Annotated in this window: 46 protein-coding genes (2 of these 46 cut by a window edge); 33 read left to right on the plus strand and 13 right to left on the minus strand. The window is 38.4% G+C overall.

Going from position 1 to position 57,671, the window contains the following annotated elements; all coding sequences use genetic code 11:
- Together CXF85_RS06915 and CXF85_RS06920 are read left to right on the plus strand one after the other, a co-directional pair.
- On the plus strand, positions 1-1,233 hold the 3' portion of the coding sequence (locus CXF85_RS06915) for a PLP-dependent decarboxylase (protein ID WP_101227774.1). It extends 15 nt beyond the left edge of the window; only the last 1,233 of its 1,248 coding nucleotides appear in the window; its start codon lies off the left edge, out of view; its stop codon occupies positions 1,231-1,233.
- A gap of 13 nt (positions 1,234-1,246) precedes the next feature.
- Entirely contained in the window at positions 1,247-2,377 is a 1,131-nt protein-coding gene (locus CXF85_RS06920; RefSeq protein ID WP_101227775.1) for a succinylglutamate desuccinylase/aspartoacylase family protein, read from the plus strand.
- Positions 2,378-2,480: 103 nt separating this feature from the next.
- On the opposite strand, the gene traF is transcribed toward CXF85_RS06920, so the two are convergent.
- Complete coding sequence (gene traF, locus CXF85_RS06925; protein ID WP_101227776.1) at positions 2,481-3,746, minus strand: conjugal transfer protein TraF; 1,266 nt, start codon at positions 3,744-3,746, stop codon at positions 2,481-2,483.
- A 277-nt stretch (positions 3,747-4,023) separates the two neighbouring features.
- On the opposite strand from traF, the gene CXF85_RS06930 reads away from it, so the two are divergent.
- Positions 4,024-4,284: a hypothetical protein gene (locus CXF85_RS06930; RefSeq protein WP_232771106.1), complete on the plus strand. Its 261-nt coding sequence runs from the start codon at positions 4,024-4,026 to the stop codon at positions 4,282-4,284.
- A 151-nt stretch (positions 4,285-4,435) separates the two neighbouring features.
- Positions 4,436-6,940 carry a TonB-dependent receptor gene (locus CXF85_RS06935; RefSeq protein ID WP_101227778.1) on the plus strand — a complete coding sequence of 835 codons (2,505 nt, stop codon included), beginning with the start codon at positions 4,436-4,438 and terminating at the stop codon, positions 6,938-6,940.
- 188 nt (positions 6,941-7,128) lie between these two features.
- On the opposite strand, the gene CXF85_RS06940 is transcribed toward CXF85_RS06935, so the two are convergent.
- Both CXF85_RS06940 and CXF85_RS06945 read right to left on the minus strand, forming a co-directional pair.
- Positions 7,129-8,247, minus strand: coding sequence for an ABC transporter substrate-binding protein (locus tag CXF85_RS06940; RefSeq protein ID WP_101227779.1), 1,119 nt, complete (start codon positions 8,245-8,247; stop codon positions 7,129-7,131).
- A gap of 29 nt (positions 8,248-8,276) precedes the next feature.
- Positions 8,277-9,131, minus strand: a complete 855-nt coding sequence (locus CXF85_RS06945; RefSeq protein WP_101227780.1) for a CvfB family protein — start codon at positions 9,129-9,131, stop codon at positions 8,277-8,279.
- Positions 9,132-9,553: 422 nt separating this feature from the next.
- On the opposite strand from CXF85_RS06945, the gene CXF85_RS06950 reads away from it, so the two are divergent.
- The 5 genes from CXF85_RS06950 (at position 9,554) to CXF85_RS06970 (ending at position 19,344) form a co-directional block, all read left to right on the plus strand.
- Entirely contained in the window at positions 9,554-10,771 is a 1,218-nt protein-coding gene (locus CXF85_RS06950; RefSeq protein WP_101227781.1) for an efflux RND transporter periplasmic adaptor subunit, read from the plus strand.
- Positions 10,772-10,773: 2 nt separating this feature from the next.
- Positions 10,774-14,061 (plus strand): efflux RND transporter permease subunit, encoded by a 3,288-nt coding sequence (locus tag CXF85_RS06955; RefSeq protein WP_101227782.1) that lies wholly within the window; start codon positions 10,774-10,776, stop codon positions 14,059-14,061.
- 315 nt (positions 14,062-14,376) lie between these two features.
- Complete coding sequence (locus tag CXF85_RS06960; RefSeq protein ID WP_101227783.1) at positions 14,377-17,325, plus strand: ATP-binding protein; 2,949 nt, start codon at positions 14,377-14,379, stop codon at positions 17,323-17,325.
- A gap of 7 nt (positions 17,326-17,332) precedes the next feature.
- Complete coding sequence (locus CXF85_RS06965) at positions 17,333-18,253, plus strand: hypothetical protein (RefSeq protein ID WP_101227784.1); 921 nt, start codon at positions 17,333-17,335, stop codon at positions 18,251-18,253.
- A 161-nt stretch (positions 18,254-18,414) separates the two neighbouring features.
- Positions 18,415-19,344: a Dyp-type peroxidase gene (locus CXF85_RS06970; protein WP_101227785.1), complete on the plus strand. Its 930-nt coding sequence runs from the start codon at positions 18,415-18,417 to the stop codon at positions 19,342-19,344.
- Positions 19,345-19,418: 74 nt separating this feature from the next.
- Here the strand turns inward: CXF85_RS06970 and CXF85_RS06975 are convergent, their stop codons facing one another.
- Positions 19,419-20,414, minus strand: a complete 996-nt coding sequence (locus CXF85_RS06975) for a hypothetical protein (RefSeq protein ID WP_101227786.1) — start codon at positions 20,412-20,414, stop codon at positions 19,419-19,421.
- A gap of 372 nt (positions 20,415-20,786) precedes the next feature.
- On the opposite strand from CXF85_RS06975, the gene CXF85_RS06980 reads away from it, so the two are divergent.
- Positions 20,787-22,595, plus strand: coding sequence for an acyl-CoA dehydrogenase C-terminal domain-containing protein (locus CXF85_RS06980; protein ID WP_101227787.1), 1,809 nt, complete (start codon positions 20,787-20,789; stop codon positions 22,593-22,595).
- Between the two features lie 80 nt (positions 22,596-22,675).
- Here CXF85_RS06980 and CXF85_RS06985 read toward each other — a convergent pair whose 3' ends face one another.
- Positions 22,676-22,867: a hypothetical protein gene (locus CXF85_RS06985; RefSeq protein WP_101227788.1), complete on the minus strand. Its 192-nt coding sequence runs from the start codon at positions 22,865-22,867 to the stop codon at positions 22,676-22,678.
- A gap of 210 nt (positions 22,868-23,077) precedes the next feature.
- On the opposite strand from CXF85_RS06985, the gene mraZ reads away from it, so the two are divergent.
- From mraZ to lpxC, 16 genes are all read left to right on the plus strand, one after another.
- A complete protein-coding gene (mraZ, locus tag CXF85_RS06990; protein ID WP_101227789.1) occupies positions 23,078-23,536 on the plus strand; it encodes a division/cell wall cluster transcriptional repressor MraZ in 459 nt (152 codons plus the stop codon).
- A gap of 59 nt (positions 23,537-23,595) precedes the next feature.
- Complete coding sequence (gene rsmH, locus CXF85_RS06995) at positions 23,596-24,546, plus strand: 16S rRNA (cytosine(1402)-N(4))-methyltransferase RsmH (RefSeq protein ID WP_101227790.1); 951 nt, start codon at positions 23,596-23,598, stop codon at positions 24,544-24,546.
- A 2-nt stretch (positions 24,547-24,548) separates the two neighbouring features.
- Entirely contained in the window at positions 24,549-24,857 is a 309-nt protein-coding gene (gene ftsL, locus CXF85_RS07000; RefSeq protein WP_101227791.1) for a cell division protein FtsL, read from the plus strand.
- A gap of 116 nt (positions 24,858-24,973) precedes the next feature.
- Positions 24,974-26,752 carry a penicillin-binding transpeptidase domain-containing protein gene (locus CXF85_RS07005; protein WP_101227792.1) on the plus strand — a complete coding sequence of 593 codons (1,779 nt, stop codon included), beginning with the start codon at positions 24,974-24,976 and terminating at the stop codon, positions 26,750-26,752.
- Positions 26,745-28,361 (plus strand): UDP-N-acetylmuramoyl-L-alanyl-D-glutamate--2,6-diaminopimelate ligase, encoded by a 1,617-nt coding sequence (locus CXF85_RS07010; protein WP_101227793.1) that lies wholly within the window; start codon positions 26,745-26,747, stop codon positions 28,359-28,361. Before CXF85_RS07005 ends, CXF85_RS07010 begins: the two co-directional genes overlap by 8 nt.
- Positions 28,358-29,896, plus strand: a complete 1,539-nt coding sequence (locus CXF85_RS07015) for a UDP-N-acetylmuramoyl-tripeptide--D-alanyl-D-alanine ligase (protein WP_101227794.1) — start codon at positions 28,358-28,360, stop codon at positions 29,894-29,896. Before CXF85_RS07010 ends, CXF85_RS07015 begins: the two co-directional genes overlap by 4 nt.
- Complete coding sequence (mraY, locus tag CXF85_RS07020; RefSeq protein ID WP_101227795.1) at positions 29,896-30,978, plus strand: phospho-N-acetylmuramoyl-pentapeptide-transferase; 1,083 nt, start codon at positions 29,896-29,898, stop codon at positions 30,976-30,978. The genes CXF85_RS07015 and mraY overlap by 1 nt, the downstream gene beginning before the upstream one ends.
- A gap of 30 nt (positions 30,979-31,008) precedes the next feature.
- On the plus strand, positions 31,009-32,439 hold the full coding sequence (murD, locus tag CXF85_RS07025; RefSeq protein WP_101227796.1) for a UDP-N-acetylmuramoyl-L-alanine--D-glutamate ligase: 1,431 nt from the start codon (positions 31,009-31,011) through the stop codon (positions 32,437-32,439).
- A gap of 110 nt (positions 32,440-32,549) precedes the next feature.
- Complete coding sequence (gene ftsW / locus CXF85_RS07030; protein WP_442871865.1) at positions 32,550-33,731, plus strand: cell division protein FtsW; 1,182 nt, start codon at positions 32,550-32,552, stop codon at positions 33,729-33,731.
- Entirely contained in the window at positions 33,731-34,903 is a 1,173-nt protein-coding gene (murG, locus tag CXF85_RS07035; protein ID WP_101227798.1) for an undecaprenyldiphospho-muramoylpentapeptide beta-N-acetylglucosaminyltransferase, read from the plus strand. The genes ftsW and murG overlap by 1 nt, the downstream gene beginning before the upstream one ends.
- The gene (murC, locus tag CXF85_RS07040) at positions 34,900-36,399 is read left to right on the plus strand and encodes a UDP-N-acetylmuramate--L-alanine ligase (protein WP_101227799.1); all 1,500 of its coding nucleotides are present in this window, start codon (positions 34,900-34,902) and stop codon (positions 36,397-36,399) included. Before murG ends, murC begins: the two co-directional genes overlap by 4 nt.
- Positions 36,399-37,364, plus strand: a complete 966-nt coding sequence (locus CXF85_RS07045; RefSeq protein ID WP_232771107.1) for a D-alanine--D-alanine ligase — start codon at positions 36,399-36,401, stop codon at positions 37,362-37,364. The genes murC and CXF85_RS07045 overlap by 1 nt, the downstream gene beginning before the upstream one ends.
- A 10-nt stretch (positions 37,365-37,374) precedes the next feature.
- On the plus strand, positions 37,375-38,265 hold the full coding sequence (locus CXF85_RS07050; RefSeq protein WP_101227800.1) for a cell division protein FtsQ/DivIB: 891 nt from the start codon (positions 37,375-37,377) through the stop codon (positions 38,263-38,265).
- Positions 38,258-39,493 carry a cell division protein FtsA gene (gene ftsA / locus CXF85_RS07055; RefSeq protein ID WP_101227801.1) on the plus strand — a complete coding sequence of 412 codons (1,236 nt, stop codon included), beginning with the start codon at positions 38,258-38,260 and terminating at the stop codon, positions 39,491-39,493. Before CXF85_RS07050 ends, ftsA begins: the two co-directional genes overlap by 8 nt.
- A gap of 123 nt (positions 39,494-39,616) precedes the next feature.
- Complete coding sequence (gene ftsZ, locus CXF85_RS07060; protein ID WP_101227802.1) at positions 39,617-40,777, plus strand: cell division protein FtsZ; 1,161 nt, start codon at positions 39,617-39,619, stop codon at positions 40,775-40,777.
- Between the two features lie 193 nt (positions 40,778-40,970).
- Positions 40,971-41,888: a UDP-3-O-acyl-N-acetylglucosamine deacetylase gene (lpxC, locus tag CXF85_RS07065; protein ID WP_101227803.1), complete on the plus strand. Its 918-nt coding sequence runs from the start codon at positions 40,971-40,973 to the stop codon at positions 41,886-41,888.
- Between the two features lie 121 nt (positions 41,889-42,009).
- On the opposite strand, the gene CXF85_RS07070 is transcribed toward lpxC, so the two are convergent.
- Positions 42,010-42,516: a DUF721 domain-containing protein gene (locus tag CXF85_RS07070; protein WP_101227804.1), complete on the minus strand. Its 507-nt coding sequence runs from the start codon at positions 42,514-42,516 to the stop codon at positions 42,010-42,012.
- Positions 42,517-42,630: 114 nt separating this feature from the next.
- Here CXF85_RS07070 and CXF85_RS07075 point away from each other — a divergent pair, with 114 nt between their 5' ends.
- The 3 genes from CXF85_RS07075 (at position 42,631) to mutT (ending at position 47,041) form a co-directional block, all read left to right on the plus strand.
- The gene (locus CXF85_RS07075; RefSeq protein WP_232771108.1) at positions 42,631-43,482 is read left to right on the plus strand and encodes a M23 family metallopeptidase; all 852 of its coding nucleotides are present in this window, start codon (positions 42,631-42,633) and stop codon (positions 43,480-43,482) included.
- A 354-nt stretch (positions 43,483-43,836) separates the two neighbouring features.
- Entirely contained in the window at positions 43,837-46,518 is a 2,682-nt protein-coding gene (secA, locus tag CXF85_RS07085; RefSeq protein ID WP_101227806.1) for a preprotein translocase subunit SecA, read from the plus strand.
- Between the two features lie 88 nt (positions 46,519-46,606).
- The gene (gene mutT, locus CXF85_RS07090) at positions 46,607-47,041 is read left to right on the plus strand and encodes an 8-oxo-dGTP diphosphatase MutT (protein ID WP_101227807.1); all 435 of its coding nucleotides are present in this window, start codon (positions 46,607-46,609) and stop codon (positions 47,039-47,041) included.
- Between the two features lie 95 nt (positions 47,042-47,136).
- On the opposite strand, the gene yacG is transcribed toward mutT, so the two are convergent.
- The 7 genes from yacG to CXF85_RS07125 form a co-directional block, all read right to left on the minus strand.
- A complete protein-coding gene (gene yacG / locus CXF85_RS07095) occupies positions 47,137-47,373 on the minus strand; it encodes a DNA gyrase inhibitor YacG (RefSeq protein ID WP_101227808.1) in 237 nt (78 codons plus the stop codon).
- 132 nt (positions 47,374-47,505) lie between these two features.
- Positions 47,506-48,258: a cell division protein ZapD gene (gene zapD / locus CXF85_RS07100; RefSeq protein ID WP_101227809.1), complete on the minus strand. Its 753-nt coding sequence runs from the start codon at positions 48,256-48,258 to the stop codon at positions 47,506-47,508.
- Between the two features lie 64 nt (positions 48,259-48,322).
- The gene (coaE, locus tag CXF85_RS07105; RefSeq protein WP_101227810.1) at positions 48,323-48,931 is read right to left on the minus strand and encodes a dephospho-CoA kinase; all 609 of its coding nucleotides are present in this window, start codon (positions 48,929-48,931) and stop codon (positions 48,323-48,325) included.
- A 197-nt stretch (positions 48,932-49,128) separates the two neighbouring features.
- The gene (locus CXF85_RS07110) at positions 49,129-50,010 is read right to left on the minus strand and encodes a prepilin peptidase (protein WP_101227946.1); all 882 of its coding nucleotides are present in this window, start codon (positions 50,008-50,010) and stop codon (positions 49,129-49,131) included.
- Between the two features lie 141 nt (positions 50,011-50,151).
- Positions 50,152-51,408 (minus strand): type II secretion system F family protein, encoded by a 1,257-nt coding sequence (locus CXF85_RS07115; RefSeq protein ID WP_101227811.1) that lies wholly within the window; start codon positions 51,406-51,408, stop codon positions 50,152-50,154.
- A gap of 120 nt (positions 51,409-51,528) precedes the next feature.
- Positions 51,529-53,229, minus strand: a complete 1,701-nt coding sequence (gene pilB, locus CXF85_RS07120; protein WP_101227812.1) for a type IV-A pilus assembly ATPase PilB — start codon at positions 53,227-53,229, stop codon at positions 51,529-51,531.
- A 366-nt stretch (positions 53,230-53,595) separates the two neighbouring features.
- Positions 53,596-54,081 carry a pilin gene (locus CXF85_RS07125; RefSeq protein WP_269801158.1) on the minus strand — a complete coding sequence of 162 codons (486 nt, stop codon included), beginning with the start codon at positions 54,079-54,081 and terminating at the stop codon, positions 53,596-53,598.
- A 1,095-nt stretch (positions 54,082-55,176) separates the two neighbouring features.
- Between CXF85_RS07125 and rplM the strand changes: the two genes are divergently transcribed.
- The 4 genes from rplM to CXF85_RS07150 form a co-directional block, all read left to right on the plus strand.
- Positions 55,177-55,605, plus strand: a complete 429-nt coding sequence (rplM, locus tag CXF85_RS07130) for a 50S ribosomal protein L13 (protein WP_101227813.1) — start codon at positions 55,177-55,179, stop codon at positions 55,603-55,605.
- Positions 55,606-55,608: 3 nt separating this feature from the next.
- The gene (rpsI, locus tag CXF85_RS07135; protein WP_101227814.1) at positions 55,609-56,001 is read left to right on the plus strand and encodes a 30S ribosomal protein S9; all 393 of its coding nucleotides are present in this window, start codon (positions 55,609-55,611) and stop codon (positions 55,999-56,001) included.
- Positions 56,002-56,821: 820 nt separating this feature from the next.
- Positions 56,822-57,412, plus strand: coding sequence for a ubiquinol-cytochrome c reductase iron-sulfur subunit (petA, locus tag CXF85_RS07145; protein WP_101227816.1), 591 nt, complete (start codon positions 56,822-56,824; stop codon positions 57,410-57,412).
- Positions 57,412-57,671, plus strand: partial view of a cytochrome b gene (locus tag CXF85_RS07150; RefSeq protein WP_198555523.1) — the 5' portion only. Its footprint extends 1,018 nt past the window's final position; the window shows 260 of its 1,278 coding nt (coding positions 1-260); the start codon lies at positions 57,412-57,414; the stop codon falls past the right edge of the window. Before petA ends, CXF85_RS07150 begins: the two co-directional genes overlap by 1 nt.

A 57,671-nucleotide genomic window follows, 5' to 3' on the forward strand; every position in this document is an offset into this window, starting at 1 on the left:
TGGTTTGACACCAGTATTGAACACGCCTTAATTTCCCATGAGTCACCAGAAGACGAGCAAGGTTATTATGTTTATCAACTCGATGCACTTAAAGCACACTTAGCCGTTTTACAGCAGCAAGACGTGATTAAATTATGGTTTGCCGTTAAAGCTAATCCTTTATCAAAAGTTATTCAAACGCTTGATAGTGAAGGTTTTAACTTTGATGTCGCCAGTACCGGTGAGTTAACTCAAGTTTTAGCGCAAGGCATAGACCCTAGTCGAGTATTAAATACCGGACCTGCTAAATCAAAAAAACAGCTCGCTGCATTTGTCAAAAAAGGTGTTCGTACTTTTGTAGTTGAAAGTCTAAATCAACTTAATTGGCTAAATGAAGTAGTGCTCGAGCAAGCTGAAGCATTAGGTAATGACGAAAAGCTTAAAGTGCTACTTAGAGTGCAATTACAATGGCATGAAGGCGAGAAAAACCCATTGGGTGGCAATAGTTTAACACCCTTTGGCCTATCAGTATCTGAGTGGCAGAATATCCATGTTGATAGTTATCCAGCTTTAGATTTATGTGGATTACATATTTTCCAATGGGGGAATATGTTGAGTAATGAAAAAATGTTTTCATTATGGTCTCAAATGATAACGCCTTTAACTGATTTAGCTAACAGCATTGGTATGACTTTGGATGTGCTCGATTTGGGTGGTGGTTTAGGTATTGATTATCTAAATGAAGGGCAGAAGTTGTCTTGGTCTCAAGTTATCAAAGACTTGGCTGTTATCAAAGAAAAGTCGGGTGTCAAAGAGTTATGGTTGGAGTTAGGACGTTTTGCTGTTGCAGAGTGCGGTTATTATGTCGTACCTGTGATTGATAGAAAAATGAATTATGATCAAGAGCAACTTGTATTAGCGGCGGGTATAAATCATTTATTACGTCCAGCAATCACCGACCAGCCTTTTCCTGTTCAAATATTACGTGAAGGTTTTTCAGCTGAAAAATCCACTATGCAAGCTTTTGATATTCATGGTCCTTTATGCACTAGCATGGATAAATTGGGGCACTTACCGTTACCAGAAGACATTGCTGTCGGTGAGCAGTTAGTGTTTGGCTATTGTGGCGCTTATGGTTTTACTGAAAGCATGCCGTTTTTCTTATGTCATGAATTAGCTGCTGAATATGTATATCAAAATGGCAGTTTAATCCAAGTTAGAGCAGCTCAGCCTGCTTCGTCTTATTTGGCTTAGTTGAGGAATTAAAATGAATAAATTTACCAAAGAGGTTATGTCTGTTGGCGAAATGGCAAGTGGTGCTAAGCTAACCGTTCCTGTTTATGCATTTCAATCTGAAAATAGCTCTGCTCCCAATGTTTATATTCAGGCCAATATGCATGGCGCTGAAGTTCAAGGCAATGCCGTTATTTTCCAGTTGCTTGAGCTACTACAACATTGCGATATACAAGCGAATATTACCCTAGTACCTTATGCTAACCCTGTTGCGTGTAATCATAAAAATGGTGAGTATACCTTAGGTCGTTTTGATCCCATTACAGGTGTAAACTGGAACCGAATGTATCACTTTGATCCAAGTATTGTGGAACCTTTTGTTCAACAATATCTAGATGCCAGTGAAGAAGAAATAAAAGCTAAATTTCAGCAACTTTTACTTGCTGAAATAGAGAAGAAATTAGAACACAATATCTGGGGCATAACTACGGGGCAACGTATCGCTTATCAGTTACAACAACTTGCCCATCAAGCAGATATCGTTTTAGACTTACATACAGGCCCTATTTCAAGTAAGCACCTCTATTGCCCTGAATATGCACAGGCGAGCGCTGAATATTTCGATATTGAACATACCATTTTGATTCAAAATGACTTTGATGGCGCAATGGATGAAGCCACTTTTTGTCCATGGTGGAGTTTACAACAAGCCTATCAAGCATCAGGAAGAAACTTTACTATGGGGAAGGGAGCCTTTAAGAAGGAAAGTTTTACTGTTGAGCTTGGCTCTCAAGAGCAAATCGACTTAGATGTAGCCAAGCAAGATGCACTCGGTATTTTATCTTATTTAGAGTATCAGGGTGTTATTGATAATAAGCAGTATCAGCCACAAAAAATGACCCGATATGCGTGTTATCTAAAAGATTATAAAGCCTTATATTCACCTATGGGCGGCATGGTCGATTATCTTGCTGAGTTCGGAAAGCCTTTAGCTGCAGGCGAGCCGCTAGCACGGATTCTTCGTATGGATAATTATGGTGATGGTGAAGCCTTACATTATGTGTCACTTGAGCAGCAAGTCATCCCTATTTTACACTTTGCTTCTGCTAGTGTTAATCAAGGAACTGAGTTGTATAAAGTTTTTTGTAATTACTTTGAGCTTTAATGTTTACTAGTACTTAACATTGTGACAAGTCCTTAAAAAGCAGCTGCTGAATAGTATCAATAGCTGCTTTTTTATTATTTTTCACTATTATTTACATAAGTTGTTATATTTTTAAACTGAGTTGCAATGCCGCACCAATGGTATCGCTATCACCAGAAAAGGCGGCAATATCCACTTGGAAAACATCCCAAGGCGAAATACCTATACCAGCAGTATAAATGTCGTCGTCAATATCATTTAAGTCAGTACGATAACCTAAACGAAATTGAATATGCTCATAAAAACTAAATTCGGCGCCAAAGCCGGCATATTTTGAAGACGCTAAAGAAGCAAATTGTTCTCTATCAGTAAGATCTATTTCTGTTGCTAGGCTAACCCAACTGTTTTGATAGCTTAAGCCAAGACTTGTACTGTTTTCTAAAGTAAAAGTAATATCTTGCTCAACATGATGTACTGTTTGCTTCATTAGGTTATTTGTTACTAAAGCTGCATGCCATTGACGCTCATCGCCCCAGTTTATATATAAGCCTAAATCAACATTACTACCGCTTTTCGCTGTGGTATTTGCATCATCGGTAAGCTCAAAGTCATCGTCCTCAAACTCGTTGATTTTTACACTATTATAATAAAGATCAATGCGTTGATATTTTATTTTTGCCCCAACACTTATATCATAATTAGCGTGTTTAACGGCAGGATAAGCGGCGATAAACCCAGCTTCAGCAATTGAGTATCCGACAGCTGTCGTTGCTGATTCGAGATCATTTAAGTCTAAATCACCGGATAAAATGGCGTCATCTAATATTTTTTCATCATCTTTGTTGTAATCCATTACTCCACCAATACGGCCATATTGACTGGTGAAGAGGCCAAAGCTTAAATATTTATTAGGAATAAGTATTTGTAAGTTCAAACCATTGCGTACTTTCACTACTTTTTTATCAATTCTTTTAAGGTCAGAAATAATATTATCAACTTGCTGATCTAAATCATCATAATAGGTGTTTATTTGATCTGGAGACTGAAAGTTTTGAGATGGAATGGCGTTAATGTCGTCGGCTAATGTATCGAGGTTGTTACTAATATCTTCAGCGGTATCAATAACATTGTATTTATCAGATGCCATGATGGCTACGTTTAAAGAAAAGAAGATGTCATCGTCGTTATCAAACTTGGTGAGCAAAGCTGGGTTACTTAATGATGAAGTAAAGTCTAGCGTTAAGCCGGTAAAGCCTTGTCCAGCACGTTTAGCGGTAAAACTTTCGCTATAGCTTGGTAATGCTACAACCATTATGGGTAGTAATAATAATGCCTGTTTAAGTGTCTGTATGCTGATTTTATTTAACGGAGATTTTTTATAGGGGCCCATAAAGATTTCCTTGTGTTAAAGAGAGAGCAATAGCTATTCAAAGCAATAGCTTATTGGTTAATTGTAAAAGTATAGCGTAGTGAAATTGTTTCGTTAGATGTTTAGTAAATATTTACATATATAGCTACATCTTGATGTATTTTGTGAGGGGAGGAGGATTTTTCACTAAGTATAAGCACTAAGATTGAAATAAACTGCTGTATGTTATATTATCACAAACATGAACTTTGCATTCTCTCAACTACACATTAATAAGCGACACATTCGACAGAGTTTTTTGACGCTGTTGCTTTTTTGTGCGACTTTGTTTGTCCATAGTGAACATTATGCACAAGTTGAACTGGATGGCATTTCAAATTTTGAATTGCATGATTGTCATTTATGTCAACAAGGTATTGACTCACCGCCTAGAGCTTTAGCGTTATATCCAGCCTCTGCAGGTATAGTTAATATAAGCAAAGTTGATATTATTAATGCAGTATTTATTTCAGCTACTTATGTATATCCTCCGCTAAGAGCACCACCAATGTTTCTGTAATTTTTTATAATTACTAGCTAAGTACTTAGCTAGTAATATTTTTATAGTGAAGTACTTATTTTATCAAGTAATGCTTCCCTTAGCTGCCACTCTGCGACTATAAATTTGCAAAGTGATCTGCATCTTTCAAAAAATTATCGGAAACCAGTTTATGTCTTTTGTGACTCATAAGAGTATCAATGTTCAAGTAAAATCACCGTTCAAAAAAATAGTAAATGCCACGGTACTCTCTACATTCGGCACCCTATTATGTTTTAGCCAAAACGTTTTAGCCCAGCAGATATCAGGTCTTGTATTAAATAAACAAGGTCAGCCTATTAATAATGCCATAGTCGAATTAGGACTGGACTTACAGAAAGTTCGGACGAATTCTCAGGGGGTATTTAGTTTTACAAATGTTAAAGAAGGGTTTTTTGAACTTCATATCAGTGCTAAGAGCTATGGTCATAGCAATCAACAAGTTGTTGTTAGAGAAGATGTTACTGACTTGAATGTTGTCTTGTCTAGATCTGTAATGGAAGTGATTGATGTGCATAGCACGCCTTTGCATACTTCTTCAATTGAATCAGCATTACCTATTAATGTGCTCAGTGAAGATGAATTGAAAATGAAACAAGCGTCGACTTTGGGGGAAACCTTGAAAAATGAAGTGGGCGTTCACTCTAGTTATTATGGCCCTGTTGCTAGCACCCCCATAATTAGAGGCTTGGACGGCCCTAGAGTACTGATTACACAAAATGGATTAGATGTGGGCGATGCTTCTCGTGTAGGTCCAGATCATGTTGTTGCTACCGAAACTAGCACTGCAACGCAAATAGAGGTGTTACGTGGTCCAGCAACGCTTTTTTATGGTAGTGGCGCTATTGGAGGTGTAGTTAATGTGGTTGATAATCGCGTGCCAACGAGTAGTGATGATGAAGTTGATTACTTGTTACAATATAACGATGTTTCTAATGAACAGCAGGCCTCCATTAATATCCAAACGGGTACCGATAATATCGCTTTTCATTTAGATGGCTTTTGGCGTGACTCAAAAGACTACAAGCTTGCCGGAGAGGCAGACATTCATGAAGAAGAGCACGAAGACCACCTCCATGAAGAGGATGAAGATCACGAAACTCATGGTGACACTCGTTTAGATAATAGTGCTAGTACTGCTAGTGGCGCAACATTGGGTTCAAGTTATTTATTTGAAGATGGCTTTATAGGTTTCTCTTATGGTTTTATGAACAGAGAATACGGTATTCCAGGGCATAGTCATGAAGAAGAACATATCGACGAAGATCCACTACATTTAGCGACTGAAGATGATGAACATGCCGGTGTTTTCGCAAAAATGCAGCAAGATAGATGGCAGGTGCTTGGCGAGTATAATATTGAGCAACAATTTATCAGCAAGATCGCAACAAAATTTGCCTATAGTGACTATCAGCATCAAGAGATTGAGTCAGGTTTAGTCGGTACAACATTTACAAATAAAAGTACTGAAGCACGTATTGACTTATTCCACCAGGATACTTATGGATGGCAAGGTGCATGGACAGTTCATTACAAAGCATCAGACTTTAAAGCCTTAGGTGAAGAAGCTTTCTCACCACCCTCTAAATCGGAAATGCTTGCTATTGCCTGGTTAGAAGAGAAACATTTTGGACCCGTGTTATTGCAATTAGGCGCTAGGGTAGAGCAAGTTAATATAGAGGCCGATGATAGCTTGATTGGCTTTGAAGACCCTCATCATGATGAATTATCGACAGAGCCTTCACATAATGAGCACCATGAAACATTAGTCTCATTTGATCAACAGTCATTTACGCCAATTAGTGCTTCTGCGGGGTTAGTCTGGGATTACCAATCAGGCTATAACTTAGGGATTTCAATGGCATTGTCTCAACGAGCAGCGTCTTCAGGAGAGTTGTTTTCATTCGGTCCGCACATAGGTACAAATACTTTTGAAGTTGGTGCTATGTTCGATGTACATCAAGAAGGTGATGAAATTCATGTCGAGTTAGCTGAACAAGCGCCTAGTGTTGAAACATCCCTTAATTTTGATATAACTTTCCGAAAATTCAACGGTGATTTTGGTTATGTCGTTAGCGCTTTTTATAATCGTATTGATGATTACTATTATCAACAAGATACCGGTTTGGTTTTTGTGGAAGATCATGGTCATGAGGATGAGCATGAAGGTGAATCAGGCTTACCAATTTTAGTATACCAACAGGATGATGTTGAGATGTACGGTACTGAAGCTGAGTTTTTCTATCAAGTATCATCAGCTTTCAAGACAAGTTTAATTGCTGATTATATTCGAGCGCGGTTAGTGAATGCAGATGAAAACGATAACTTACCACGCATCCCTCCTATGCGAATTGGCGCTATCATGAACTACCAAGCAGATACATTTGATAGTGAATTAAGTGTAAGCCATTATTTTGAGCAAGATGATATATCGGAACTAGAAACTAATACCGATAGCTACACTATGATTGATGCTAACTTTAATTATTATGTTGCTGGTGTTGGTGATGATTTAACCTTGTATTTAAAAGGGCAAAACCTAACAAATGAACATGCCCGTGTACATTCATCATTTTTAAAAGAAGTGGCTCCATTACCGGGACGCAACTTTAGTGTTGGTATCCGTGGTAGTTTTTAATCCTGTATGTAGATAGTTTTTAATAAATGTAGCTAGCTTGATATCACCAATAGGTAGAAAGCAATCGACTATATTTGTAATAGGAGTGGTTAAGGGCTGTAACACTGTTATAGCCCTTAGTATTAAAATTTAGTTGATAATGCCTCTGCTATGTATTGATTAACAGCTAGATGTACTCACCAAGTCAGTTATTGGCAGATTTTCTTAGTAGAGGTCTTTGACTGTTTGAGAAGCGTGGACATAGAGAAGTCATAACTCTGCTGCCGGGTAAATGTTTTAGTAAAACAGTAGAAATTAATATTGTTCAATATATTTATATTGGTAAGCGGCTCCCAAAGTACTAGGTTCTCTTGCTCAATAATTGCATATTTATCATTGATTCTTGGGCTTTGAGCTGTGAAAGGGGCCTGATTATTCAAGTGATCATAGACCTGAACTAGCAGCCAAGCAATATTATAAAACTGTCCTCCAGCCGAAGCACTCAGTTGATTCTCTTTAATTTTGTTTATTGCTTCAGCATTCCAATCAAAACCGCCAATAAAAATATCTTTATTTGGTTGCAAGCCTAACTCAATCGCGCCATCTAAAGCGCCTATTGCCATTACATCTGAACTAGCCCAGACAACGTCAATGCCCTTATGTCTGGTATAGAGAGATTTAAATTTTATTTTTGCATCTTCTGCTGACCAATTGGCAATTATATCTTGAACTAAGATAGCATTGTCTGTCTCTTCTACTTGCGCTGCAACACCGCTACTTCGCTTCAGAGATTCCAATATCAAATCACCACTTAAGGCGAGAACTTTTAACTTTGTATTTGAGGGGATTTTAATTATTCTTGCTTGTTTAATTAAGTTCTTAACAAGTAAAGCTGCACCTTGTGAATTTTCAACAAATTGTTCGGATAGCCAATATTTATATTTACCTAGGGGCTGCCCTAATTTTTTATGAGGAGGCAAATGATCGGTGTTTGAGAAATCGGAATAGGTAACAAAGGGGATTTTTGCTTGCTCTAACGTAGTAAAGTATTCGTGAGCATTTTGCTTATAGGCATGAAATATCAGCAAATCTGGCTTTTTTAAAGCTAACGCTAATTTTTCAATCACTTCAGCTTGGAAAATACGGTGGCCTTGACCTTCAATAATGGTCAAGTTAATACCTAGATCTTTTGCTGCGGCTTCTGCAACAGCATAAGCATTATACCAATAAGGTGTTATCTTTTGCGTTTGGCTAATGTAAGTGACATCAATAGCAAATATTTTGGTAGAAAAAATACTGCTAGTGATGATAACTAGCAGTAAAAACATATTTTTCAAAATTAAAACTCTTTATAGTTTTACAGTAATTTTATACCTTCTTTGACGATGGCGATTTTACCGTTCTTTAGTAAATTTCCTACCGTCGCTTTAAACGTTTTCTTACTTACGCCTAAAGTTCTTTGAATCAGTTCAGGTGCACTTTTATCATTTAATGGTGTTATACCACCCCTGTCGGCAATATGGGTTAATAACTTTTCAGAAAAATCATTGACCTTATTTTTACTACCACGGGTTAAAAGAAGATCTAAACGACCATCTTCACGAACTTGTTTAATATAGCCGGGTATTTTTTTGCCAACTCTCAGATGTTGGAAAATTTCATTATCGTAAAGTAAGCCCCAATGCAGGTCATTAACAATAGCTTTGAAACCTAAATCAGTTTTACCACCAATAATTAAATTTACCTTATCGCCTTGTTGGTATTCTGCCGGCCAGATATCAAGAAATTTATCTATTTTACTTGAGGCGGCAATACGATTAGTCAGCTGATCAAGAAAAACTCTAACGAGATAATACTTACCTACTTCCATTTCTGAATGCTGTTGATTGAAAGGTACTAATAAATCTTTAGGTAATCCCCAATCAAGGAACGCGCCAATTTTATTCACTTGGACAACTTTCAAAGAGACAAACTCACCGACTTGGGCTAAAGGTGTCGTTGTTGTCGCTATAAGCCTTTCAGCAGAATCGAGGTAAAGGAATGCCTTAATTTGTTCACCTACTTTACAGGCCTCCGGCAGGTCGCGCTTAGGTAATAATATTTCACCTAAATCCCCACCATCAAGGTATGCGCCTTTGTCCAGCAAGGCAACAATGGTGAGCAGATTGAATTTACCAAGGGTAGCTTGAGTGGGTATGTGTGAGTCTGTCATGGGAAGTGCCGTAAATAAAGTATCCCCTATTATAACGCATTCAATCTTGTATACCCAACGATTTCAATATTGGCTATCGGCTTGGACATAAATGGCGAATTTGACAATACGAATGAATATATAGCTATGGAATTGGTTAAATAGACTAATGTAAAAATAATTTCATTTGATTAAAATTAATTATAAAGTTCACTTGAATTACAGTTAATCGCTACCTCATTGAAAAATAAGGGGTAATATGGTTTTTTGTTTGAGAGGTATCAACATGGCGCGCAACTTGTAATAACGAGTTACATCTTTGTTAATACTTGTAATGAGTAATTGGTTATTCTAGCGCTATTAAAATAAAGATAAATTTGCGAGCAATAAAGCATTAAAGCAAATAAAAAATATAAAACTTTTAAATAAATAAGGGATTAAAAGTGGCCACTAAAAAACAATTCATCATACCAATCGTTATCTTAGCTGCAGGCATTGCTGGCATGGCTGTTTTTTCTAGTATGAAAAAACCACCTGAAGAGAAAGCTAAGGTAGATAACACACCAATCGTTGCTGTAAGCGAAATTTCAGTTGCACCGATGACATTAGAGGTGAACTCTTATGGCATGGTTACACCTAAATATGAAACTGAGTTGATTGCCCAAGTTAATGGCGAAATTGTTGAATTGAGTGATACCTTTCTTCGAGGCGGTTTTGTTAAAAAGGATCAATTGTTAGCTCGTATTGATCCTAACGATTATCAAGCTGCCTTAATTGATGCACAAGCTTCAATGGCTACAGCCAGAGCAGGACTTGAAAAGGAAGTCGCTCAGGGTAAAGTTGCAGAAAGTGAATGGAAACAAATAACAGATACCTCTCCAACAGAACTAAGTTTACGTAAACCACAACTTGCACAGGAACTTGCCCGTGTTAAAGCAGCACAAGCTTCAGTATTACGTGCAGAACGTAACTTAGAGCGTACTGAAATTAGAGCTCCTTATGATGCCATGATAGACAGTCGAAATATTGGTTTAGGATCTTTTGTTGGTGTTGGTAGTAAAATTGGCCATGTATTGGCCACTGATACAGCCGAAGTACGTTTACCTGTCGCTGATAATCAACTTGAATTTTTAGCTAATCAAGGTGTAAATGCCAAAGTTAACCTTGTGGGTATTTATGCAGGTAAAGAAACGCAGTGGAACGCGACTATTAAACGTAGTGAAGGCGTTATCGATAACAAAAGCCGTATGGGCTATTTAGTCGCTGAGCTCAAAGACCCTTATCAGCTAAAAAGTAAAACTAAGCTGGCAGTCTCACCGTTACGATTTGGCAGTTATGTTAACGCTAAAATTGTTGGTCATAAACTTGCGCAAGCAACTTCAGTACCTCGACATTTAGTGATTAATGGCAAAGTAGCTATTTTAGACCACGACTCAAAATTGCATTACGTTGCTATTGATATCGTTCGACAGCAGGGTAGCGATGTTATTGTAGCTAATGGCTTGGCACACGGCGATCGTCTTATTGTTTCAGCCTTAGACTATCCGGTGAACGGTATGAAATTAGCGTTGTTAGGGGATGAAACTCAGCTTGAAGAAAAAGAAGTTGAGTCCGAGCAAAGCGAAACGCAAATGGCGAATAATAAAGAGTCAGGAGAATAGTAATGAGCTCTCATGACAGTATAACCAATGAGAAAAATGACAATGAGAACCTAAACAGGCCTCATGATGATATTGATACTAATACCGGTTTAATTGCCTGGTTTGCACGTAACAGTGTTGCAGCTAATTTATTAATGATATTTATTTTAGTGGGTGGCTTTTTAACCATAAATACCATTAACAAACAAATGTTCCCGCAGGTACAAATTAATTGGATTTCATTTGCTGCGCCATATCCGGGGGCTGCACCACAGGAAGTGGAAGAAGGCATCACCATAAAAATTGAGGAAGCACTTGAAACCGTGCAAGGCCTTAAGCGAGTGATTACTTACTCTAATCGTAATTATTCTAATGGTTGGTTTGAAGTTGACTTAGATTATGACCCGCAATTAGTACTTGAAGAAGTAAAATCAGCGATAGATTCTATCTCTAGCTTTCCTGAAGGTATGGAGCGTATTAAAGTTGAACGAGAAAAGTTTCGTCAAGAAGTCATGTATATCAGCCTATATGGTGATTTAACTAACGGTGAACTAAAAGAACTCGGCCGTAAAATTCATGATGAGATTCAACAGTTACCCTTCGTCAATATTTCTGATTTATTTAGTGGCTTAAGTTATGAAATATCGATTGAAGTCAGTAAAGATAAATTACGGGAATATAATTTAAACTTTAGAGATGTTGCTAATGCGGTACGTGGTAACTCTCGTAATATGTCTGCAGGGCAAATTCGAGCAGAAAATGGTTATATCAACTTACGTGTGGAGAACCAATCTTATCGAGGTCATGAATTTGAACAAATTCCAGTCGTTACCCTTGAAGATGGCACTAAGGTACTGCTAGGCGATTTAGCGACCGTCATTGATGGTTTTGAAGAAGGTTTGCAATACTCAAAATATAACGGTGAAAACTCGGTCACTATTTTTATTGGTGCAGCAGACAATCAAAGTATTACTGATGTAGCAGCCGTTGTGAATAAGTTTGTTGATGATAAGTCAGCAACATTACCTCAAGGGGTTAAGTTAGAGACTTGGGTTGATATGACTTATTACCTTGAAGGTCGTTTAACCATGATGATGGACAACATGAAAAGTGGTGCTGTTTTAGTCTTTATTATGCTGGCATTATTTTTACGTGTACGTTTAGCCTTTTGGGTAATGATGGGCTTACCCGTGTGTTTCTTAGGAACACTACTGGTAATGCCAATGGAATTTGTTAATGTCACTATTAACATCACAAGTCTATTCGCCTTTATTTTAGTACTCGGTATAGTCGTTGATGATGCCATTGTTATGGGTGAAAGTGCTCATGAAGAAATTGAGCAATATGGCCATTCTACTGACAATGTTATTCGTGGTGTTAAGCGCGTTGCTATGCCTGCTACTTTCGGTGTATTAACCACTATAGCAGTATTTATTCCGTTTGTTATTGGTGATGGTCCTGAGTCCGCTTTTGGTAAATCTATCGGTTTTGTCGTTATTTTTTGTTTGATTTTCTCTTTAATAGAATCAAAGCTTATCTTACCTGCGCATTTGGTTAATATGAAACCTAAAGATAAGAAAATAAAGCTCAAGAAATTGAAAGAGTATGGTTATTTTTGGTTTCTTCAATATCCTTTAGATAGAATCATTCAAGTAGTAGACAAGCTTCGATCAGCTATTGATAAAAATCTGCAGAGCTTTATTGAAAATAAATACCGCCCAAGTTTAGCTGTGTTTTTAAAATATCGTTATGCGGTATTAATGTTTTTTATCAGCATTATGCTCATCAGTGCCGGGTTATTTGGCGGTGGTTTAGTCCGTTATGTTGGACAACCTAAAATTCCGCATGATTTTCCTCGCATCACGGTTGAAATGAATGTTGATGCCTCTGAAAAAGCAACCTTAAGTACACTATTAAATATCCAAGCCGTTATTAATAAAATTGATAACGAAATTGAAACTGAGCAGGGTCAATCTATGATCTCTGATATGCAGGTTGATTTACGCAGCCGCACCCGTGGTCAAATTATGGTTAAACTGGTAGACCCTGAATTACGTGTTATGGATACTTTTGCTTTGGCTGATAAATGGCGGAATGCAATACCTAGCTATCCTGGCGTTAAGTCGTTAACCATTAGCGATAACTTATTTGGTGGTGGTCGTGATGATGGTGATATTGCTTTTAGGTTAGAAAGCCAAAATGAAGAACAACTTATCCTGGCATCAAGAGAACTAAAAGCAAAACTTAATACCCTTAAAGGTGTTGGTGATGTGAATGACTCTCGTCAAACAAGTGCGAAAGAGGTGCAGCTTGAGCTAAAACCTTTGGCTTACTCAATGGGACTTACCTTGGCAGAGATCGCCTCACAAGTTGGCTATAGCTTTTATGGTTTAGAAGCACAGCGCATTCTTCGTGATAGTGAAGAAGTTAAAGTGATGGTGCGTTATCCACAAAATGAACGTAGTTCTGTTGGTCACGTTGATGATGTGATGATTAAAGCACCTAATGGCGCAGAATTACCTTTATCAGAATTGGCTGAAATTATCCTGACTGAAGGTGTTACTCGTATTCGCCGTGAAAATGGTAACCGTACTATTAATGTCTGGGCGAGTGTTGATGCCGAACAAGTAGAACCTTTTGAAGTAACTAAAGATATCCGCGATAACTTTGTACCACAGTTATTACGTAAATATCCATTAGTTAAAAGTGAAGTATCGGGACGTATCCAAGAAGAAATGGAAAGTGCGGGTGAACAACTACGTAACTTTATGATCTCCTTAATGGTTATCTTTTCGTTATTGGCAATACCATTGAAGTCATACTCTCAAGCTGTGATGATTATGATCGTCATTCCATTTGGCGTTATTGGCTCAGTATTGGGACATTTAATCTTAGGAATGGATTTAAATATGTTCTCAGTATTTGGTATTCTCGCTGCAGCCGGGGTGGTAGTGAATGACTCTTTGGTGATGGTGGATTATGTTAACAGTGCCAGAAAGCGTGGTGAAGCCTTGAAAGATGCAGTTATGCATGCGGGTACTAAACGTTTTCGCGCCATTATGCTCACGTCAATCACCACCTTTGTTGGCCTAGTACCTATTGTCTTCTTTGAAACGAGTATGCAAGCCTTGATCGTAATTCCAATGGCTGTATCACTGTCTTTCGGTGTCTTATTTGCTACGGTCGTCACCTTGGTATTGATTCCAAGTTTGTATATGATTATTGAAGATATTAAAAGAGTGTTTTCACGTAAGAAAAAGAAACAAAATGGTTCGGACATGATTGCAGCTAAAGAGCTGTCTTCAAGTTAATCAATGACGTAACACCTCTGAGCGAACTTTAGGTTCAAGCTTAGAGTTAGAAAAATAAAAAGGCAATGTTATTTAACATTGCCTTTTTTATTGTTTTTCAGAGGATTTATCGTTCTGTTTAGTTACTGGTTTTGACAATAGAGTAACTATTCTCTTCAATCAATGTATTGCCAAAAGGCGTTTTCAACTCCAATTGAACCCTATATTCTTAGGTGACATGCTATATATTGATATGATGTTTTTAATAGTAATTAATGCTATAAATAATGTCCTTTATTACTGTTGATAAAATACAGTATCCCATGATAGTAAAATTTGAGCTTTAATTACCTGATGATGGCAAGACTGAAACAAATAATACTGCTCTTTTGTTTATTAACCATGGGTAATCTAGCGGTCGTCGATAAAGCTTGGGCACTGGATAGTCAATTACAAAAAAAATTAAGCAAAATAACCCAGCAAGAAGATAAAAAACAAGCACTAACAGCCTTATCTAAATTAATTAAATCAAATACATTTGAAGGGGCTGATCAAGCTGAAATATTCCTTCAGCAAGGAAAAGCTTTTTTTGTTCTTCATCAATACAATCAAGGTATTGATGCGATTAAACAGGCGAAAGATACTGCGGAACTAGCCAATGCACACCTCTTAACAGCACAAGCGAATAAGGTGCTTGGCATACTGTATTATTATCAAGGTGAATTAAAATTAGCACTGAAGGCTTATCAAGACTCATTAGTTTATTATAAGAGTAACCAAGCTGATGATATTAATCATTTCTCCATAGAACGGGCAAATTTATTAAATAATATTGCACTCGTTTATACCTCATTAGGACAACCCGATTTAGCCTTGATAAATTATCAACTTGTTGAACCTTTATATGCCCGTTATGGTGATGAAGCCGACAAAATTGATGTGAGGTATAATATTGCCGCTTTGCATATTAGCTTAAGGCGTTTTGATATAGCCATCGTTATGCTGAAGGTGATCATAGAAAAACGGCAGCAGCTTAACGATGATTATGGCGTTGCTTCGGCTAGAGCAGACTTAGGTATTGCTTATAAACATTCAGGACAGTTCAAGTTGGCAAAAGAAAATATATTAGCAGCATTGCAATATTTTCAAGAACACGATTATAAGCATGATATAGCGTCACAACTGCATAATATGTCTGAAATACATAATGATATGTTTGATGTTGAGCAAGCTATGTTTTATGGTCAAAAAGCATTAATTATCAGTGAGGAAGTTGGTCACCAAAAAGCCTATGCGGGGAGTTTACAAAGTTTAGCGAAAGCTTTTTTTTATTCGGGTGATTTAACGCAAGCAGAACAATATATTGAGCGGTCGATTGCTGTTGGTAAAAAAATTGATTATCAAACACTATTGACTGAAAACTTTGCCATTTCTGCTTTGATTAGTGCGAGTAATAGACAGTTTATTAAAGCACTTACGGAACAACAACAATATGAGAAAAGTTACCAACTAACGTCTAATAATACCCTTAATGATAAGTTAGCGGAATTTGAATCGGAGCAACTTAGTCAGAAAATAGTCGACTTAGAACAACGACGAACACTGCAGATATTACATTCAGCTAAAATAAAGCAACAACAAACACTTATCATTATATCCGTGATTCTTATTTTAGTTATAGCCTTCTTTATTTACCGTCGTTACCTCGAACAGCGCTTAACCCAAGAGTTAGAGTTACGTGTTAAACAACGTACTCGTGAACTTGAAAATTTAACCAAAGAATTAGAAAAAGCTGACAAAGTTAAAAGCCAATTCCTGGCAAATATGAGTCATGAAATTCGTACACCACTCACCGCTATTGTTGGTCATGCAGAAGCTATTATTCATGACGATATTGATAAACATAAAGTAAAAGAAGATATTGAAGTAATCCACGGCAATAGCTTGCATTTACTTGAACTCATTAATGATATTTTGGATTTAAGCCGTATTGAAGCTAATAAGTTTGAGTTAGAAATACAGCCTTTGGATTTAGGTGAATTGATTCAAGATTTATCCCATACCTTTAGCGCTCAAGCTCAGCAGAAAGGTCTAATTTTTACTATAGAACATCAATTATCTTTACCCTTTATTATTAAAATTGATTGTTTACGCTTAAAGCAAATTTTACTTAACCTATGTGCCAACGCGATAAAATTCACTGAAAATGGCCTGGTAACACTGAATATTAATTGGCAAAATGAACAACTCGTTTTTACTATAACTGATACGGGTATTGGTTTGAGTAAAGAGCATTTAGCACAAGTCTTTGAAATATTCACTCAAGCAGATAATAGCATCAGTAGACGTTTTGGCGGTTCAGGCCTTGGTTTGACTTTATCTAATCAACTCGCGAAACTAATGTCTGGTAATATTGCGGTAACCAGTGAATTAGGTAAAGGCAGTCGTTTTTGTTTAACGTTACCTTGCCAGCATAATATTGATGATAATGTACAAGCGCTACCTGATTCCTCGCAACTCGATAGTAGTGATATATTCTTTAGCGGAAAAATACTTTTGGCAGAAGATCATGATGATAACCGACGCTTGATTGCCCGCTTATTGACGAATTTAGGCTTGGAAGTTATTGTTGCTCGTAACGGTAAGGAAGCGGTCAAACTCTGCGTTGAACATCAACCTAATTTGGTACTGCTAGATATTCAAATGCCTGAAATGGATGGTGTTGAAGCTTTTAAAGCGTTACGTGCTTTAGGCTGTAATCAACCGATTTATGCTTTAACGGCCAATGCTATGTCTCATGAAGTTAGCCAATATCTGGGGTTAGGTTTTACTGGGCATTTAAAAAAACCTATTGAACGAAAGAATTTTATTGCCGCCATTGCGAAATATTTTACGACTGAGAACCATGAACGTTCTTTTTATAACTCATTAAATACGGTCGATTTACAGACTTTAAGCACAGATGAAGTTGTTGATAAAGCGGAGCAATGTCTTGCTCAAGTTGACTTAAGTGATTTAGTTGCTGAATTTAGAGCCAACCTTAGTAAGGATAAACGAGACCTTGTTCTCTATAGTAATAATGATGATATAAAGAATATTTCTTCTCTTGCACATCGTTTATCAGGGGCCGCACAAATGTTTGGCTTTGTTGAACTTAATCAGGCAGCACAAGCGCTAGAGACTATAATTAAGAGAGAATCAACGGCAGAAAATCCAAACCATTCAATCATTAGCGAGTTGATTCATTGTTTAGTTGACGAAATTAATTTAATTGAGCAACAGTAATATCTCTATGAACAAATCATTTTCTTATTCGCAAGCCTTGTTGGCCTTAGCTATTGCCTTTCTAGCCTTTTCTTTATTTAAGTTTACTTTGCATGTGCCTGCAATTATTAGTGTTATTGAAAAAACCACAAAAACAGTTGATTCAGTAAGTCCTGGGATTGAAGATATTATTAATGAAGTTGCTCTCGTCAGACTCGAGGTTGGTAAAGTAAGGGAATTAGTCTCACAACAAATACCGGCTATTCTAACGCAGGTTCAAGCTTCACTTCCTGTGGTGCAACAAGTAGTCGTTGAAAGCGAATATTACTCAAGGCAACTACCGGCATTGTTAAGCCAACTCGCCAGCATTGAACAACAAGTAGAACAATTACAAAAATCTATGCCTGCAGTACTCAAACGTGTTGATGCCGTTGTTCAAACTACCAATGATACCACCGCAGAAATAGCGCGTTGGCGACCTCACTCCACTCAATATCTGAAAGAAATAGAACTATCTAGAGGTTACATCCCTCAGTACCTTTCTCGTATTGAAAATACCGTTGAGGATGCGAAAACTGTTGGCTCTGAAGCAAGTAGTGGTATAGTTTCTGGTTTTTTCAAAGGTGTAATCAAGCTACCATTAGAGATGGTTGCAGGTCTAACGGGTATAGTTGATATTGACTCTCGTTCTGCTAAGTATTTAACGGCTGAAGATGTCGCATTGATGCAAGAAAAAGTTGTTGGTTTACTCAGTAATAGTAATCAAACTAAGTCGATTTGGCAAAACGTTAAGAGTGGTAATCGCGGTACTATTATTAAAGGTGAAGAGATTGTGCGGAACAAGCAACAATGCATTAATATCATTTTTAATAACCACTTTGGCGCAGATAAAGAAACACTCCAAGAGCTAATGTGCATAGACGATAAAGGCTTATGGAAGGTGATGTGATTTTTTATCATCTAAATCATCATGGTAAGACAATATTTATTGTGTACAATACCGACAATATATACCTGTGCCATACAAAGTGTTCAAGCATCCTGAAATATGCCTCTTGCATGGTAACAGCTATAATTTTTCAACATAAAATATGTTAATAGGAATGGAAAATGGCTAGAGAACAATTTGGTATCTGCGCTGAACCAAACTTACATGGAAATTACCTATTATTTAATGCACTAGATGATAAAAATGCCTTTATTCGTGCTGCGATTTCTCGGTTACCCAAGTTATTTGATAACTATGCCGAGCAGTATTCGGAAGCGAATCTGATTGGTGTTGTCGCTATTGGTGAAGCCTATTGGGATGAGTTTTATCCGCAAGCCCGTCCGGCATTATTATCACCATTTCCAGCAATGCATAGTGATGATAGAGTTGCACCGACAAATAGCTATGATATTTATATTGAAATTCGCAGTGACCGTGCTGATGTTAACCATATTGTCAGTACTAAGGTATGCCAGTTACTTGGTGATGGTGTTGAATTAATAGAGCAAGTACAAGCATTCAGGTTTTTAGATGGCAGAGACTTAACAGGCTTTGTTGATGGTACTGAAAACCCTCAGGGTTTACATCGACGAGAAGTAGCGCTGGTTAAAGATCAAGATGACGTTAACTTTGCCGCGGGTAGTTATTTACATACTCAACGGTACCAACATAATTTAACCCTTTGGGGGTCTCTCGCTGAACATGAACAAGAAGATGTTTATGGCCGAACTAAGCGAGATAACGTTGAATATAAGAATGAAGATAAGGCGCTAACAGCACACACTAAGCGAACCAGCCTTAAGGATGATCAAGGGAAAAGTATTGAAATTGTAAGACAAAGCATGCCTTATGGAGATATGAAACGTAAAGGTTTATTCTTTGTGTCGTATTGTCAGTCACCTAAACCTTTTGAAATAATGCTAAAAAGTATGATTCATGGGGATGGTCATGGTAACTCGGACCATTTACTTAAATATACCGAAGCTGAAACTGGTAGTGCTTTTTTTGCGCCGAGTTTAACTTTTCTTGCTCAAGTAGCTGATATTGATTAATACCTATACCTCACACTGAAGTTAATAAGCCTTTCGAAAGGTTGGCTAATCTATTTGTTTCATGTCGGCTCTGGCTACTGCTTGGATACTTCATGATAATCTTGCGCCATGTAATGCCCCTGATTAATTGCTAACTCTGATTCAGGAGCGAGTGTACCTAAAGGCAGCAATGCTGGTCCTGTGGGCTCAGCTAATAAATATCTTACCTCATTATGCTCAATGGTAACTTCTCCTGCTTCCGCTGGAATTTTAATACCAATAAAAGCATGACCATCAATAAAAATTAACGCCATGTCAATGCGTGGCATCAAAGCCCTTAACAAAGCTGCTGTTAAGGTCATTTTGCTATCGCAATCTCCTTGGTTTTCCCACAAAACTTGTAGTGGTGGATTAAAACCTGCACCGGAAGAGGTAATACGAGATTCTAAGGTGCTATAAGGAATACTCTGTACAAAGCTCAATACATAATTGGTGACCTTTCGAATATTCTTAATAGATACATGATCTAAAATTAACGGCTTTAGCGATTTCAAATCAGCAACAGAATTATTCGCAATACTGACATGGTCTACTTTAATGCCATTTATCTGTTCATGGTTGGTAAAAGCTTGATAATAAGTTTCCTGAAGGTACTTTTTCGTAACCTCACTCTCAAGCCTAGTTAACGCTTGATAAGCTTCTGCTACCTTATCTTCATCTAAGCCCTTGGCTTCAATGATAAATTTATCTTGCTGTTGTCGATAAAATATTTGTACACCGGCTATAGGCTTTTGCTGCATTTTTTTCTTAATGCGTCTGAGAATTGTTTTTTGTGCGTAATTATTTTGGTAGGTTCTAAAATCTCTAAAGCGTTCAAATAGACCTTCTTGACTCAAGGTAAAGTTCATCGCTTGCTCAGTCTTGCTGTGATCGAGCCATTGATATTTAAAGTGATAACCTTGCTCTACTTGAGTTTTACTAAAACTTAATTGCTGCGCCTGCGCCTTAGCAATAATCAAGATAAAGAATACAGCTACCGCTAAGGGGAATTGGCATTTTTTAAACAGTGAATAAGGTAAATCAGAGGTCACGTTATTTTTTACTCGTTATTATGGGGGTAGCAAAGTGACTACCTCTATGATTAATTTTATTAAAACCTAAACTCCATCAGACAACCCTTGCCAATAGCTTAGTTCAGGCAAAGTTTATACAGATAATAGGAGTATAAACCCTAAATAACACATTAACTTAGTTTTAAAGAAAATTAGAAAGTGCTTACAGAGTTCTGATTAGGAAATTCAATGATTTTTGTTAATAACCTCTCTTGTAAGTAAAAAATATCAGGCTATTGATGAATAGCGCTTTTACATTGTCATGATTTAGACTATATTCAAACAAGTGTTTTAATTGTGTGTTTGCCACACGGTATCTAAACGTAATCCAAATTATAAAAGGAGGTCTTCATGGCTGAATATAGAGCGCCATTAACTGATATGAATTTTTTGCTATATCAGGTGTTTAATGCCGATAAAATGTGGCAACAATTACCAAAATTAGCCGAGCAAGTTGATAAAGAAACGGCTCAAGCGATTTTACAAGAGTGCGCCAAAATTGCTGAACAAGAAATTAGCCCTATTGCTCGTCAAGGTGACGAAATTGGCGTGAGCTTTAAAGAGGGTGTAGTGACCACTGCTCCTGGTTATAAAGAAGCGTTTAATACTTATGCTGAAGGTGGCTGGACTGCACTTGGCGGTGATGTTAATTATGGCGGCATGGGTATGCCAAAAATGTTAACGGCTATGCATGAAGAAATGCTGTGTAGTGCCGATATATCTTTTGCACTCTATCCAGTACTTACCGCAGGCGCGGCACTATCATTAGCAAAACATGGTAGTGAAGAATTAAAAGAACGCTATTTAACCCGTATGTATGCTGGCGATTGGTCTGCATCTATGTGTTTAACTGAATCACATTCGGGCACTGATCTTGGACTTATTCGTACAAAAGCTATTCCACAAGATGATGGTAGTTATAACATTACCGGCAATAAAATATTTATCACTGGTGGCGAACATGATCTTACTGAAAACATTGTTCATTTAGTATTAGCTAAATTACCTGATGCACCAGCTGGCCCTCGTGGTATTTCTCTCTTCTTAGTACCAAAGTTTAATGTTAATGAAGATGAAACGCTTGGTGAGCATAATAATGTGAGTTGTGGCTCTATAGAACACAAAATGGGTATTCATGCCTCCGCTACTTGTGTAATGAATTTTGATGATTCTAAAGGTTTCTTAATTGGAGAACTAAATAAAGGCTTAGCCTGTATGTTCACTATGATGAACTTTGAACGTATCGGTGTCGGCATTCAAGGTTTGAGTGCTGCAGTACGTTCTTACCAAAATGCACTAGAGTACGCGAAAGACAGATTACAAGGCCGAGCGCTTGATAGTAAAACCAATGGTGTTAAAAATCCTACTCAAGAAGCCGACTCTATCATGGTACATGGTGATGTTCGTCGCATGCTGTTAAATATGAAAGCATTGAATGAAGGTTCACGTGCGCTTTCAAGTTACATCTCTATGCAACTTGATTACGCGACCTATGGGACAGGTGAAGAGCAAACTAAAGGCGAAGCTTTAGCAGCCTTGATGACACCCGTTGCGAAAGCCTTTTTTACTGATTTAGGTTTTGAAAATACGGTCACCGGACAACAAGTTTTTGGTGGTCATGGTTATATTCGTGAATGGGGTCAAGAACAATTAGTTCGTGATGCGCGAATTACCCAAATATATGAAGGTACTAATGGTATTCAAGCCATGGACTTATTGATGCGTAAAGTCGCCGGTTCAAAAGGTGCTTTGTTAGAAGTGTTTACCAATGAAGTACAGACTTTTATCGACAGTAGTAAGCATGATCAAGCGATGAATGAATTCATTACTCCGTTAGCTCAAGCATTAACTGATTTAACAGAGCTAACGACTGATTTATTGACTAAGTCACAACAAGATATAAATGAGTTAGGCGCATCGGCAAATGACTATTTACATGTCTTTGGTTATACGGCTATGGCATTCGTTTGGGCTAAAATGGCACAAGTTTCTTTGTCACAACAGCAGAGTAATGGTGAAAGTGGTGAAGATTTTTATCAAAGTAAATTGCATACCGCTCGTTACTTCTTTACCCGATTATTACCACGTCGACTTTCGTTAATCGCATCAGCTAAATCAGGCAGTGATTGTTTGTTTGCCATTAATGATGAATTATTTTAAACGTATATACCCATGAGACTTCAATATACGAGTTTCAGTATACCTGAGCGATTCATGATCAAGGTGCTTCTAATTCCAGCTTAATCCTGTACCTTGAGGTAACATGGGTATAAAACAACCTCAGTTAAGGGGGACTTTTTCTTAATGGGAAAAGTTACCCCTAACACACCACCTTTATCTCTACTGTCGCTAATAATAGACAGTAATTGAGTCCAATAATTATTTTTTTGTGCTTTTTTGGGATTACCTGCCACAAAAGTCCACAATTTCATCCACTTCCTCACAAGCCTTAATTTTACTGGTGTTATAGCCAGTGTATAGACCTTCCTTTTTCGTTTTACTCACTTGACAGAACGTTGCTTTTTTCTCTAAACTGTAGCAATGTGGAAAAAAGTGGAGAAATGTGGATCTTACATTGTTTTAGTTATCACATTATCAATCACTTGTTTATTTAACGTTCAAAGAGTGAAGTAACAACAGATATGTTTAGAGGCACTAGCGCAATTACGCTTGACAGCAAAAATAGGATCACGATACCAACAAAGTATCGTGAAGAGCTATTTGCTGATTGCCAAGGAAAAATGGTCTGTACGGTTGATATTCAACATCCGTGTTTATTGCTTTACCCGTTACCCGAATGGGAAGAAATTGAACTAAAGCTGTGTAATTTATCAAGCATGAACCCGCAAGAGCGATTATTGCAGCAAGTTATTCTAGGTAATGCTAGTGACTGCGAGATGGATAAAAACGGTAGGTTATTAATAAATGGACCTTTAAGACATCATGCGAGTTTAGAAAAAAACGTCATGCTTGTAGGTCAGTTGAAAAAATTTGAAATTTGGCATGACACAGCATGGCAAACGCAAATGCAACAAGGCATTAGCAAAATACAATCGGGTGAAATTGAATTGACTGACCGCTTACTAGATTTATCACTTTAGTCTTTAGCGAAGTCAATTTGTAAAATAAATACGTAAATAAAGGTTATAAAAATAACAACATGGAATTAGACACTTCTCATATATCAGTGCTGCTTAATGAAGCCGTTGAAGGCTTAGCTATAACCGGTGACGGTTGCTTTATCGATTGTACTTTCGGTCGAGGCGGACACTCGTCGTTAATTCTTTCTAAGTTATCTGACAATGGACGCTTAATTGCCATTGATCGTGATCCAACAGCAATTATCGCTGCTGAAAAATTCAAAGATGACCCGCGTTTTTTAATTGAGCATGAAGGCTTTGCTTCCTTAGCTGAAATTGCAGAAAAGCATCAGTTAACCGGAAAAGTTGACGGTATATTACTTGATCTTGGGGTCTCGTCTCCGCAACTTGATGAAGCTGAACGTGGTTTTAGCTTTATGAAAGATGGCCCGCTAGATATGCGAATGGATACCAGTAAAGGTCAAACAGCCGCAGAATGGCTAGCTGTTGCCGATGTTGAAGACATCACTTGGGTATTACGTACCTTTGGTGAAGAGAAGCATGCTTGGCGTATTGCTAATGCGATTGTCGATACTCGAGAAGAATCACCATTAACTAGAACAAGTCAATTAGCAAAACTTATCAAAACTACTGCTCCGCAAAGAGAAATAAAAAAGCATCCTGCAACTCGAAGCTTTCAAGCTATTCGTATGTATATCAATAGTGAATTAGAGCAAATTGAAAAAGCGCTTGTTGCTTCCCTTGATGTACTAGCAGAAGGCGGACGTCTTGTTGTTATTAGTTTTCATTCTCTTGAAGACCGCTTGGTTAAACAGTTTATGAAAAAGCATTCACAAGGTAAAAAAGTTCCAAGGGGACTGCCTATCAGTGAAGAAGAATTAAACAAGGGTAAAAAATTCGCTTTAGTTGGTCGTCGATTAAAGCCAAGTGAAGCAGAAGTTGAAGAAAATGTACGCTCGCGTAGTTCGGTATTACGTGTTGCAGAGCGTTTAGTAAGAACTACTGATTAATTATGGCTGCGCGCGCCTTAGTTTTTGATATTTGGCAAGATCTTGTCCGTTATAGCGTTACGTATATTTTATTGATGTTTGTTGTGATGTCGGCCTTTTCGGTAATTTATTACAGTCATGTCAACCGACAAACAACCAGTGAGCTGGAAGTCTTATTGTCAAAAAAAGATGAATTAAATATTGAGTGGCGCAATTTATTATTAGAACAAGGTAGTTTGGCCGAGCACAGCGCAATTGAGAGTAAAGCAAAAAAACTATTGGATATGAAACGTCCGAATGCTAATTCGGAAGTGATTGTTACCTTAGAGTAAAAGCAGCTATCGCTTCAAACTATTAAATAGAACAAGTTCAGAGTCAAAGCGCAGAGAAAACCTTTAGTCAGATATTAGTCAGACAAGCGTAAAACAATAATATAAATGAGAGCGGTGTGAATAAAAAAGCGGCTAAAAACAATAACCCATTAAATACCGCTCCATGGCGTTATTATTTAGTGCTGGCCGTTGTTGCCCTTATTTACTTCAGTTTGATGGCACGAACCGCTTATATTCAAATTATTGAACCAGAAATGTTGAAAAAACAAGGCGACTTACGTTCTTTACGTGTTGCCGCGAATACCGTACAGCGTGGTTCAATTGTTGATCGTAACGGCGCTGAACTCGCCATTAGTGTACCTGTTGAAACTGTTTGGGCTGACCCTAAGATCATTATGGATAATAATGCTCTTGCTATGACGAAGCATTGGCAAGCTCTTGCCGACGTACTTGATCAAGATATTAATAAATTGATTGCCCGTGTTGTTAAAAACCCTCGCAAACGGTTTATTTATCTCGAGCGCAAAATTTCGCCAGCCATGGCAAATTACATCAAAGAATTAAAAATTCCCGGAATACACCTGCGTAAAGAATCGAAGCGCTTTTATCCTACCGGGGAAATTAGTGCTCATCTTATTGGTTTCACCAATGTTGATGATAAAGGTATTGAAGGCATCGAGCGTATGTATGATGAATTACTCACCGGTACGGGTGGTGCTAAGCGCTTTAGAAAAGATGCCAAAGGACGTAAAATTGAAATTATCTCTGTTGAAGAACCAGAGCAAGCGCAAACTATTACCCTAAGTATCGATCAACGTATTCAAGCAATTGCTTATAAAGAGCTCAAAGGTGCTGTACAGGCATTCAAAGCGACTTCTGGCTCGGTAGTGGTGGCAAATATCCATACCGGTGAAATATTGGCAATGACCAATAGCCCATCGTATAACCCAAATAATCGCCGTAATACTGCTATTCATCGTTTTAGAAATCGTGCTATTACCGATATCTACGAACCAGGTTCGACCATGAAACCGTTAACCGCGTTAACCGCGTTAGAATTTGGCTCGGTAAAAGCTAACACTATCCTCAATACCAGCCCTGGATGGATGCGTTTAGGCGGACGTCGAGTCAGCGATCCGATTAACCGTGGCAAGTTATCTATTGAAGAAATACTCGTCACCTCATCAAATATGGGTACCACTAAATTGGCACTGTCGGTACCAAAAGATTACTTGTTAACTAAATTTTTTGATGCGGGTTTTGCTGATGATACCGGTACTAACTTAGTCGGTGAAAGCGCTGGCATGATGCATGATAGAAGTCGCTGGTCTAAATTCGAATTAGCAACACTGTCTTGGGGGGCTGGGCTTGCCATTACCCCCGCGCAATTAACACGTTTTTATATGGCGCTTGCCAATGGTGGAATTAAACGTCGATTAACCATTGTTAAAAACAGTGGTGAAACGACTGACCCAGAAGATCAGGAAAGAATTTTCTCTGCCAAGAACAGTAATGCGATTACCCATATGCTCGAAGCTGTTGTCGATGAACATGTGCCTAAGGCTAAAATTGATGGCTATCGTGTTGGTGGTAAAACCGGTACTTCAATTAAAGCCGTTGCTGGTGGTTATGGTAATGATTATGTCGCATTATTTGCGGGAGTTGCCCCTATTTCTAATCCTGAAATAGTTGTCGTTGTGGTTATTAATGAGCCGAGTGGCGATCTTTATCATGGTGGCGAAGTTGCCGCACCAGTATTTTCACGGGTAATGAAAGGTGCTTTACGTGTGCTTAATGTTGCTCCAGATGCACAAAAATCACGAACAGCGAGTAAACACATTAAGCTCAGACATCCAGAACAGAAATCAGCCGTAGTAGGAGAGCATAATGCCTAAACCTACTACACAAAACATAATCAATTGTTTAACTCAGTTCTCTATTGAGCTACCGAGTTCGATAAGTTTTAGTGACTTGTCTGGTGATATTCATAACGATAGTCGAGCCATTGTCGAAGGCGATATTTTCTGCGCAATTATTGGCCACGATCAAGACGGTCGAAAATACATTGAGCAGGCAATAAAACAAGGTGCTAAGTTAGTACTTGCCGAATGTGAAAGTAGCACTGAACATGGTGATGTTGTTTTGGCAGCCAAAGAAAACGAAGTAGCCATTGTTAAGTTTTATCAACTGAACCAGCATTTATTTACCCTAACAAAAAACTACTATCAAGCACCGCAAGATAATATGACGCTAGTAGGCATTACTGGCACCAATGGTAAAACGACCACCAGCCAGTTATTAGCTCAAATGCTAAATTTTTACCATAAGCCATGTGCTGTAATTGGTACGAATGGTGCGGGTAATCTCGATAATTTACACCCTATAGAAAATACTACTCCCGGTGCTTGTGAGTTACACCAATTATTGCATTGTTTTAACGATGAGCACTCTGTTCATGGCAAGTTTAGCTATGTAGCGATGGAAGTGTCCTCACATGCATTATCACAAAATCGCGTGCAAGCAGATTTATTCGATATAGCACTCTTTACCAATTTAAGCCGAGACCATCTTGATTTTCATGGTTCTATGGCGAGTTATGGCGAAACGAAAAAGCAAATTTTCACCACTGATAGCAAGCAAGTTGCAGTAGTGAATTTTGATGATCAACAAGCAAAAAAATGGCTAGAAAACTGGCCTGAGCAACAGCCGCTTTGGTTATATGGCCGTGAAAGCAGCATAAACAGCTATAAACATTTTGTAAGCGCTAAAGATATTAATCGTCATAGCCACGGTGTCTCTTTTACTTTAGCGAGTCATTTAGGCGATATCGACATTACCAGTCCATTATTGGGCGATTTTAATATTGATAATTTATTGGCAGCCATCAGTGTACTGCTTATTCAAGGCATAGCATTAAACGAACTCCCTGATTTAGTTAACCAAGTGAGTGCCATCGCAGGGCGGATGGAAGCAACCAGCGCTGAAAGCTTAGCAACTGCCGTGGTTGATTATGCCCACACTCCCGATGCGTTGGAAAAAGCATTACAAGCCTGTCGTCAACATTGCTCTGGTGAATTGTATGTCGTGTTTGGTTGTGGCGGTGATAGAGATAAAGGCAAAAGACCTTTAATGGCACAAGCAGCAGAGAAATATGCTGACTATTTAGTCGTTACCAATGATAACCCGCGCAGTGAAGATGCCCAATTAATAGCAAATGATATAGTTGCCGGTTTTACCAATCCGGATGCGGAGCAAATAACGATCATTTTAGAAAGAGAACAAGCAGTATTGAAAACTCTGAATAAAGCAAAATCTGGCGATATCGTATTGTTGGCAGGTAAAGGTCACGAAGATTACGTCATTGTTGCTAAACATGATGAAAAGGGTGCAGTTATTGGCACACAGAAATTAGCGTATAACGAACGCTTAGTTGTGACGGATTTTTATCAAAAGCATTCGACTCTAGCTTCGGTAGCCGCATTGCCTAATGAGGCAAACTTATGATTACTATTTCACTCGCTACTTTAGCTAAAGTTACCGATGGCGAGCTTATTGTTGCAAAAAATCTAGCAGAGTTAACTCTTGATGAATTAGTCATTAATGATTTAGTTACCGATAGTCGCGCTATTGTTGATGATTCTGACAAAAAAACTGCTTTTTTAGCGCTTAAAGGTCCTAGCTTTGATGGACACCGTTTTGCCAAGCAAGTTATCAAGCAAGGTTGTCAATTGCTCATCGTTGATCATCACTTAAGCGAAGTGACCGACACGGCACAGTTAATTGTTAATGATACCCGTATTGCCTTAGGTCAAATTGCCGCTTTCGTTAAAAAAGAGGTCGCCCCTAAAACTGTCGGTATTACCGGTAGTAGTGGTAAAACAACTGTTAAAGAAATGGTTGCCGCTATTTTGTCTCGTTTAGGCAAAGTGCTAGCTACGAACGGTAACTTTAATAATGATATTGGCGTGCCTTTAACATTACTTCGTTTAGATAATAGTCATGATTTTGCTGTTATTGAAATGGGCGCGAATCACATGGGTGAAATTGCCTATACCACAGCGTTAACTCAGCCAGATGTTGCTGTGATTAATAATATTGCTGCAGCACATCTAGAAGGTTTTGGCGATTTATGTGGTGTAGCTCGCGCTAAAGGTGAAATATTTTCAGGCCTTGGCGAAAATGGCGTTGCCCTATATAACCAAGACACCAAGTACACCAGTAAATGGCAATGGCGCTTAACCGATAAAACGGTGCGTACTTTTTCTTGTTTTAGTGCCGGTGTTAATACAGGGGCTAGTAAAGCCAATTGTTATAGCGAAAATGTCAACTTAGATGAAAATGGCTGTGCAAGTTTTACTTTGCAAAGCGACCTGGGCCGTTGTGAAGTTATTTTAACCGTGCCGGGACAGCATAATGTTTGTAATGCCGTTGCTGCTGCTTGTATCGCGCTAGAGTTTAATGCCAGCCTTGAAGATATTCGTTTAGGTTTAGCACAAATGCAGCCGGTAAAAGGTCGACTAAATTTACATCAATTAAAAGATACAAAAACAGGCTGCAATATAAAACTGATTGATGATAGTTATAACGCTAATCTTGAATCAGCAAAAGCGGCCGCGCAATTATTAGCAAATTACCCTGGCAAGCAATTACTCATCCTAGGAGATATGGGCGAGCTAGGCAGCGAAGCACGTAGTTACCATCAAGAGGTTGGTGAGTTTGCTAAGGGCTTACAGTTGAATACTTTATTGTCATTAGGCGTATTGAGTCAAAGTGCCAGTGATGCTTTTGCCAAAGACAATGACAAAAATGAAGAAAGTCAGCATTTTAATCAACGATCTGATTTGATGGCCCATTTACTTAATATGCTAACTCAGCAGTTGTCTGCTGGTCAGCAAGATATTGCCATTTTAGTTAAAGGCTCTCGAAGTGCACATATGGAACACGTAGTGACAGAAATTATTAAATGGTTTGAAAAAATGAATGCCCAGCAAGGGTTAAATCAAGTTAATGAACATCCAAGTAAAGAAGGTACAGCGTAATGTTATTGTGGTTAGGTGAGTATTTAACTCAATTTTATTCAGCGTTTAATGTTTTCTCTTATTTAACATTTCGCGCCATTATTAGCACGCTAACAGCGCTGTTTATATCCTTATATTTTGGTCCTAAACTTATTCGTTATTTGCAAAAAATGCAAATAGGTCAAACGGTAAGAGATGATGGTCCTGAAAGCCATTTGTCTAAATCGGGTACGCCAACGATGGGTGGTTTGTTAATACTCGCTTCCATTGTGGTTAGTGTTTTACTGTGGGCTGATCTAAGCAATATTTATGTTTGGGTAGTGTTATTCGTGATAGTGAGCTTTGGCATAGTTGGTTTTGTAGATGATTATCGTAAAGTTGTTCGTAAAGATGCGAATGGTCTAATCGCGCGTTGGAAGTATTTTTGGCAAACCGTTATCGGCTTAAGCACAGCGTTATTTTTATTTTTTATTGCCCAAGATCCAAATGAAACGGCTTTATTAATACCCTTTATGAAAGAGCTATTACCACAGTTAGGCATATTTTATGTGGTGATGACTTATTTCGTTATTGTTGGCACCTCAAATGCGGTGAACTTAACTGATGGTCTTGATGGCTTAGCTATTGTTCCTACCATTATGGTTGCAGGAGCTTTTGCATTATTTGCCTATGTTACCGGTCACGTGAACTTTTCTACTTATTTAAATATTCCCCATATCGCTTTAACAAGTGAGTTAGTGATTGTCTGTACCGCCATTGTCGGTGCAGGGTTAGGGTTTTTGTGGTTTAACACTTATCCAGCGCAAGTTTTTATGGGCGATGTTGGTTCACTTGCATTAGGTGCAGCGCTTGGCGTTATTGCGGTACTTGTTCGACAAGAATTAGTTTTATTTATCATGGGCGGTGTTTTTGTGATGGAAACTGTCTCGGTAATTTTACAAGTTGGCTCCTATAAAATGCGCGGTCAACGTATTTTCCGTATGGCACCAATTCATCACCACTACGAATTAAAAGGCTGGCCAGAGCCGCGAGTTATTGTTCGTTTCTGGATTATTTCATTGATATTAGTGCTGATAGGTTTAGCGACCTTGAAGTTACGTTAAATAAAGACGATCGGAAAAATAAGGTAAAATATGGCTTGGTTAACCGCGTTTAAAGATAAAAATATTGTTGTGCTAGGTGCCGGAATGACAGGTTTGTCATGCCTACGTTTTTTGCACGCGCAAGGTTTGTCTTTTGCTGTTAATGATTCGCGTACGATGCCTTTTGAAAATACTAATGAACAAACTCAATACGAGCAAGACTACCCGAAAGCACAATTTGTTTTTGGCCAATGGCAACAAAGCTTAATTGCCAATGCTGATATTATTGTTGCCAGCCCAGGTATAGATTTAATCAGTGAGGGCATTGCTGCACTTATTTCAGCAAAGTGCCAAGTGATAGGGGATGTTGAGCTATTTTGCCTAGTTAATAATAGTCGTATTAACCCGATGAGTATGTTGGCAGTAACAGGCTCAAATGGTAAGTCTACAGTAGTGTCACTATTAGCCTATTTAGGTAAAGTTATCGGCGGTAACGTCGCGTTGGCAGGTAATATCGGCGAGCCAATTCTTGATTTGCTTCAACTAGAAAGTGCTGGCGATACTCAGCGAGCTAATCAGCCAGATACTGTTATTGTAGAACTCTCTAGTTTCCAGTTAGAAACGTTAACTAGCATGCAAGCTATTGCCGCTACGGTACTTAATTTAAGTGATGACCACCTAGATAGACATAAGACATTAGCTAATTATCAGGCTATTAAGCAAAGTATTTACCCACAGGCGAAAATAGCCGTAGTGAGTAGAGAAGATCAAGCAACTAATAGTTTAGTTACAGCACAAGAAACAATTTCTTTTGGTTTAAATAAACCAGAACAAGGGCATTTTGGTTTTAAAGACATTGATAACAAAAAGATGTTGATGTTTGGTGAGCAAGCGCTTATTTCAATCGATGAGTTACCGCTTGCAGGTATGCATAATGCGCTCAATTATATGGCTGCGTTAGCCCTTGGTTACAGTGCGGGATGGTCATTAACTGCTATGACAGAAAATCTTGCCGGTTTTACGGGCTTAGCTCATCGCTGTCAACGCGTAGTGAGTGAAGATAATATTCAATGGATTAATGATTCTAAAGCGACCAATGTCGGTGCAACACTTGCCGCTATTACCGGTTTAGCTCCGACGCTCGCCGATAGCAATAAGTTAATCCTTATTGCTGGCGGCGACGGTAAAGGCGCTGATTTCTCACCGCTTAGAACAATATTCAACCGTGAAGTAAGCCAGTTAATTACCTTAGGTAAAGACGGTGCTGAAGTTGCTAACTTAGTTAGCGATGCTATTCAAGTTAACAGCCTTAGTGAGGCTGTAGCTCAAGCGAAGCAGATAGCCAAACCAGGTGATATGGTCTTACTTTCACCCGCTTGCGCAAGTATTGATATGTTCAAAAATTACATGGTTCGCGGTGAGCAATTTATTGCTGCAGTTGCTGCTTCGCTAGTAAAAGTTAAGGAGGATTCATGTCGTTAGAAAAAACCATGACCTTCGCAAAAACAATGTCTTTAGAAACAACGCAAGCAATAACAAAAACGCTAGCACAAGTGACAGTACCACCGTTACCTGAGTGGATTAACCGTTATATGACGGGTTCCAATCAATATGGTACAAACGCTTTTGATCGAAGCCTTATTGTTTTGGGACTGATCATGTATATGGTTGGTTTAGTCATGGTAGCCTCTTCCTCTATACCGGTAGCTGAACGCTTATTTAACAATCCTTTTCATTTTGTTATTCGTCACGGTATCTATATTGGCTTAAGCCTTGCCATAGCAGGAGTAGCCTTACAAATCCCGATGTCTTGGTGGCATAAAAATAGTAGTTATTTATTAGGCTTTGCCATCGTATTACTTGTTACCGTATTGCTAATAGGCCGCTCAGTAAATGGTTCGACTCGTTGGATAGTGCTCGGCCCAATAACGGTGCAAGCGGCAGAGCCAGCAAAATTATTTTTCTTTTGTTATTTAGCAGCCTATTTAGTACGTCGCCGCGAGCAAGTAATGGAGAACATGAAAGGTTTTATTAAGCCGTTAATTGTTTTTGGTGTTATGGCTGTTTTATTATTATTACAGCCAGATTTAGGTACAGTTATCGTGATGTTTGTTACCACGTTTGGCTTATTATTTTTAGCCGGCGCTAAGTTATGGCAGTTTATTGCTATGTCTTCAGTTGGTGGGATTTCATTAGGCATGCTTGCTTACTTTGAACCTTATCGTTGGCGACGAGTGACCAGTTTCTTAGACCCATGGCAAGACCCTTTTGGAAGTGGTTATCAGCTAACACAATCATTAATGGCCTATGGTCGTGGTGAGGTGTTAGGACAGGGCTTAGGAAACAGCATACAAAAACTAGAATATTTACCAGAAGCACATACCGATTTTGTTATGGCTGTTTTGGCCGAAGAATTCGGCTTTGTTGGTATAAGTGTAGTATTGCTACTCAGTATGACGTTGGTGTACAAGGCACTTATTTTAGGGCGCTATGCACTTGCTAAAGAAAAATATTTTGAAGGTTTCCTCGCTTACGCTATCGGTATTTGGATGTGTTTTCAGGCAGCCGTAAATATCGGTGCTAGTGCCGGCATTGTACCGACCAAAGGATTAACTATGCCACTGATTAGTTATGGTGGCAGTTCGATGATAGTAATGACTTTAGCGCTTGTGCTGTTAATACGCATTGACCATGAGATTAGATTACAGAGCATTCAGGCGACTAGTTCGAAAAGAAATAGTAATAAAAGTGCTAGCAAAAGTGGTGATAAATAATGGCCGTTAGCCGTAACCCAAGTAATAGCCAAGATAATAAAGGCAAATCACCAACCTTGTTAGTTATGGCGGGCGGTACTGGTGGACATATATTTCCAGGTATTGCGGTTGCAGATGAGCTTAAAGCGCTAGGTTGGAATATCCATTGGCTAGGAACCGCCGATCGTATGGAAGCTCGTATTGTTCCTGAGCATGGTTATGATATTTCTTTTATTAGTATAAGTGGTCTACGTGGCAAAAAATTAGTGGCAATGTTTGTTATGCCTTTTAAATTGTTACGGTCGCTGATTCAAGCTAGACGTGTTATCAAAAGAGTGAAACCTGATGTTGTTTTAGGCATGGGTGGTTATGCCAGTGCACCGGGTGGTTTAGCTGCATGGCTAAGTAAAATACCGCTCATTGTGCATGAGCAAAATGCAGCAGCAGGATTAAGCAATCGATTATTAGCACGCATTGCCAACAAGATATGCTGCGCTTTCCCTAATGCATTTGCGAGTGGAATTGATGCCGAAGTTGTAGGTAACCCTTTACGAGCGTCAATTGGTCAACAAGGTTCGTTATCTACTTTGGCTGAAGAGCATAAGACCTGTAAGAATATATTAGTTGTCGGTGGCAGTCTTGGTGCACAAGTTTTAAATAAAGTGATGCCGAGTAGTTTTGCTCATTTAGTGAGTGTCGATGAGAACTTTTCTATTTGGCATCAAACAGGTGAAGGCAAAAAAGAGCAAGTCATCGCATCGTATTCAGAGCATAGTCTGGCAATGGATAAGATTAAAGTCAGCGAGTTTATAAAGGATATGGCCACAGCATATCAGTGGGCTGATATTGTTATTTGTCGTGCGGGAGCCTTAACTGTTTCAGAGTTAGCGATGGCAGCAAAGCCAGCTATTTTTGTACCACTACCCCATGCGGTTGATGATCATCAAACAAAAAATGCGCTTTATCTGGTTAAACGTGAAGCGGCAAAGTTGTTACCACAGAATAAATTAAATAAAGAGAGTATCACGGCGTTAATTACCGAGCTATTTGAGCGACCTGAAACTTTAGCGAATATGGCTAAAGCTTCTTATGGCGCTGCAAACCGTGATGCAAGTATGAAAGTAGCAAAATTGTGTCAACAGCTTTCACAAGTTAATAGCGCAAAACTTAGAAATAACGAAGAGAAAATATGATTAAGCAAACTCACTCAAGTACTGATTCAAGTAAATTTTCCAACTCACCCGCAGCTCAAGTACCTGAAATGCGTCGAGTAAAACGTATACACTTTGTTGGCATAGGTGGTGCTGGCATGGGCGGGATTGCTGAGGTATTGCTTAATGAAGGTTATCAAATTTCAGGTTCAGATATTGGTGAAAACCAAGTAGTTAAACGTTTAACTGCGTTGGGTGCAAACATTGTCATAGGTCACCAGAAAGAGAATGTAGCCCAGGCGAGCGTTATTGTTGTATCTACTGCAATAAATAGTGATAACCCTGAGCTTGTTGAAGCAAAGCGATTACGTATACCTGTAGTTAGACGCGCTGAAATGTTGGCTGAGTTAATGCGTTTTCGCCACGGTATAGCTATTGCGGGGACACACGGAAAAACAACGACAACGAGCTTAATTGCTAGCATTTTTGCTCAAGGGCAATTAGACCCTACGTTTGTTATCGGCGGTCTACTTAATAGCGCGGGCACGAATGCAAGGTTAGGCAGTAGTCGATATTTGGTCGCGGAAGCGGATGAAAGTGATGCATCATTTTTACACTTGCAACCTATGGTCTCAGTTATCACCAATATCGATGAAGATCATATGGAAACTTATCAAGGTGATTTTGAAAAGCTCAAAGACACTTACATCGAATTTTTACATAACTTACCATTTTATGGTTTAGCGGTGGTATGTATCGATAATCCGGTAGTACGTGAATTATTACCACGCATTAGTAGACAAGTGATCACCTATGGTTTCTCCGAAGATGCCGATGTAAGAGCGGTAAATTATCAACAAGAGGGTGGCGTTAGTCATTTCACCGTAGAAGTAGCAGGGCAAGAACCTCTTGATATGAGTGTAAACCTACCAGGTCAGCACAATGTACTAAATGCATTAGCTGGTGTAGCCGTTGCCAAAGACGAAGGGGTTAGTGATGACGCTATTTGTCAGGCATTAACTGAGTTTGAAGGTATTGGCAGACGTTTTGAGCAGTTAGCTACTTTAACAACTGATGCTGGAGAGATGGTGTTGGTGGACGATTATGGCCATCATCCAAGTGAAGTGAAAGCGACTATATTGGCCATGCGTCAAGGTTGGCCTGAGAAACGATTAGTAATGGTTTTCCAACCGCATCGTTATTCTCGAACCCGCGATTTATATGAAGACTTTGTTGAAGTACTTTCTGAAGTTGATTGCCTATTTTTACTTGACGTTTATGCGGCAGGCGAAACACCAATCCCGTCAGCAGATAGCAAAAGTTTAGCGCGCTCAATTCGTCAACGTGGCCAAATAGAACCAGTTTACGTCAGCGATGTAGATAAGTTAGCGCAATTATTAGCGACTCAGTTACAAGATAACGACATGGTTATAACCCAAGGCGCAGGTAGCATCGGCGCGGTAGCACGTAACTTAGCGGATCATAGCTTATTGCAGATTGACTCTGCTGTTCAATCTACTGTTAAAGGTGACAAGTAATGAGCAGTAGCTTGGAATTATCAATGGCGAGTTCACTTGCATTGCTAAAGCAAGAGAAAATCGCTGTGCTTTATGGCGGCAATTCAGCAGAGCGTGAAGTATCGCTCAACTCAGGGCAGGCTATTGCCAAAGGCTTAGAAGTTGCTGGTTTTGATGTTGTGCTGATTGACACTAAAACTGTGCCATTAACTGATTTATTGATTAAGAAAGTAAACAGAGTTTTTATTGCCCTACACGGTAGAGGTGGTGAAGATGGTTGTTTGCAGGGAGCGCTTGAGTATTTAAATATACCCTATACAGGCTCAAATGTTTTAGGTTCATCGCTTTCCATGGATAAAGTACGCAGTAAGCAAATATTTAAAGCATGTGACTTACCAACTGCACCTTTTACTGTTGTTAATAAAGCCGATTTTGAAAACTTATCGCTAGCTTCTATCCTTGCTGATTTAGGCGGTAGGATAATGGTAAAACCAGCCAATGAAGGTTCAAGTATTGGTATGGCGCAGGCGCAGACAGTTGAACAGCTGAGAAATGCATTAATTGAAGCCTTTGGTTTTGATACACAAGTATTACTTGAAGCTTGGATAGATGGACCAGAATATACCGTTGCCATTTTAGGTGATAAGGCTTTACCTGCAATTCATATGGAAACACCACGTGAATTTTATGATTATGAAGCAAAATATCAATCAAGCAGTACACAGTATCATTGCCCATGTGGGTTAAGTGAATCTGAAGAAAATGACATAAAATCGCTGTCTGTTAAAGCATTCAATGCAACCGGCGCTCAGGGCTGGGGACGCGTTGATATTATGCGCAATAGTACTGGCGAATGGCAAATATTAGAAGTTAATACAGTACCTGGCATGACGGAAACGTCATTAGTGCCTAAAGCCGCGAATGTATACGGATTGAATTTCAGTGAATTAGTGACACAAATCTTACTACTTAGTGTCAAAGGGTAAGACAAAGGCTATGGCGAGTAAGCAACAAAAAAAAGATAAAAAATTAAATCAACAAGGCCAACAAAGTACTTTGTCTTTTGGCTTGGGATTAGTCTTTTTTGTTGTAGTGTTGTTCAGCTTAATAACAATTAGTTGGTGGCTTACTCAGCACTTTGTTGGCCAGGAAAGTGCACCGGTAACGTCAATCGTCATTTCAGGTGAAATGCCTTATAGCGAGCGGAGCGACATTATCAATGCCATTGATCAGATTGATATGGGCAATTTCTTTCAGGTAGATGTAAATGAAGTCCAAGATCATGTACTCGCTTTACCTTGGGTTTATTCGGTAGCGGTTAGAAAACAGTGGCCAAATGAATTAAAGATATATGTGGTTGATCAAAGTCCGGTGGCATTATGGAACGGAAACTTTTTAATCAATCAACTAGGGCTAGTTTTTCAGGCGGATATTGAGCGTATTAATCATTACCTGCCAAACTTCTTTGGACCTGAAGGGACTGAGATAATAGCACTAAAAAATTACAGAGATCTCAATGCGTTACTAGATTTTAAAGCGCTAGCAATTGATGAGTTAATATTGAGTGAACGCTTCTCTTGGCAGTTAACCTTGAATGATGGTGTGACGCTTAATTTAGGTCGAGAAGAGAGAGTTGAACGTATCCAACGATTTATGGACGTTTATCCAATAATAAAAGCACAACTAAAAGCAAAAATAATTGCGGAAAAACAGAAAAATCAGGCGGTTGATTACATCGATTTGCGGTATGATACGGGATTGGCTGTTGGTTGGAAAACAGTAGATAAAATTACATTGATAAAATTGAAAAAAAATAACAATAAAAATCATCTAAAACTAGTGCCGAATATAAGCACAATCAGTGAAGAGTTTACGTTAAATGTCTAAAGCAGCAGAAAGAAAGTTAGTGGTCGGCCTTGATATAGGCACCTCCAAAATATCTGTCGCAGTAGGGGAGATCACGCCAGACAACCAGTTAAGTATTATTGGTGTTGGTAATCAACCTGCTCGCGGTATGGATAAAGGTGGTGTAAATGATTTGAATCTAGTTATTCAAGCAATTCAACGCGCCATCAATGAAGCTGAATTAATGGCTGATTGTCAAATAAGCTCAATTTATTTAGGCATATCTGGCAAGCATATCAGTTGCCAGAATGAAAATGGCATGGTGCCAATTAATGATAAAGAAGTCATTCAAGAAGACATAGACAACGTTATTCATACCGCACGTTCGGTTCCTATTTCAGCTGAACGTCGTATGTTGCATGTACTGCCTCAAGAATTCAGTATTGATTGTCAAGACGGTATTAAAAGCCCAATTGGTATGTCTGGCGTACGTATGGAAGCAAAAGTACATATCGTAACTTGTGCCAATGATATGGCTAAAAATTTAGTTAAATGTGTTGAACGCTGTGATTTAACCGCTGACCAATTGATTTTTTCAGCGCTGGCGTCAAGCTATGCCGTGTTAACTGATGATGAAAAAGAGTTAGGTGTGTGTGTTGTTGATATGGGCGCAGGCACCATGGATATCTCAGTGTTTACTGGTGGTACTTTACGTCACACCGCGGTAATACCTGTAGCAGGTAACCAGGTGACCAGTGATATCTCTAAAATATTTAGAACACCACTAAGCCATGCTGAAGATATTAAGGTGCAGTATGCCTGCGCTTTAAAAGAATTGGTTAGTATGGAAGATAGCATTGATGTACCGAGTGTTGGTGGTCGTCCTGCTCGCTCAATGTCGCGTCATACTTTATGTGAAGTGGTTGAGCCAAGATATCAAGAATTGTTCGAGCTAATTCAAGATGAAATTAGAGAGTCAGGTTTAGAAGATCAAATTGCTGCTGGTTATGTATTAACGGGTGGTACGGCGAAAATGGAAGGTGTACTTGAATTTGCAGAAGAAATTTTTCAAATGCCAGTTCGTATTGCCAATCCATTGTCCGTACAAGGGTTAAAAGAATATGTAAATGACCCTAGTTACGCAACCGTTGTTGGCCTTTTGCATTATGGTATGCAGGCGACAAGTGAAGTAGAGAGTGTTAAAAGCAAGCGTGAAAGTGTTGGCGATATTTGGTCAAGGATACATGCTTGGTTTAAAGGCGAATTCTAAAAAATTGTATTGTGAGCTGTTAAATGGAAATAACAGTTATCTCGAGTTGTCGTTAATAAAGTAATATTTAACAACAGTTTATTAAGTATTTTAAGTTATTGTAAGTAAAACGGAGAGAGAAATATGTTTGAATTAATGGAAGACCATAGCGAAGAAGCAACAATTAAAGTTATCGGTGTTGGTGGCGGTGGTGGTAATGCTGTAGAGCACATGGTTTCACAAACAATTGAAGGGGTAGAGTTTGTTACGGCAAACACTGATTCTCAAGCGTTACGTAATTCTTCAGCTAATGTTACTTTGCAACTTGGCGCAGATGTCACTAAAGGATTAGGCGCTGGCGCTAACCCTGAAATTGGCCGTTGTGCAGCTGAAGAAGACAGAGAAACAATTAAGCAAGCCTTACAAGGTGCCGATATGATCTTTATCGCTGCTGGTATGGGCGGTGGTACAGGTACTGGTGCAGCACCTGTAGTTGCTGAAATTGCTAAAGAAATGGGTATTTTAACGGTTGCTGTAGTAACAAAGCCGTTCCCATTTGAAGGTAAAAAGAGAATGAACTATGCCGATCAAGGCATTGAGTTTTTATCTAAAAGTGTTGATTCACTTATTACTATTCCGAATGAAAAATTATTAAAAGTACTTGGCCCAGGAACAAGTTTATTGGATGCCTTTAAAGCGGCAAATAATGTACTTCTTGGCGCAGTGCAAGGTATTGCAGAGCTAATTACTCGTCCAGGTTTAATCAACGTCGATTTTGCCGATGTGAAAACGGTAATGTCTGAAATGGGTACTGCCATGATGGGCTCAGGTACTGCTTCGGGTGATGATAGAGCACAAGAAGCGGCTGATGCAGCCATTTCAAGTCCTTTATTAGAAGATGTAGATTTAGCCGGAGCACGCGGTATTTTAGTTAACATTACGGCAGGCATGGATATTAGTATCGATGAGTTTGAAACTGTTGGTAATGCAGTAAAAGCCTTTGCTTCTGAGAATGCAACGGTTGTCGTCGGTGCTGTCATTGATATGGATATGACAGATGAACTTCGTGTTACGGTTGTTGCTACGGGTATTGGCGCTGAAAGTAAACCTGATATTACTTTAGTTAACCCAATGCCAATGGCAGAGCCAAAAGTTGTCGGTGGTGATTATACGCCAGCTGCACCACAGGTAAATGTTGCTACTGAAGCTGTAGCCATGACTGATAGTAATGCGCAAAAAGTTGCGGCAACGGACTTAGATACTTATTTAGATATCCCGGCATTTTTACGTAAACAAGCTGACTAACTATAATTCAATTGATATCAATTAACTCAGGCTGTTATTGGTATTTTTGATTTTAGTGCTTTTTTTTGATATATTATGCGCCGATTAAAGTGCTGTGAGTGAATTATTCTATATGACTTAAAAAGTTAAATAGGATATTTACTAGAGCAATTGCATTTATTAACATATAAAAAGCAAGGTAAGCGAGGCTGATATGATTAAGCAACGTACATTAAAAACGAGTGTTTCAACCGTAGGTGTTGGATTACATAAAGGTGAAAAAGTGCAGGTTACTCTCCGTCCTGCACCAGCAAACACCGGTATTGTGTTCCGTCGTATTGATCTTGACCCTGTGGTCGAAATCAAAGCGACGCCTGAAGCCGTGGGTGAAACAACGTTATGTACCTGTTTGGTTAATGAACAGCAGGTGAAGGTATCAACTGTTGAGCACTTACTCTCAGCAGTTGCCGGTTTAGGTATCGATAATTTGTTTGTTGATGTTGACTCTGCTGAGATTCCGATCATGGATGGCAGTGCTTTACCTTTCGTTTATTTAATTCAATCGGTTGGTATCGAGACATTAAATGCCCCTAAGCGCTTTTTACGTATTAAAAAGCCAATCCGTGTTGAAGAAGGTGATAAATGGGCAGAGTTACTGCCTTACGAAGGTTTTAGAGTCAATTTTTCTATTGAGTTTGAACACCCTGTTATCGAAAAAACTTGTCAAACGATGAGCATGGACTTTTCTAGTTGCTCGTTTATTAAAGAAATTAGTCGTGCTCGAACGTTTGGCTTTATGAAAGATATTGAATTTTTACGCTCTCATAATTTAGCCTTAGGTGGCAGTTTAGAAAACGCGATAGTACTTGATAATTATCGTATGCTAAATAAAAATGAATTACGTTATGATGATGAATTTGTAAAACATAAGATACTAGATGCAATTGGCGATCTTTATATGTGTAGTGCAAGTATTTTAGGTGAGTTGAACGCCTTTAAATCTGGACATGGTTTAAATAACTTATTATTAAGAGAAGTTTTTAAACAGACTGATTCATGGGAATGGGTAACATATGAAGGTGATAAAACCTCACCAATTGAATACCAGGAAATAAATGCTGCGGCATTTTAATCTTTCCAATATTCTTAGAAGTGCGAACATTAAGAACGTTTAATTCATGTTTAAATAGAGTTTAAACATGAATTAACCACAGTGAACGCATGCTTCAATTGATTAACTTATATCTGTCAGCTTATTTTCTTCCTGCGACTCTCGCTAATTTCTCAAGCTTTTCCTTTAGACCTTTAGGGGCATTCTTCGCTATATCAAGAAACTGCTTTGCGGTTTTTTCATTTACTACGGCATTATTTTTTGGTGCAACGGCTTTAGCAAATTGTAAAAGATCTGATCTTGTTTTTTCGGTAACTTGATGGCGCTGCTGACGGAAGCCTTGCGGGTTAACTTTGATTTCTATTTTTTTAAAAGTACCATCAGTACTGGTTGTTAATGCGTTACAGATGGTATTACGTTCAAACTGTAATCTTTGCCCCCAAACCGGAGATTTCACTTCTATAATTAAGGTGTCATGTCGGCAATTTGCAATATGCCAAGCATCTTCTGGTAAATCAGGACAAATTTTTCGTACAATGTCCGCCAAAATAGTCAAAGAGTTGGTTTTTGTTTGAATATGTGCCAAAGTGCCTGTCGTTGTTTGCAATAGGGCTGACATATTAATAGGGACTTTTGATTTTCTAGCCATTGTTGTCACCAAAAATTAGCAAAATTCAGTAATAAAACTGACTGAATAAATTAACCGAAATAGATATCTATGAGTTTAACACTACTATACCGAGGAAAGAACGTCAGATTCTCAATGCGACTAACTAAATTGCATTGGTTATCCGCTATGTGCGCCTTTGCGTTAATTTCAGGGTTAATCGTTCATCTAATTGCCAGTAATAAATTACAACCTAATAGCGAAAAGTACCAAGTGTTATCTCAAGTTAATTCAGTACCAATGCAAGTTAAAGAACAAAAAATTACCGCGTTAACTATCAAACTCGCCGAATTACAAAGCCAAGTATTACGTTTAAATGCTCTCGGTGATCGCTTAGCAGATGATGCTAATATTCCCGAGAAAGAATTCAACTTCAAGCAACTACCAGCAAGTGGTGGACCCGCATCGAATACTTTTCTAGTTAATGATAAAACACTTGAACAACTCTTTATTGAAATAGAGCTCTTTGAAAGCAAAATAAATTACGAAGAAAAACAACTACAAATGCTTGAATCTTTGACATTTGGTCACCATATACAAAATAATGGTTACTTATCAGGTCGACCAATAGCCAAAGGCTGGTTATCCTCTTATTATGGTGTCCGCAAAGACCCGTTTAATGGTAAAGCAACCATGCACAAAGGCATCGATTTTGCGGGTAAAGAAGATACCGCTATTATTGCTACGGCAGCAGGCGTTATCACTTGGGCAAGTAAGCGCTATGGTTATGGAAATTTAATTGAAATAAATCATGGTGATGGTTTAACTACACGCTATGGTCATAATAAAGATTTACTGGTAAATGTCGGTGATGTCGTAAATAAAGGGCAAAAAATTGCACGAATGGGCAGTACTGGTCGCTCAACTGGACCACATGTTCATTATGAAATATTACGAAATAATAAACAAATTGACCCAATTAAGTTTGTTTATCGAAAAGGGAAGTAACCGGTTGAAACGTTAAGCGGTTATCATAATAATTCACGAATGGTGGTTAGTATATACCCATGTCACCTCAAAATGCAGGAGTCAGCTGGAATTAGAAACGTCTTTAGGTAAGGCATTGATTGAAGAGAATGGTTGTTCCATTGTCGAAACCAATAACGTAGCATAAAACGTTTCTAAACCAGCCCTATGGGGACGACTGAGCAAATCATGCGCTTCGTTGCATCTGTTTTTAAGGGAATAACCCTTAATAAAAAGATGTGCCTTGATCATGAGTCGCTCAGTTATCCTGAAAATCGCATTTTGAAGTATCATGGGTATAGCCACTAATAATTCTCAATTAATGGTTTAAATAAGATGTTTGGAAGTTTGTTAACAAAAATATTCGGTAGTCGAAATGATAGATTACTAAAACAGATGGGCAAAGAAGTAACTAAAATAAATGCACTCGAGCCTGTTTTAGAAGCGTTAAGTGATGAAGAATTGAAAGCGAAAACCATTGAGTTTAAAGAGCGATTTACTCAAGGTGAAACGGTAGAGCAATTATTAGCTGAAGCCTTTGCTGTAGTCAGAGAAGCCAGTAAACGAGTCTTTGGTATGCGTCATTTTGATGTACAAATGATTGGCGGCATGGTGCTTAATGACGGTAAAATTGCTGAGATGCGTACCGGTGAAGGTAAAACATTAACCGCTACCTTACCATCATACCTAAATGCCTTAACGGATAAAGGTGTTCACGTTATTACCGTGAATGATTACCTCGCAACACGTGATGCGGATTGGAGTCGCCCTTTATTTGAATTTCTTGGGATGACTGTTGGTTGTAACGTTGCCGGTATGACAACTGAAGGTAAGCAAGCTGCTTATCAATCAGATATTACTTACGGTACCAATAACGAATTCGGTTTTGATTATTTACGTGACAATATGGTGTTCTCTCCACAAGAACGCGCTCAAAAACCACTACATTTTGCAATTATTGATGAAGTCGATTCAATCTTAATTGATGAAGCAAGAACGCCACTTATTATTTCAGGTCAAGCTGAAGATAGCTCGGCACTGTATAAAATTATTAATACTTTAGTACCGACGCTCGAGCAGCAAGAAGAAGAAGATAAAGAAGGTGAAGAAAGTACGGGTGACTTCACTATTGATGAAAAAGCAAAACAAGTTTATTTAACTGAACGTGGTCAAATTCACATTGAAGAGATCATGGTTGAAAAAGAATTATTAACGGTAGGTGATACTCTGTTCTCAGCCGCTAATATTACTTTATTACATCATGTTATGGCTGCACTTCGTGCTCATAAACTCTTTCATAAAGATGTCGATTATATTGTAAAAGATGATGAAATAGTCATTGTTGATGAACACACTGGCCGTACGATGGAAGGCCGTCGTTGGTCTGAAGGTCTTCATCAGGCAGTTGAAGCTAAAGAAGGTGTTAATATTCAAAATGAAAATCAGACACTTGCTTCTATAACCTTTCAAAACTATTTCCGAATTTATGAAAAACTGTCAGGTATGACAGGAACGGCAGATACTGAAGCTTTTGAGTTTAGTCACATTTATGGTCTAGAGACAGTTATTATTCCTACCAACCAGCCAATGGTTCGTAAGGATATGCCTGATTTGATTTACTTAACAACAGACGAAAAATTTGAAGCTATTTTAGCTGATATTCAAGATTGTGTGAAACGAGGACAACCAGTACTTGTAGGTACCATTGCGATTGAAACCTCTGAGTTTTTATCAGACTTCTTGAAAAAAGAAAAAATCAAACACAAGGTACTTAACGCTAAGTTCCATCAACAAGAAGCTGAAATTGTTGCGGATGCAGGTAAAGAAAACGCGGTGACTATAGCGACTAACATGGCTGGTCGTGGTACCGATATCGTTTTAGGCGGTAATTTAGATGCCATAATAGCTAAGTTAAGTAATCCTAGTGAAGAAGAACTAGCTAAAGTTAAAGCACAGTGGAAAATTGATCATGAACGTGTACTTGAGTTAGGTGGCTTACATATAGTAGCGACAGAACGTCATGAATCTCGACGTATTGATAATCAGCTTCGTGGCCGTTCAGGGCGTCAAGGTGATGAAGGTTCTACCCGTTTTTACTTATCAATGGAAGATTCATTGATGCGTATATTTGCCTCTGAACGTATCTCTAATATGATGCGTAAGTTGGGCATGGAACATGGTGAAGCGATTGAACATCCTTGGGTGACCCGCAGTATTGAAAATGCTCAGCGTAAAGTTGAAGGTCGTAACTTTGATATGCGTAAGCAGTTGTTAGAATATGATGATGTTGCTAATGATCAACGTGGTGTTATCTACGAGCAACGTAATGAGTTACTTGATAATGAAGAAATTGGCGAAGTAGTCAGTGCGATTCGTAATGATGTGATTAACGGTGTTATTGACCAGCACATTCCGCGTCAATCATTAGACGAAATGTGGGATGTTCAGGGCCTTGAAGAACAATTGAAAGGTGATTACTCAACTGAATTAACTGTCGCTAAATGGCTTGAAGATGACAGCAAGCTTCATGAAGAAAGTTTGCGTGAAAAGATCATTACTGAGTTTGAACAAGCTTATAAAGATAAAGAAGAAGCGGTTGGTGCTGATGTATTGCGTCAGTTTGAAAAAGCAGTAATGTTACAAAGCTTAGACTCGCATTGGAAAGAACATTTATCAGCCATGGATCACCTTCGTCAAGGTATTGGACTGCGTGCTCATGCACAAAAAAATCCAAAGCAAGAATTTAAGCGTGAATCATTTGAGCTGTTTACTGAAATGTTAGATAACTTGAAATACGATGTAGTGGGAATTTTGTCTAAAGTACAAATTCGTGCTGAATCAGATGTTGAAGCGGTTGAAGAGCAACATAGAAAGTCTGAAGAAGTACCAATGGATTTTCAGCATCAATCAGCATCAAGCCCTAACGAGCAGGCACAAACTCCTCGTGTAGGTCGAAATGAACCTTGTCCATGTGGTTCAGGTAAAAAATATAAGCAATGTCACGGTAAGTTAGCTTAAGACTTAAGTTTTTTGAGTTAAATAAATTTTATTGTGAGTATAAGCCAGTCAATCGACTGGCTTTTTTATTTTATAGAGTAGAGATATTATGAATAAAGTTGTTCACGTTGCCGTAGGGGTGATTACAAGATGCTGTGAAGAAGGTGGTGTTCATTACTTCTTAACTAAACGCTTAGAGCAGGCTCATCAAGGAGGAAAGTGGGAATTCCCAGGTGGTAAGGTGGAAAAAGATGAAACGGTTGCACAGGCGCTTGCTAGAGAGCTTAAAGAGGAAGTGGCGATTGATGTCTTGTCTTGCCAACCGTTAATTAAAATTGAGCATACTTATCTCGGTAAAGGACTAGATAAGGAAGGAAATAAAAAGGCTGATAAAAGTGTCTGTTTAGATGTTTTTATCGTTGATAACTTTCTTGGTGAGCCAAGCGCACAAGAAGGGCAAGGACAAGGGTGGTTCTCACTAGCAGAATTACAAGATTTAGATTTTCCTGAAGCTAATAAGGGAATTATTGCTAAGTTATCATAGAAGCGCGATTAAAATCCCGCCTACGGGAGATTCAATTGTAGGCGGGAACTTGTTCGCGCGTTCTGTGAACATATAACCGGATTTAAAAATTCTGTCTACTCGGGTTCAACAAAAAATTTATTATTAAGTAAAAACTCATCTTCCATTGCATCTAACATTTCTTCTGATAAAACAGTGTCTACTTGAATGTTTTGGCTGATTTTATGCCCTTCATCAGCCCATTCACCGAGATCAATTAGTTGGCAGCGTTTACTACAAAAAGGTCGATATTCACTACTTTCTTGCCATAAAACCGATTCTTTACATTGCGGGCAGGGAACTTTTAAGGTCATAGTTATATATTATTTAGAGGGTGAAGTAATAGTAATTATACATGAATGTTGATTGGATGGAATCATTAGCAAGTTAACAAACACGTTATCAAAATGGAAATATCGTTAGCAGAACTATAAATAAAAGTGAACTTAGCAGCGTGCTAATTGAAAAACAGTAGCTTGGTTGGCATACCGTCGACCGGTATGCTGGCAAGGTAACATAAAGCGAATGGAGTAGCGGAATTTGTTACCACTGATTGTCGGATAATAAGGGGCATCTTTAGCTAACTTTATTCGTAATAATAAAAGCCCTTCACCATTATCTTGATAAAAGCCACTATCAGCTTCAATTGTTTCAAATTCAGCGCGTTGACGGATGAATTTAAGTACAATTGCCAGTGCCGACGATACATCGTTCAGTAAATTTAGCCATTGTTGTATCTCTAGCTTAATTTTTTTTTCATCTTGATGAAGCCAAAAATGCAATTGCGGCAAATCAAAGCTGGAACTTCCGCCTTGAATAGCAAAACGTTGTTTCAAACAGGAGAGTAACTTGTCTTCTTTAAGTTGCATCCAAGTAGGGCGTGCAATTCTAAGGTGACTGACTAACTTGACGGTTTCTGATAGGTTCTTCTCAAGGGCGCTGGTATCAACATCAGGCACTTTGGACCAAACAACAAGGTTTTGTTCTAGTTTTTCTAATTCTTTAATTAAATCACCACGAACATCGTTACGCTCTAAGGTATCTAGAATAGAAAATAGCGCATTAAAAAATACCTGATGGCTAGTCTTTATACTTATATCACTGCTAAGGCATGAGTATGCCTGAGCAAAGAGTTGCTCAAGTTTTAAGTAATTTCGTATTCGCTCATTGAGCGGATGTTCATATAAGACCGTAGACATACAACGTTTTGTAACCTGTTAACCAGAAATGTAAATAAATAACGAATTAATTTATTGTTGATTTTTAAACCATTTTTGTCAAGGTTAAATACTTTTTATCCAATGACATGACTAGTTTTTTCACTTCTTCTAGGTCAGTTGTGTCATTTTTAATGACATCATCTGCAACTCCGAGTCTTTTATCTCTACTAGTTTGGCTCGCTAGTATTGCTTTAACTTCTTGCAATGAGCTGTTATCTCTAGTCATCGTGCGGGCTATTTGAGTTGATTCGCTTACATCGATAACTAATACACGATTTACCATAGCTAATAGGTTATTTTCAATCAGCAAGGGGGCAACTAAAATACAGTAGTGGCTTATTGCCTCTTCTGTTTGCTTTATTATATTAGTTCGAATTAAAGGGTGTAATAAGTTGTTTAACCATTGTTTGTCTGCTTCATTACTAAAAATACGGCTACGTAATAATGCACGGTTAAGCAAGCCATCAGCTTGTATATAGTCATCGCCAAAGTGAAGAGCAATTTCTTTTAATGCAGGACTATTTACTGCCACCACCTCTCTGGCAATGATATCTGCATCAATAATATCAATACCAAAAGCCTCAAAGTAATTGGTTATGGTAGTTTTTCCGCTACCTATGCCACCGGTAAGGCCAATAATTAGTTTAGACATGATAAAAATAGCTCAGATATGTTGATTGTAGTTATAAACTGCTTTTAAATTAATGTGCCTATGCACATGGCTCAGGATCGTCATCCCCGTGGTTTCTTAATCGGGGATCCACTGTATAAAAAATAATGGATCTTCGATCAGAGACTTCGAAGATGACATTTACAGTGTTGTCTTGATTTACTACATAGGCATGTAAATTAGTGAAGCTCCTGTAAATACCATGACCAAATACCCTCACCCCATAATAGCGTTATCCAACCAGCTACCGCTAAATAGGGACCAAAGGGAATGCCTTGTTCTCTTTGGTGGTTTTTAAATAACATTAAAGTAATGCCAACAATTGCGCCAACTACTGATGCCATTAAAATCAGTAACGGCAACAATTGCCAACCGAGCCAGGCACCAAAAACAGCAAATAACTTAAAGTCGCCAAAGCCCATGCCTTCCTTACCAGTAAAGAGTTTAAAAAGCCAAAAGACAGAGTAGAGACTCATATAACCAACGGCAGCGCCAATAACAGCATCGGTTAAAGGAACAAAAGTCCCATTTATGTTTATCAGTAAACCTAACCATAACAATGGTAAGGTGATTTGATCGGGCAGTAACATATGGTCAAAATCAATCATGGTGAGTGAGATCAAACACCATGTCAGTAACAAAACCCAAAGCATCGTTATGGTAGGACCAAAATGTTGTGCGACAATAAGGCTTAGCAGCATTGTTGCCAGCTCAACTAAAGGGTAACGCGCAGAAATGTTATTTTTGCACTGGCTGCACTTTCCTTTTAACACTAACCAACTTAATACAGGAATGTTTTCGTAAAATCGAATTTTATGACCGCAACTTGGACAAGTGGAGTCGGGCTTAGATAAGCTCATTGGCGTGAGGTTTTTAGCCTTAACACTCACAACTTCTTCAGCGAGAAACTCGCGACAGTCATGATACCAACTGTATTCCATCATTTTAGGTGTTCGATAGATTACTACATTAAGAAAACTACCTATTGCCAAAGATATAAAACCAACAGTGATATAAAAAAAGGCAGGTAGTTGTAGGAATAACTGGTAAATGGTGTCGATAAAAGATAAAAAATTATTGTTTAACAAAGTGGAATCCAGGTATAAAACAGAAGTTATAGATTAATTGGAATAGATTAATTGAAATAAAGAAATAAAAATGAAGCAGCAATAATATAGTGCTACTTCATTTGTTATAATCGATTAAACAACTTTACCTATTTCAAATATTGGTAAGTACATGGCAATGATCAAACCACCGATAACTACACCTAATACAGCCATAATCATGGGCTCTAATAAGGCCGTCAATCCATCGACAGCATCATCTACTTGTTGCTCATAAACAGTGGCAACCTTTGACAACATATCATCAACAGCTCCAGACTCTTCGCCAATAGCAACCATTTGAATAACCATATCCGGGAATATGTTGCAGTTACGCATCGCAAGATTCATCTGCATGCCAGAAGAAACTTCTGCTTTTACTTCTAATATTGCATCACGAAAAACTGCATTACCAGATGCCCCCGCGGCAGAATCCAACGCATCAATCAGTGGCACACCAGCGGCAAAGGTTGTTGATAATGTTCTTGCGTAACGGGCAACAGCAGCTTTTTCTAATAAATCACCAATAACAGGGATTTTTAATATATTTTTATCTACGCTATCACGAAATTTTTGGCTATTTCTATGGGCTCTTTTAAATAAAAAACCGGCTATATAAAGCCCCGCTAAGCCAAAGTACCAATAGGCCTGCATAAACTCTGAAAGAGCAATAACCATTAAAGTAAAACCAGGTAATTCTGCACCAAAACTAGAAAATATCTCTTGGAAAACAGGAACAACAAAAATAAGTAATATACAGGTAACTATAAAAGCCACAACGAGAACGGCAATGGGGTAAGTCATTGCTTTTTTTATTTTTGATTTAAGTGCTTCTGCTTTTTCTTTGTAAGTAGCAATACGACTATAGATAGTCTCTAAAGCACCAGATTGTTCTCCAGAGTTAACTAAATCACAATATAAGTCATCGAAATAAAGAGGGTGATCACGTAGACAATCTGATAAGGGGATGCCAGAAGAAAGTTTTGACTCTATATCAGCTAAAAGCTTTCGCATTTTACCATTATTATGGCCAGAGCCAATCATTTGGAGTGTTTGTACTAGTGGTACACCAGCACCTAACATAGTCGCTATTTGTCGGGTGATAACCGCTATATCAGCAGGGGTTATAGGCTTATCACCACCTATACCAAATAATGGTTTTGCCTTTTTCTTAACACGACTTGGTGTTATGCCTTGCTTACGTAATTGAGTTTTTAGCTGGATAATATTATCAGCAGAGAGTTCACCGGTGATTGTTTTTCCTTTACGATTCACACCATGCCAAACAAAGACATCTTGGTCTTTAACTTTAGTTTTATCTTTAGCTGATTTGCTTTTTTTTGTAGTAGCCATAGTTAATCCTGGTTCATAAATCACTCTACTATTGCTTTATCATTGCAGCAGGTAAAGTGTTTTGCATATTAATTAATAAAAATTATATTTTAAAGTCTAAGCAGTTAGCCCAATATAAGCCTAAGCGGTAGTTACTCTGTTAATCTCTTCTAAACTGGTCATACCGTTCATTGCTTTAATTAACCCTGATTGTCGCAGATTGTTATAACCCTCTTTTTGACATTGTTTGGCTATATCAAGGGAATTACCACCTTCCATAATAATAGAGGATATGACGGGACTTATTTTTATTACTTCATAAATACCCACACGACCTTTGTAACCACCAGTACAGTGAGTACAACCTACAGGTTTAAACAGCTTTATCTCAGCTAGTTTGTCTGCAGGGAAACCTTGCTCTGCTAATTGCATCTCTGATAAGGGCTCTTCTTCTTTACATTGAGGACACAATCGTCTTGCCAAACGTTGGGCAATGATTATAGACACTGAGCTGGCAACGTTGTACGAAGGTACACCCATATTGAGTAAACGGGTTAAGGTTTCTGCTGCAGAGTTAGTATGTAAAGTTGATAAAACTAAATGGCCGGTTTGCGCGGCTTTGATAGCAATTTCAGCGGTTTCTAAATCTCGAATTTCACCGACCATGACAATATCAGGATCTTGTCGTAAAAATGAGCGTAAAGCACTAGGGAAGGTTAATCCCGCACGGTTATTAATTTGTACCTGATTAATACCTTCAAGGTTAATTTCGACAGGATCTTCTGCGGTAGATATGTTTCTTTCTTGGGTATTAAGGATATTAAGACCCGTATATAAGGATACTGTTTTACCTGAGCCTGTTGGGCCGGTAACTAATATCATACCTTGTGGCCTGTCTAACGCTTCGGTATAAATTTTCTTTTGTTCCGGTTCGTAACCAAGCATATCAATACCTAACATAGCGCTTGATGAATCTAATATACGCATTACGATTTTTTCACCCCACATAGTGGGTAGGGTACTAACACGAAAATCAATGGATTTTTTCTTGGATAACGCTAACTTTATTCGACCATCTTGTGGCACACGACGTTCGGCAATATCCAATTTAGACATGACTTTTAAGCGGGCTGCCATTCTTGAAGAAAGGCTTACTGGTGGTCTAGCGATTTCAGATAAAATGCCATCAATACGAAAGCGAATACGAAATGACTTTTCATAGGGTTCAAAGTGTAAATCAGAGGCACCTTTTTTTATCGCATCGAGTAATATTTTATTGATAAACACAACAATGGGGGCATCATCTTCACCGCTTGCATTGTCCTCTTCTTTTTTGGACTCAGCAACATCGATACCCGCTAATTCATCTGCATCTATGTCACTTATATTCAGTGCATCACTTTCATCTTCGAGCACTTTTTCAATACAAGCTTGTAGGCTTTTTTCATCACACAAGACTAATTCGGTGCTGTAACCAGTATTAAACTGTATTTCTTCAAGGGCATCTAGATTGGTTGGATCTGACATGGCAACAAAAAGTACCTTGCCACGTAAATAAAGCGGTAATGCATTATGTTTAGTAATCAGTTTTTCATTTCGAATACCATCAGGTACGAGGCCGGTATCAAAATTGGACAATTGAATTTGAGGATAACCAAAGCTTTTAGAAAGCACCTTGGCAATGCTTTTGCCATCAATATTTTTAGCCTCTATAAGAAAACGTATAAAAGGTATGTTCTTACCGACGAAGTCAGCCGCGATTTCATCTATTGACTCTAGTGAAATAAGGTTCTGTTTTGATAGAGCGGATAAAACGCTGGATTGTTGATGGCTGCCTTTCATAATTTCTGGAGATAACCTCTTGGGAATATTAATATTGTGACGGTTAATTTAGTGTAACTTATAACTTTGTTAAAAGCACAAAGAGATTTCTGGAGGGTGGTGTTCTTTAATCATTAATTTAAATTAAGATTGATACTATTTTTATTATAATTTTAAAAGATTAACAATCTTAGAGTAAATATTAAGATAGTTAATCATTAGCTTAAGATTTCAGATTAGAAGAGATATTGTTGTTTTTAGCTAAATGCTTTGCAACAACCATCGGTTTATCAAAGCTATTAAAAAAAAGCTCCCGAAGGAGCCTTTAATTTAGAGGTGAAAATATTAGCGTTTAATATAATTCTGCCCCCAATATTTGAGTGTTAATTAACAAAGACCTGCTTCTTTACACGTACCGGATGAAGCCCATTGTGCAGAACCATTAGCAGGTGTAGCGGTTAGGATATATGTATAACCAGCTCCAGTAATACCAAAAGAATTATCTACTGCAGTTACTGTTATAATTATAGGCGCGCCGGGAACAGGCTCTTGTGTAACTGGAACAGTTGCAGGTACTACATCTCGCATGGTGGTCTCAACAAGTACTGACTTTACATATATCGAAGCATCCCAACCAGTTGTACCTGTCGTTAAGGTAGAACAGCTAGTACCTGTCTGAATACAAATATCAACGGCAGTTTTTGCTGGTGTTCCAGCCAATACTACTTCAGTAAATCTTGCACGATCTGTATAGGTTTTGTAAGCCGGTAAGGCGATTGATGCTAAAATACCGATAATCGCCACAACGATCATTAATTCAATCAGGGTAAAACCTTTCTGTGCACTTTTTTTCATTTGTTGTAAGTTTTTCATAATTTATATTCCATTTTGTTTTTACGGGGGCTGACTTCATACTGCGACAAAAAATCACAAATGTAAAATTTTGTTGCGACTTATTTTTGTTTTTATTATTGGTTAACCAGTGAGCGATTACTTTATAACCCGTTATTAACTAAAGATTAACTTCTTATGAAGTTTTAACCCTTAATTAACGCAAACAAATTAAGTTGTTTTAATTTTAATGTCAACATGTCGCCGATGAGCAACAGCATTACAATTTTCAACAGAAAACGATAGCTGGTAGATGTAGGGCGATGATTCACAAGCAGCCTTTAATAACACAGCTAAAGTACGCATAAGGCCATGTAGATAGCTTGAATAAGAGGCAAATATTATTTTCTGCTTGTTTTAACCGTAGCACTTTACCAAAGCGGTAACTTATACCCATTCCATTACTTGATTGCCCACTTGTGCTGGTTAAAATACTCCAGGTCAGCGTTGCTCTCAATCTCAATAGTCAGCTATTGCTCAATCGAGCGCCTTGCCCTGATTTATTTTTCCTAGGCACAACAAGATCACAAATTTAATGGGATTGGTATTATATCTCGCATCTTATATAAGTATGCAAGGCAACGATTAACTATAGCCAATTGCTAACTATTAACCCGATCAATTTATTGCTTCAATTGTGCTGGTTAAAATATTCTATGTCAGCGTTGCTCTCATTCCCAATAGCTAGCTATTTCTCGATTGGGCGCCTTACCTTGATGTATTTTTGCAATGTACTGCAAGATACAGATTTAATGTATTTGGCATAGGTCATAGCTCTAAGTCAATGAAGGCCTTTTAACTAGTCATTATGGTGTTAATTAGAAAAATATCGCTTTATTAGTGAAATGTAGGTGACCTTTGTCGACTCTTTCTGTATAATCCGCGCTCCCTACGTTACAAAAGCCTATTGTTTTGTGGATTATTCTTGCTTATAAATTATTATTTTTAAGTAAAGTCCCAATAAACAGTGGTGCTGGGCTCGATGCTCGAAGGGGCAATGGCGTAGTCCATTTAACCGGCAATTAAATTAATTTTTACATTGTCATTTAAGTAACATTTTTAAGATTGGGTTTTTTAATGAAAACTTTTGTAGCAAAACCAGCAAGCGTACAACGCGAATGGTTCTTAGTGGACGCCGAAGATAAAACTTTAGGTCGTATCGCAACTGAAATTGCAACCCGTTTACGCGGTAAGCATAAAGTAGAATATACACCTCACGTAGATACTGGCGATTATATCGTTGTTATCAATGCTGAGAAAGTACGTGTAACAGGTAACAAAGCGAAAGGTAAAATTTACTACTCGCATACTGAATTCCCTGGTGGACTTAAGCAAATTAGCTTTGAAAAGTTAATTGAAAAAGCTCCTACACGCGTTCTTGAATTTGCAGTGAAAGGCATGTTACCTAAAGGTCCTTTAGGTCGTGAAATGTTCCGCAAATTAAAAGTATATGCAGGCCCAGAGCATGCACATACAGCACAACAACCACAACTTTTGGAGCTATAAGCAATGGCTGATAATCAATATTACGGTACTGGTCGTCGCAAGAGCTCAACTGCTCGTGTGTTTATGAAAGCTGGTAACGGTGCAATCACAATTAATAAACGTGACATTTCTACGTACTTCGGTCGTGAAACTGCTCGTATGGTTGTTCGTCAACCATTAGAGTTAGTTGAAATGTTAGAAAAGTTTGACTTTAACATCTCTGTAGTAGGTGGTGGTATTTCTGGTCAAGCTGGCGCGATTCGTCACGGCATTACTCGTGCATTAATGGTTTTCGATGAAACTTTACGTGGTGAACTACGTAAAGCTGGCTTCGTTACTCGTGATGCGCGTAAAGTTGAGCGTAAGAAAGTTGGTCTTCATAAAGCACGTAAGAAGCCACAATTCTCAAAACGTTAATTTTCGTTATGTTCAGCATTTATGCTGCGTTGTTATCATTATTCGTCCCAGTCATTTAGTAGATCTAAATTCAGGGACTCATAATTCAACGCCTTGCCTAAATGCAGATCATTTAGAAAATAAGACGCATGATATAATTTATGTGTTTTTAAAAAACCGACCTTGTGTCGGTTTTTTTATGCCTGATGATAAAGCAGCGCGAACAAGTTCCCGCCACGAGGGAGTGGTATGAATTGGGTTTTGAGAATGCCGTAGGCGGGATTTTAATCGCGCATGCTTTGGTTATGCTGCGTTATTATCATTATTCGTCCCAGTCATTTAGTACATCTATGGTTAGCTAGAGAAGCAGGGACTCATAATTCAACGCCTTGCCTAAATGCAGATCATTTAGAAAATAAGACGCATGATATAATTTATGTGTTTTTAAAAACCGACCTTGTGTCGGTTTTTTTATGCCTGATGATAAAGCAGTACGAACAAGTTCCCGCCTACGAGGGAGTGGTATGGATGGGGTTTTGAGAGTGCCGTAGGCGGGATTTTAATCGCGCATGCTTTGGTTTTTAATCACGCTAAATATACTTTATTTATTCTATTTCAAAGTATTTCAAATTATTTCTGCTTTTACAGTGCCTAAGCCCCTTTTTACCTTGTAAAAAACACGCTATTTCTTTATGATCGTAAAAATTTTTTTGTCGATATACCGCTTGGTATTAATTTGATCTAACAAAAACAAACGCTGTGCTTGCTGGTTATTATAAATTTATCGCTTAGTTAGTCATAAAAATAATTGTTTTGTTAGTGTCTTAGTTGGAGAGTATGAATGAGCAATGTGCCTGTGAATAACGGCCGCAGACGCTTCCTAACGGCTGCTACTGCAGTTGTTGGTGGTGCTGGTGTGGTTGGGGCTGCTGTGCCTTTTATTGCTTCCTGGAATCCAAGTGCTCGCGCGAAAGCTGCGGGTGCTCCAGTTGAAGTTAATATAGGTAAAATACAGCCTGGTCAATTAATCCGTGCCGAATGGCGTGGTAAACCCGTTTATGTAGTACGTAGAACGGAAAAAACAGTTAGTGATTTAGCTAAACACGATGACCAGTTACGTGATCCTAATTCTGAAAAAGCTCAACAACCTGTTTATGCAACTAATGCCTATCGTTCAATTAGACCTGAATTCTTAGTTGCCTTAGGTGTTTGTACTCATTTAGGTTGTGCTCCTACTCACCATGGCGGTGATTTCGACCAATTCGTTGAAGGCGTTCCAAATGGCTTCTTCTGTCCTTGTCATGGTAGTAAATTTGATATGGCTGGTCGTGTATTTCAAGGCGTTCCTGCTCCATTAAATTTAGTGGTTCCAGAGCATTCTTTTACCAACGATGACACATTGTTAATCGGTGTTAGTCAGGGAGACGCATAATGTTAATGAAATTAGCTACTGATTTTATGGGCTGGATTGATAAACGTTTACCTGTAACTGATGCTTGGAATAAACATTTAGCGCAGTACCCGGCACCAAAAAACTTTAATTTTTGGTACTTTTTTGGTTCTTTAGCCATGCTAGTCCTTGTTAACCAAATCCTTACGGGTATCTGGTTAACGATGAACTATGAACCCTCTGGTGAAGGTGCATTTGCATCTATCGAATATATTATGCGTGATGTCGACTTCGGTTGGTT

The sequence above is a fragment of the Colwellia sp. 75C3 genome (assembly GCF_002836255.1).
Classification (GTDB): domain Bacteria; phylum Pseudomonadota; class Gammaproteobacteria; order Enterobacterales; family Alteromonadaceae; genus Colwellia.

Coding starts and splice junctions, on each gene's coding strand:
- CXF85_RS06920 (WP_101227775.1), top strand. CDS start 1,247: ATGAATAAATTTACCAAAGAGGTTATGTCTGTTGGCGAAATGGCAAGT.
- traF (WP_101227776.1), bottom strand. CDS start 3,746: ATGGGCCCCTATAAAAAATCTCCGTTAAATAAAATCAGCATACAGACA.
- CXF85_RS06935 (WP_101227778.1), top strand. CDS start 4,436: ATGTCTTTTGTGACTCATAAGAGTATCAATGTTCAAGTAAAATCACCG.
- CXF85_RS06940 (WP_101227779.1), bottom strand. CDS start 8,247: ATGTTTTTACTGCTAGTTATCATCACTAGCAGTATTTTTTCTACCAAA.
- CXF85_RS06945 (WP_101227780.1), bottom strand. CDS start 9,131: ATGACAGACTCACACATACCCACTCAAGCTACCCTTGGTAAATTCAAT.
- CXF85_RS06955 (WP_101227782.1), top strand. CDS start 10,774: ATGAGCTCTCATGACAGTATAACCAATGAGAAAAATGACAATGAGAAC.
- CXF85_RS06965 (WP_101227784.1), top strand. CDS start 17,333: ATGAACAAATCATTTTCTTATTCGCAAGCCTTGTTGGCCTTAGCTATT.
- CXF85_RS06970 (WP_101227785.1), top strand. CDS start 18,415: ATGGCTAGAGAACAATTTGGTATCTGCGCTGAACCAAACTTACATGGA.
- CXF85_RS06980 (WP_101227787.1), top strand. CDS start 20,787: ATGGCTGAATATAGAGCGCCATTAACTGATATGAATTTTTTGCTATAT.
- CXF85_RS06985 (WP_101227788.1), bottom strand. CDS start 22,867: ATGAAATTGTGGACTTTTGTGGCAGGTAATCCCAAAAAAGCACAAAAA.
- mraZ (WP_101227789.1), top strand. CDS start 23,078: ATGTTTAGAGGCACTAGCGCAATTACGCTTGACAGCAAAAATAGGATC.
- rsmH (WP_101227790.1), top strand. CDS start 23,596: ATGGAATTAGACACTTCTCATATATCAGTGCTGCTTAATGAAGCCGTT.
- ftsL (WP_101227791.1), top strand. CDS start 24,549: ATGGCTGCGCGCGCCTTAGTTTTTGATATTTGGCAAGATCTTGTCCGT.
- CXF85_RS07010 (WP_101227793.1), top strand. CDS start 26,745: ATGCCTAAACCTACTACACAAAACATAATCAATTGTTTAACTCAGTTC.
- CXF85_RS07015 (WP_101227794.1), top strand. CDS start 28,358: ATGATTACTATTTCACTCGCTACTTTAGCTAAAGTTACCGATGGCGAG.
- mraY (WP_101227795.1), top strand. CDS start 29,896: ATGTTATTGTGGTTAGGTGAGTATTTAACTCAATTTTATTCAGCGTTT.
- murD (WP_101227796.1), top strand. CDS start 31,009: ATGGCTTGGTTAACCGCGTTTAAAGATAAAAATATTGTTGTGCTAGGT.
- ftsW (WP_442871865.1), top strand. CDS start 32,550: ATGACGGGTTCCAATCAATATGGTACAAACGCTTTTGATCGAAGCCTT.
- murG (WP_101227798.1), top strand. CDS start 33,731: ATGGCCGTTAGCCGTAACCCAAGTAATAGCCAAGATAATAAAGGCAAA.
- murC (WP_101227799.1), top strand. CDS start 34,900: ATGATTAAGCAAACTCACTCAAGTACTGATTCAAGTAAATTTTCCAAC.
- CXF85_RS07045 (WP_232771107.1), top strand. CDS start 36,399: ATGAGCAGTAGCTTGGAATTATCAATGGCGAGTTCACTTGCATTGCTA.
- CXF85_RS07050 (WP_101227800.1), top strand. CDS start 37,375: ATGGCGAGTAAGCAACAAAAAAAAGATAAAAAATTAAATCAACAAGGC.
- ftsA (WP_101227801.1), top strand. CDS start 38,258: ATGTCTAAAGCAGCAGAAAGAAAGTTAGTGGTCGGCCTTGATATAGGC.
- ftsZ (WP_101227802.1), top strand. CDS start 39,617: ATGTTTGAATTAATGGAAGACCATAGCGAAGAAGCAACAATTAAAGTT.
- lpxC (WP_101227803.1), top strand. CDS start 40,971: ATGATTAAGCAACGTACATTAAAAACGAGTGTTTCAACCGTAGGTGTT.
- CXF85_RS07070 (WP_101227804.1), bottom strand. CDS start 42,516: ATGGCTAGAAAATCAAAAGTCCCTATTAATATGTCAGCCCTATTGCAA.
- CXF85_RS07075 (WP_232771108.1), top strand. CDS start 42,631: ATGCGACTAACTAAATTGCATTGGTTATCCGCTATGTGCGCCTTTGCG.
- secA (WP_101227806.1), top strand. CDS start 43,837: ATGTTTGGAAGTTTGTTAACAAAAATATTCGGTAGTCGAAATGATAGA.
- mutT (WP_101227807.1), top strand. CDS start 46,607: ATGAATAAAGTTGTTCACGTTGCCGTAGGGGTGATTACAAGATGCTGT.
- yacG (WP_101227808.1), bottom strand. CDS start 47,373: ATGACCTTAAAAGTTCCCTGCCCGCAATGTAAAGAATCGGTTTTATGG.
- zapD (WP_101227809.1), bottom strand. CDS start 48,258: ATGTCTACGGTCTTATATGAACATCCGCTCAATGAGCGAATACGAAAT.
- coaE (WP_101227810.1), bottom strand. CDS start 48,931: ATGTCTAAACTAATTATTGGCCTTACCGGTGGCATAGGTAGCGGAAAA.
- CXF85_RS07115 (WP_101227811.1), bottom strand. CDS start 51,408: ATGGCTACTACAAAAAAAAGCAAATCAGCTAAAGATAAAACTAAAGTT.
- pilB (WP_101227812.1), bottom strand. CDS start 53,229: ATGAAAGGCAGCCATCAACAATCCAGCGTTTTATCCGCTCTATCAAAA.
- CXF85_RS07125 (WP_269801158.1), bottom strand. CDS start 54,081: ATGAAAAACTTACAACAAATGAAAAAAAGTGCACAGAAAGGTTTTACC.
- rplM (WP_101227813.1), top strand. CDS start 55,177: ATGAAAACTTTTGTAGCAAAACCAGCAAGCGTACAACGCGAATGGTTC.
- rpsI (WP_101227814.1), top strand. CDS start 55,609: ATGGCTGATAATCAATATTACGGTACTGGTCGTCGCAAGAGCTCAACT.
- petA (WP_101227816.1), top strand. CDS start 56,822: ATGAGCAATGTGCCTGTGAATAACGGCCGCAGACGCTTCCTAACGGCT.